The organism is Bradyrhizobium sp. UFLA05-109, assembly GCF_054185165.1.
Map to the genome: position 1 here is coordinate 57672 of NZ_JBBIAR010000019.1, position 57671 is coordinate 115342.

A 57671-nucleotide genomic window follows, 5' to 3' on the forward strand; every position below is an offset into this window, starting at 1 on the left:
CCGCGTTGAAGAGCTCGGGACGTTGGGTGATTGCGGCGCCCACGAGTAGGCCACCTTGGCTGCCGCCAATTACTCCTAGCCGGCGCGGACTTGTAATCTTGCGGCGGATCAGGTCTTCGGCAACGGCAATGAAATCATCCCATGTCGTCTGTTTCATTGCCCCCTGGGCTGCTTGATGCCATTGTGGACCAAACTCGCCGCCCCCGCGCAGATTCGCAACGACATAGGCATTGCCCTGTTCGAGCCAGAGCCGTCCCACGGGTCCAAGATACGAGGGCAGAAGCGAAGCCTGGAACCCGCCATAGCCATAAAGAAGTGTTGGGATGTCGCCGTCAAACGTCGCGTACTTCACCCGCACCAGAAAATAGGGAATTGACGTGCCATCACGCGAAGTCGCTTCGAACTGGTCCACGACGTGATTGGACGCATCAAAGGCGGTAGGAGTGGTCTTCAATTCCTCAACGTTTTGGGTTTCGGCATCAAAATACCAGATTGATGTTGGCCTGAGGTAGTCCGAGACCGTGAACATTGCCTGGTCCGCTTGCTCGGACGCGGCCGACACGTTTACATTTGTATGTTGCGGCAGTGGGATCGGTTCCGACGACCAAGCTTTCTGATCGTACTTATAAAGGAACGCTTTGCTCTGAATGTTCTCAAGGATCGTCAGGATTAAGAAATTCTTTGTGCTACTGAACCCGCTCAGGGCCTGGCGGGGCCCAGGTTGGAAGACAAGCGAGGCTTTAGCGCGCAGCGGATCCTGTTTCCATTCGGCTAAGTCATACGAAATCAGCGAGCCGGCCCCAAATCTGACGTCATCTGGCTCCCATTCTTCGTCAAGGTTCACTAGCAGGCGGCCGCTCGCGAGTCCGACTATCGCCGCCTTCTTCGGCAGATTGAGCTTGATGGGCCCATCGGGGCGGAAGACCACGTACTCACACTCGACAGAGCTGATGGCACGGACGGCGCCGGTCGCATGTATACGTCCTTCACTGTCTCGAAGCACTAATGGCAGCGTCTGAACGTCGGTAGGCTCGCCGCGAAAGATCTCGCGAGCCTCATCGAGCGGCTGAGCGCGTTTGAGCTCCTTCACCACAAAGGGGTAGCCGGCCTGCGTCAAAGACCCCCTTCCCCAGTCTCGTGCAACAAGGAGTGTGTCACTATCCACCCAGCTGACGTTCTGCTTGCCCTCCGGAAGATAAAAGCCGTCAGCAACAAAGGACTTGGTCTCACTGTCGAACTCGCGTATGGACGCGGCATCCTTGCCGCCATCGGAAAGACTAATTAGGCAGAGGCGCTCTTCAGGCGGAAGGCAACTGCCACCTTGAAACACCCAATTCTTGTTCTCGGCAATGGCCAATGCGTCCACATCGAGGATGGTTTCCCATTGTGGATCTTGGCTACGATAGCGTTCTAGCGTGGTGCGCCGCCAGACGCCGCGCACATGGTCCTCGTCTTTCCAAAAATTTTCTAAGCCGCGGCGTCCCAACGAAACATATGCAATGCGATCCTTGGACTGCAGGATGGTGAGCGCCTGTTCGTAGAAGCGCTGATAGCGGGGATCTGCCTGGAGGACCCCGAGTGTCTTCTCGTTTTCGGCGCGAGCCCAAGCCAATGCGGTTTGTCCTTCGACGTCCTCGAGCCAGACGAATGGATCATCAGCCTCCACCAACGTCGTTCGCTCTTGCGCGGGCGTTGTGGACGCGGTCCGGGCAATCGATGGCGGGGCGGCGGAGAGAGATGATGCGTTCATGGACTTTCTCCAGATGAGATCGACGGGCCACGAACACGCCTGGCGCGTCAAGCAGAAGCGGCGGAAAGCACGCAACGCATGGCATAGCGCAGCTTGCGGACCATTCACTGCAAACTGCGTGCCGGCTAAAGAGTCGGACGTTTCAGCTACTCAGGGCTGCACCGACGATGTCCGATTCCCGACATTGATTGCCAAGCAAACACGGGCAACGCGTCGGCGGGATCGCCTGTCAGACATTGCCGGTATTTTCGATCTTCTGTGGTCAGGAAGGGACACACCCATGCACCGCGCGCCAGCGCAGTCCTACCATATGTGTAGGTTCCTCCCAGCTTCGGCGCTATCGGGCAGATTTGTCCGCGGCGGTCACCCCGACAAGGAACAGCGGCGTTGATCAGCGGCCAGATCGCGATCAGGTTAAGGACGGCGTACATGGCGATCTTCCAAGCCATCCGAAGAGGTGCTCCAAATAGTTATCGGACAGCTCGGCTCTTCCTGGCCAGGAGAAAGATCTTGTATTTCCTCCGCCTGTCGGTGCGGCAAGCTCTTCGCGCGCCCACAAGCCCTAATCCACCAGTCACCGAATGCGCCGCAGTGCCGTCGTCAACTAGCATGTCTAGTAGTTGATTGAGATGGAGGGCTCCTAACAAGCTAGATGCCATAGCAGAGCTCAAATGGGGCTAATAGTTCCAATGCACCGACCTTCCTGCGATCGTTTCGACACCTCTATCTCAAACAGCCGATCCGCTGGCACATCGTCTCCGATCAGAATCAAATCCGATGCTTGGCACGTTTCGCTCGCACATTGCGGCTCGCTGCCATGCACGATCGCGCTGGACGGCACACTTAGCTGATCTAGTCCCGCGCCCGCTCCTCTCCCGGCGCCGTCTCAAAGCTCGAGTGGTAGTCTGAGATAAGGGGGCCGACCAAAAGACGAACAATGACGCGGTTCAGACGTGGTACCGACGCTTCTTAATGTTGATCGCTAATAGGTGCCGATGAAAGGCCAAGATGCCGACAATTTCCGACGATTAGCTCTTGGCCGTTTGCGCCGCTTGTTCAAACTCCCGTGCAATTGCAGCTTCGATGGAATATATTCGTTGTGGGATCGATGAGAGCAATTGATCTTTAGTCAAACGGAATGACGCGATGAAAGAAGCGGTTGATGATCGCTTATTGGCAGCAATTGATCGGCTAGAAAATGCCACCAGCGAGGTCGCCAATGCTTTGTCGACAATGCTTAGCAAGCAGGACATTGCAAATGAACACCTGCGCAAACTTGTAACTGCTGCGGAAATGTACGGGCTACCCAGAACAAACCATAGCTTGTTTCGGACTTTGTCTACGATTGCGCAGGAACAAGCCATTGAGATCATCCGCACAGAAATGGCGGACGCTATTTTTTTTGCCGATCACGATGAGTTCAGGTTTGATGCCTTGTCAAAAGCGGGTACGGGTGTTGCCCTCGAGTTCGGCGTCTATAGCGGTTACACTATCAGCACCATGGCCGAAAGATTTCCAGAGCGGAGGTTTTATGGCTTCGATAGCTTTAATGGCCTCCCGGAGCGCTGGAACGGATACCTTCCAGTGGACTTCGATCGTGGAGGTAAGGCGCCTGACGTTCCGGAGAACGTCGAGCTTATTGTTGGTCTGTTTGAAGAAACGATTCCGGTGTTTGCTCGGCGCGAGCTGCCCGTTGCGTTCATCCACGTCGATTGCGACATATATTCAAGTACGAGAAGCATTTTTACGGGGCTCAAGTCTCAGATTCGTCCGGGATGCGTTATTGTGTTTGACGAATATTTCAATTACGTAGGGTTCGAGAAGCATGAAAGATTAGCTTTCGACGAATTCATCCGCGAGACCAACTATGGCGTCAATTGGATATCTTATTCGGGGCAACAAGCCGCTTGTCTACTGACGAGAGGCACCGAGGAGCACTTTCATCGACCTGGCTGAAAAGCTGGTTGTCATCGAATGCTTTTCGCCTACGAGCTCAACTAGCAAAAGTAGTGTTATGGGATTTTAGAAGCAGTCGGGCTGAATTTCGGCTAGCCCCGAATGAGCGATCACAACACTGGCTGGATTACGAGAGGACCATTTTTCGTCTGATGAAGCAGAACGGTCACTGCCTCGAAAAGGTAAGTCCGGAGAAGACGGTCTATGCCGTCAGCAAGCGGATCGAGGAGGCGTTCGGCTGGATCAAGACGGTCGCCGGGCAAGAGAAGACCAACTTCCAAGGCCATGATCGCGTGGGATGGACTTTTACCTTCGTTGCCACCGCCTACAATCTGGTACGCCTGCCCAAGCTGATCGCGGAGACCGGCTGATGGCCAAGGTGCCCGGCTTCGCCAAGGCCTTTGTCGGCCGCTGGCGCATCGTCGAGATGGACGTCTGGGACAGCGACTTCCTCGGTCTTGTCGAAGAGGCGCATCTCACCTTCACGGGCAAGTCCGACGGCGAAATCGCCTTTGGGGCTCTCAAGGGCTTCCTGGACGTGCGTTACGGCACCCGCGACGGATCGGCCTGCGCCGAGTTCTCATGGGAAGGGCACGACGAGAATGATCCGTCCTGTGGTCGCGGATGGGCTATGATCGGCACTGCAGGCAGGCTCGTCGGCCACTTCTACATCCATAATGGCGAGGATTCAGCCTTCGTTTGCGAACGCGTCTGAGTTCTTCAACAGCCTGCTAACTAAATGGGGTTGGCGGATGAATGATGGTGTAGAATTTTCCAGGCGCCGTCATAGCGGCGAAGTACAAAAGTAAAACGAGCGGGTGTCGCCGCATACTGATCATCCCGCATTTCGAAAAACGTATATTTCCCGACGACCATAACAACGTCGACCGCCAATCTGGAGCAATACCATACATCGAACGTTGCTACCGGAGTGCCATGGAAGTAAGTGCGTATTTGTTCGACACCGACATAGAGCGTTGAGCTAGACGTACCGTGAAGCAGCGCCTCATCTGCATATAACGCAACCAGATGCTCCAGCTTGTGAGAGTTGAAAGCTCGCGCCCAAAGCTGCAAAAACGCGCGCACATCCAGCACAACTTTGTCGTCGATCACGGTGAACACCTGTTCAGCGGAGCTGTGGGACGGAATGGCCATGTCGTTGCCCGCGAGCCTCGAATCATCCTTAAGGAGAGGTCGTCAGCACCTGGTCGCACCTTCAATGAATGAGGTCAGAGCTCCCCAAAAAAGACCGCTGCGAGATTTCTCTAGCAGCGGCCTAAGTCTAGGGAGGAAAGCAGACTAACCGGTCTGCCAGCGGATCCGAGAGAGTCGGTCGCTCCAAGGGATATCGGAGACAGCCACCGCCGTGTATCCGATCGCATTGTGTTTGCGTTCCCAATTTCGGACAGATTTCGGAGACCTTAGTATCTTCCCTGGAGGCGGCGGCAGCATGCGGAGTGCAAGCTCCGATCTAGCTTGTGAGGTATCGATCGAGGATTGATAAATGTAATGCTTGCTCGCCCGTGGGCGCGCGGATCGAGATATCCACCCGTCACGCAATCTCAGACAATGACCGTCCCAGACCGCCCCTTGGCCATCCGTGTGGCAACACACGATTTTCCCTCGGTTCGTTCTTAACAACGGGTGGTCTAGACGGGCCTGAAACGACGTATAAGATTGGTCATACATCCGAACGGGTAAGATTGGGTAGGAGCGGTGAAGGCCACGGTCATCTGCAAGCTTGCTACACATCTATCGGCTGGGCATAAACGCGCGACTTTGGAGATCTACGCGCCGTCATTGCGGCGTCTCCCCGAAGGCTCCATGCTCGTAATGGCGACCTTGCCTGTCATCGATTGGAACGACTGCCTTTTGCAGGACCTCCGCAACCTCCATAAGAAAATGTCGGTTCGTGCCTATGCGGCGATAGTTATGATCGATCCCTTCGCCTGCTGGGAGGATTTTGCCGAGTTATTGAAAGAAGCGAGAATTTCCGGCGTCGTCAATTTCCCGCCTGCAACCATTATCGAGCGGCCGACGGCTGGCATGCCGGTCAATACCGGACCAGAGCTCGAAATTCGACGTATGGAATGGTTCGCAAGTATGGGATTCAAAGTTTTGTTCGTTGCTAGCAGGGATTCTGAAATCATACAGGCAGAGAGCCGACTTGGTTCGCAACTCGAAGGTATAGTGTACTTGCCGGAAGAAGCTCTTGCGCTGAGGGTTTGTGACGAGATGGAGTTGGTCAGCCTTGGCCAACAGGGATCGTCCATACCAAAGTTCTCGCTTTTGAATACGACGGCTCCGAAGCGACCTGTGCGCAAGAAGTGAGGTAGGCTACTCCAGGATCCGTAGCTTCTTGATCTTGTTGTAAAGCGTCTTTCTTGAAAGCCCCAGAGAACGGGCGGTCTTTCCGCGATGGAGCCTGTTTCGTTTCAAGCCTTCGATGATCCACTCACGCTCGGAAAATGCCGCTTTGGGCTTGGTGGGTGAGGCCGCGCTCAAAAGTGGCTTGAGGACCTCACTGACGATATGTGTGTCTTTCAACGTTACAAGTTGTTTGACGATCTGGCGCAACTCTCGAAGATTGCCGGGCCAATGATGGCCCGCAAGCGCCAAGAACGCAGACTTCTCTATCGCCAGCGTTTGCGCGCTGGAATCTCCTTTGGCTTCGACTGTAAAATGCTGAATGAGCTGCGGTAGGTCCTCAAGCCGATTTGGCAAAGCGGGTAGTTCTATGTCGAGCCCAACAAAGAAGGCAAGAAGGCGGGGACATAGAACACTTTCCAAGCCCGCCCCGCGAGCCACTGTTGCCGTTGCGACGATCCGGGCGCTTGACCTTATAACGGATGCGCCGTTCAGCGGCGTGAAACTACCGGTCTCGAGATAGTCGGCAAGACGCTCTTGCCCATCCCGCGACAGCTGATCGACATGCATTAGCAAGAGCGCAGAATCGCTTGTAGCTTCCAGGAGCGATAGTTGGCGTCTCCTGTGCTCATCGCCCTCGGCTCCGAACAGCGCACCGACCGTGTCGATTGCCGGACCCGGCCGGCAGTGAAACAGCGCCGCCTTCGTGTGTTTCCGGTCGCTGAAGGCATGAATGAGATTTGCTATTCGGCGCTTGCCTGATCCCGCCTCGCCCCAGACGAGCACAGGATTGGGATTGCCAGCCAAGCGCCTGGTGGTCTCCAGGACGCGCTTCATGACTGACGACTGCGCGATGATGCCGTGCCTGAAGCCGCTTAACTGGAGCTGGCGCTCAAGGAGATCGACCTTCTCGCGCAGCAAGTGAATGGTCTTGAAGCCGGAGGTGACCTCAAGAACCGACATTTCTAACGGGACGCGATCGAGCGAAGAGCCGCCGATGAAGCCCTGGATACCTGTTTCGCGGCAGATATCCAAGAGCTCGTCAGGCTTCGTAATCGGTCCGCCGCCGAGCAGGCAGATCACGTTTCTGTCGATGGATTGAGCGACGCGTGCCACGGCGCTGGTGCGCGCGGCAAGCTCCGACAGGCTGATCGATGGGTCGGCCCCACTTTCGATCCCCCGGTTGAGATTGAAGTTGATGCAGATGGTCTCGGCTCCTGCCTCGACCATGCGTCGTGCTTCGGATTGGGTGCGGGTGTAGGCGATCGTCATCAGGCCACGTCTGGCAGCCTTCACCAGAAGCTCGATTTCTCGCGCGTAGCCCAGGCCGGACTTTTCAAGCAATGATCGCCTGTAGTCATCGATGTGGATGACGGACGGGAAGTTGCTGACCCCAGAGAAGCCCCACCTGATGATGCGGTCCAGAAAACCGTCGATATCGAGCTGCGGATCGAAAGTACAGGCCCCGAAGAATACCGGCAATTTCGTGCTAGGCAGGATCTCGGTCCGGCCAAAGCCGGCCACGAATTCGTTGGCGTTTCGGATTGGAAGGATTGAGGCCGGCGAAGACCCTCCCATGGCGCGAAAACGGCCGGCATTTAGCGCAAGCACGAAATCTGCGCCCGCGCGTTCGGCCGCTCTTGCGGTCATACCAGATCCGATTCCCGCCCCAAGCACGAACGAACGGGAGTTCCGGAAGAACTGCCTGATACTGCCGCGCTTTACCTGATCGGTCCGCGTGTGCATTACCGGCCCCGCCTCCTGCAGGGCTGGTTTAAAAGCTAGCTCCAATTTGCGGGCGCGTGCAACCGGCGTAGCGCCTTTCCGTTCGACATGAAGAGGTGGAAGTCCGCTGGCGAAGCGGCCAGACGAACCTTGCCGGACGTTTTGGGCGGCTGGGGATTGGGCGCTTTTGCGACCACCGATTCCTTGCCAGCGTTGCCGTAGATGTAGGTGACGCTGCCAAGATGCTCGACGAAATCGACGTCGAGCTCGATCCCGATATCGGTCTGCCCCGCCACGGATGGAGAGAAATCATCTGGCCGAATTCCGAGCGCGATCGGCTTGCCGACAAGCATTTGATCAGGCAGAACGGGGACGGAGACCGTCGCGCCGGCGTCGAGCTTGATGTTCATGCCCTCCGCGTGCGCCGCCTCGATGTGGCCGTTGAGGAAATTCATCTTGGGCGAGCCGATGAACCCGGCCACGAAACGAGAAGCCGGATTGTGATAGAGATCGTGCGGACTCCCCACTTGCTCGATGTTGCCGTCCTTGAGCACGACGATTTTGTCGGCCATCGTCATGGCCTCGACCTGGTCGTGGGTCACATAGATCATGGTGTTTCCAAGCTGCTTGTGCAGCTTGGCAATCTGCACCCGCATCTGCACCCGCAACTCGGTATCCAGGTTCGAGAGCGGCTCGTCGAACAGGAACACTTTGGGTTCGCGCACGATGGCGCGTCCAATGGCCACGCGCTGGCGTTGTCCTCCTGAGAGTTGCCGAGGTTTGCGCTCCAACAGGTGATCGATCTGCAACAACGACGCAGTCTCAGCGACCCTAATACCGATCTCGTCTTTCGGCACTTTGGCCATGCGCAGAGGAAAGGCAAGGTTCTCTTGCACGGTCATGTGCGGATAAAGAGCATAGCTCTGAAACACCATGCCGAGGTTTCGGTCGGCCGCGTCAACATCGTTGACGACCTCGTTGTCGATCAAGAGCCGTCCTCCGCTGATTCGCTCCAGCCCACCGATCATTCGCAGCAGCGTCGACTTGCCCGACCCGGATGGCCCAACGAAGACGACGAATTCGCCGTGATCGATAGTCAGATCGATATTCCGCAGGATCTGGATGCTCCCATAGGCCTTATTGACGCCTTCCAAACGCACATCGGACATCAGACACTCCTCTGTCGCGAGCTTCCAGCTAGCGGCGGCCTCACCTCAATCTCTTCCAGGCTGGACACGATGAAATCGGGCGGCGCCAGTAATGGATCCTCTCTGGGGGGTACCCCCGTAGTAACCAGCACGGTCCGCAGGCAGGCTCGTTTCCCGGCCTGAATATCGGTCTGAATCTGGTCGCCAATCAACAATGTGGAGCCGCGCGCCGTCCCCAGACGCGCAAGTGCGGTCTCGATCATGTGCGGCTCGGGCTTACCAATGATCAAGGGCTTGACTTGCGTGGCAGCCGCCACAGCGGTGATCGTTGCTCCTGCGCCCGGCTCGTATCCGCTAGCGGTCGGCAAGAGGAGATCTGGATTGGTGCCGATGAAGGCAGCTCCGTTCAAGATCGCTTCGACCGCAATTCGCAGTTTCTCATGCGTGATCTGACGGTCGAGCCCCATGACGACTGCTTGAGGCTTTCGATCGGTAACCTCGAGCCCCACGTCGGCCATGGCTTTCACAAGGGACGGTGCGCCGATGACAAATATGCGCATGAGGTTCGGGTATTTCGCACGGATCAGCTCCGCGGCGGTGATGGCGCTTGTGACAACGTCTTTCGGTGCGACGGAAAGACCAAAACCTTGCAATTTGCGGACGACATCTTGCGGTGTATGGGTGGAATTGTTTGTCACGAAGCAGAACGGCAATCCGGCCTTCTGCCAGGCTCCGAATGCCTGGATCGCATCGATAATCGCAGCGTTGCCGCGATAGACGACGCCATCGAGATCCGAAATAATCCCTTCGATTGGCGGCCAGTTGGGGGAAGAGCTACCGCTAGCCATTCATCAGCATCCCGCCGTTCACGTGAACGATCTGCCCGGTTATGTAGGAAGCTGCAGGACTTGCGAGGAAAACGGCCAACCCTGCGATATCATCCGGTACCCCCACCCGTCCCCAGGGGATCCGGCCACTGTGGCGCGCTTCGGTCTCCTCACGCGGACGCCCGTGCATCGGCGTATCGATGATCCCTGGCGCGATTGCGTTCACATTGATCTTGAGGGGCGCACATTCGTAGGCGAGCAGCTTGGTGACGTCGTGAACGATCGCCTTGGACAGGCAGTAGTCGGCGCCGCCCGCCTGGTAGTTGAAGACTGCCCCCTGCGAGGATAGGGATGAGCCGATGTTGACGATGCGGCCGCCCTTGGCTTTCATGAAGCGCTCGATTGCTAGTTTGGAGCAGCGCAACACAGCGACCGAGTTGATCTGGATGGTCCGTTCGATTTTCTCTGCATTACCGTTCAGGAGCGGCTGTGCAGATTTGATACCGGCATTGTTGACCAGCACGTCGAGCCGGCCAAAGCGTCTCGCAACCTCGTCGAGAACCATGGTGACGTCTTGCTCGCGCGCGACGTCCATGGCCATCGGCAATACACCGTTGCCATGGGGCAAGCTTGCCAAAGTGTCCTCGAGACTTTCGAGGTTTGCATCGGTGGCAAGAACTTTTGCCCCGCCTGCCCGAAATGCGTTCACGATGGCAGAGCCGATGCCGCCACCGGCTCCGGTCACGAGCACCGTCCTATCTGAGACTGAGAACTGTTCGGTCATTCCAACTCCAGGATCGTGTGAGACTTTAGAAACTCGTCGACTGCCTCGACGCTCGGCATGGAGCTTTGAGCGCCGCGCCGCGTCACGCATAGGGCAGCTACAGCCAGAGCCTTCCTCACTGCTTCCCTCAAAGACAGCCCTTGCGCGAGAGACGCGGCGAATGCTCCGTTGAAGGCGTCCCCTGCGGCGGTGGTGTCGACGACCTTTACGGGAAAAGCCCGCAAAGCAAAGGAGTGCATTTCATCTGCATAATAGGCGCCCTGCGCTCCGAGGGTGATCAGCGCGGCACGTGGCCCGAGATCGAGAAGCTTTCGCGCAGCGTGGGCAGCACTCTCGAAGTCGTCGACCTCAATTCCCGTCAGCTCAAAGGCTTCCGTCTGATTCGGTGTGACGAAATCAACGCATCTCCATGCCGTCGATGGAAGGCCGGGCCTCACCGGCGCGGGATTGAAGATCAGCTCGAAGCGCTTGTCCCGCTTCAGCTCGAAGAGCCGGTTAAGCGCTCCGATCGGCATGCCCATCTCGGCGACCACAATTGCGTCCTGCGCGATGAACTCGGCCGCAATCTCGATCATCTGCGACGTAACGTTCAGATTGGCGCCGGGGTCGATGACGATCATGTTGGAGCCGTCATCCCCGACCATGACCAGGGCCGAGCCTGAGACTTCTCCTGGCGCAATCTTGACCGCATCCGTGCAAACGCCGGCCTCCGTCAGGGACTGCAGCAGCCAACGACCGGCATCGTCGTCGCCGAGACACGTGTAGAAGTGAGGCTTCACCCCTAGCCGGGCAGCGGCAACCGCCTGATTGGCGCCTTTCCCTCCCGCGTGGCGGGTTAACGTTCCCATCAGGCTTTCACCGGGCGTAGGCAACCGCTCGACATTGAAGCAGAGGTCGAGATTGGTCGTTCCGAAGAACATCAACGGCCTGGCATTCATTTTACGGCACCAAAGGTGAGGCCACGTTCGAGGTGACGCTGGCCGATGACGATCAGAATGACTGGAATGATCATCGTCACGACCAATCCTGCGGCCATGACGGGATAGAATTGCACACCCGGATTAAGCAGCTTGAGCAGGGCGACGGTCACCGGCGCCTTGGTTGACGAGAGAATCAGCCCCAGTGCGAAATTGTGCCAAGCGAGCAGGAAGATCAGCAACGAGGCGCCGATCAGGCCAGGCTTCAAAAGCGGCAGCACGATGTGCAACACGACCCGGACTGGCCTCGCGCCATCCATGGCAGCCGCTTCCTCGATGTCCTTGGGGATGTCTTCGATATAGGAGCGGCTTAGCCAAACGATCATTGGCAATGTGACGACCTGGTAGACCCAGATCATGCCGATATAAGTGTCATAGAGTCCAATGGACTGGAAAACGCTGAAGAGCGGAATGACAACCAACAGCACGGGGGCAAAGCGAAATCCGAGAATGAAGAAAGCGATGTCTTCCTTTAAGGGTATGTCGCGCCTCGCCAGGACGTAGCCGGCAGGCACCCCCACGAGCACAGAGATGATGACAGAGCCGAGCGCTATGACGACGCTATTCGTGATCGGCGTCAGGAAATCGACCTTGATGGTGCCATAACTCGTCGCTCCCGCCTGAGCGACATCAAACAAAACACGAAAATTGTCCAATGTCGGCGAGAACACGAAGGTCGGTGGCCAAGCCATCACATCGGCCTGCTGCTTCAGCGACATCATTACGACCCAAATGAGCGGAAAGGCCAGGATCAACGCGCAAATTCCGACGAGCAGGTTGAGGATCACATTTGCGGAGGTTGTGCGTTTCAATCGCATAAATTGCCTCCTCAGCTAACGCGCTGGCGAACGAACCGCCACAACTTGACCATGACGAAGGTCCCAGCCAGCACGATCAACCAATTGACGACCATTAGAGCTGCCCCCCGTCCAAAGGCGAGATTTTGGAAGGCAGTGATGTAGGCGCGCACGGACAGGACGGAGGTGCTATTTCCGGGACCGCCTTGCGTTGTCCCGAAGATGATGTCGAACTGATTGAGGGATTCGATCAACCGAAACACCGCCGCGATCAGAATGTACGGAGCGATCAGCGGCAACTCGATATGCAGAAAGATTGCCCACCCCTTTGCTCCGTTGACACGCGCGGCCTCCCTCACCTCTTCATTGATGCCCTGAAGGCCGGCAAAGATGATCAGCGCAAAAAATGGCGTGTAGGTCCATACGTCGATCAGGACGAGCGATAACATTGCGGTGGTCGGATCTGAAATCCATGCAAATCGGCCAATCCCGACAAGGGACAGTAAGTAGTTCATGATCCCGTTCTGCGGGTCCATCATCGTCGTCCACATGAGGGCAACGCTCATCGGGGGCAGGACGAGCGGCAACAGAATGACCGGCCGCATCACGCGCGCAAGGAAGACTTCGGTTGCGAACAGCTTGGCAAGTGCGAGACCGAATGCAGCCTCCGCAACTACGGCGGATCCGGCGTAGACAAGCGTGGCGCGAACACTGTTCCAGAAATCCTGTGTCTTGATCAGCATAGCATAGTTGCTGAGACCGACGAAGTGGACGATCAGTCGACCGAACTTGAGGTCGGTGAGCGACTGAAAGACACCATAGAAGAAGAGGAACAGAAACCCGAGCAAGACGATGATAGCAGGTGCGATCGCCGCAATGCTCCACCAGTCGCGGCGCGGCTCCTCGGCGCGCCTTTCTACCCTAACTTTTGACGTGGAGAGTTGGCTGGCCGAGGACTGTAGCGTCACGATTCCGTCGGATCCTCGAAGGTCCATGTCATTAGATCTCTGTGATGCTTTGCCATTCACATCGACGAACGGATCTCTGACGCTAGATCGACCAGTGTCGCCTTCACGTCAGCTCCATTGACCATCTTCTGCATGGCGACGGCCCAAGCATTCATTGCTTCGGCAAAGCCTACACGCGGCGTAAAGGCAAGTGCAGCCCTGTCCTGCACGGTCTTGAACGTCTCGACGAAGTTGTTGAACTCCGGCTTTGCTGCATATTCGAGCCACGCCTTGTCGCTCCACGTGGAGGCCCGCGGAGAGTTGACGAGCTTGCCGGCAACAGCGCCATTCAACTCGACCTGCTTTGACGTTGCCCACTGGATGAACAGCCAGGCTGCCCCCTTCTTCCGCGACGCGGCGTTCATCGCAAGAGACCAGATCCAGATGTTGGATTCGAAGGTCTTGGTGTTCGGGCCGTGCAACGGGGGCGCGAATGCGATCTTACCCGAGGCGGGCTTGCCGGCCACGTCATTCCAAAAGCCGAACATATTGGAATCGATAGCCATCGCTGTTCGCCCTGAATTGATGCCATCGACGACCTGGTACCAATTATCGTTGGCAAAGGACGGAGCCGCGCACTTCTTGATCATGTCCACGTAATCCTTGTGGAACGCGATCGACTCGGGCGAGTCCAGCCCTGTCTCCAGCTTGCCATCCTTGATGACGAAATCGCGCACGCCATACGATTTAGCAATCGAGATCGCAGCGGTGTGGATGCTGCTCCAAAAGCGCACGCCGCGCACGCCTAGTGGCGTAATCGCGGGGTCCGCAGTCTTCAGCTTCTCGCAAGCCGCGGACATCTCCGGCGGAGTCGTCGGAACGTTGATGCCGTACTTGTTGAGGATGTCCTTACGGTAGAACAGCTGGATGTTTTCAAAGCCATGCGGGATGGCCCACACCTGGCCGCTTCCGGCCTCGATCTGCCCTTCCTTCACTGTCCAGGTCAGCGCATCCCGCAATGCAGGGAAGAAATCCTTGTAGTCATAGGTCGCCGCGGTGAGTTTTGGGTCGCTCAGATAACGATCGAGCGGTTCAAGCAACTGGCCAGGTGCGAGATCCCAGGCTGGCTGAATCCCGGTACCCACGACGTCCCAGCTTGGTGACTTTGTGCTAAGCTGGATCGTCAGCTTGTTCCAATAGGCATCGTCCGGATAAAGCTCCGGCGTCACCTTGATGCCCGTGAGCTTCTCGAACTCCGGCAACTGGGCTGCGACCGCGTCGGCATACGGATGAATGTCGTAAGCCCAGACGATCGACGTACCCTCGAACTGCCGCCAGTTAATATCGTCGGCAACGGCCTGAGTAACCGCTATGGCTGTTCCGGCCCAAAGCGTGGAGCAGATCAGAGCGCTTCTGGCAAAATCGGCCGAATGGCCGCGAAAAGCGGCGAGCTTCCTTGGCATGTTTCCCTCCGATGGGCTCTTTGGCCCGCAAACCACGCGCCCTCCCCTTCTCGAAAGGCTGCAGTCACGCGAAGGCTAGCCGTCATTCATTCGCCGTTAGCGGCCCTTCAAGACAAATGTTGGGTAAAATTGGGTAACTTGGAAATGAGGGTCGCGCGTTGGCATCTCGCTATCACGACCCCGACAGCGGATCGTTTCAAGCCTTGGGCACTCTCTCCACCACAGACAATACAATCCGAGGATGAAGGCGGAAGCGTCTCAGCAGAACGTCCGCAATTCGAATCCTCCTCCCAGAATTGCACTTCGTCTCCCTGGCAGATCTTCCCTCACTGCTCCGTGCTTGTCGGTTCAACCGCAGCGCGGCGCATGAGCGAGTGGACGTCTTTCTGCCCCAGCAATCCACGTTCGATGGCGAGATCGAGAAACGATCGATGTTCGTTGAGCGAGGTCCGCACGATCCCGGCGACAGTTGCGTACCCGAACTCGGGCACCAGCGCTGTCGCTAGCGCATTCGAAGCCAGCAGATTATGCCGACACCGCTCCTCGTTGACTGAAAGCGAGCGCACGCAACGTTCGAGGAAGATAGTCGTCGAACGTTGGAGGAGAGTGATCGAATCGATCAGGCGATCGCAGACCAGCATGCCGTAGCAATTAATCTCCAGCAGCCCTTGTTGGCAGGCCATTGCGATGGCAGCATCGTTCCCGGCGATGGCAAACGCTGCTTGGCAAACCGCTATAGGAACCACTGGATTTACCTTGCCAGGCATAATCGAAGATCCAGCCTGCACCGCTGGCAGCTGGACCTCTCCGATAGCGCCGCTAGGACCTGACGAGAGTACAGTGAGGTCGTTGGCTATTTTCCAAAGGGAATTTGCTGAGTTTCGAAGTTCAGCGGAGAACCGAGCACACCCATCTAAGTTCTGCATTGCGTCAAACGGATCGGCCGCAGGTGTGACCTCGTCGCCAAACAGATTTGACAGCTGTCGGAAGACCGCCTCTTTGTATCCCGGTCTGGAGTTCAGGCCTGTACCCACGGCAGTTCCGCCGAGCGGAACGACCAGAAGTTGGCGCCGGAGCTCTTGCACATGCCTCGCGTGGCGTTCTACGACCGCCTCATATCCCCCGAATGTTTGACCGAACAGCATCGGAACCGCATCTTGCAAACATGTCCGGCCAAGCCGCAGGGCTTCGCAGTACTCCTTTTTCTTCTCGGAGAATGCACCGGCCAATTGCATCAACGCGGGCGACGCCCCCTCCGACACGCGAAAGGCCGCAAGCTTTATGGCCGTCGGAAGCACGTCATTGGTGGATTGACCGAGATTGACGTGATCATTTGGATGAACGAAGTCGTAGCCACCAACCGGCCTTCCGGTGAGCCGCGCGGCTAGATTTGCGATTACCTCGTTGACGTTCATGTTGGACGATGTGCCACCCGAGCCTTCGAGCACGTCGACCGTGAGGTGAGCATTGTACTTACCGGCGCGGAGCCCCTGGCAGGCCGTGATGATGGCTTTCGCCTGATCGGTTGAAAGCGCACCAATCTCTTGATTGGCCCGTGCCGCCGCTTCTTTCACCATCGCCATTGTAGCGACGAACTCAGGCAGCGTCGCAATCGTACGGCCCGTTAGTGGGAAATTCTCCAGAGCCCGAAGTGTATGAATGCCATAAAGCGCGTCAGCAGGCAGCGCTCTTTCCCCAAGAAGGTCTTCTTCGATTCGAATCTGCCCTTCCGACATGGCCACGGTTCTTTCTATGCAGTGGCGCACTTAGCGGCAATGTCCGCCATCGCGCAGCGAGCGTAGCGGATAAAGAAACCATCAAACTTCTCGAGGCTTAGAAAAATATCGACGTGGACACCAATAAGTTCAACGCGTGTCCCGTACGGCGCGTATACGTGATGCTTGTCGGATTATTGATGTATGTCAGTCCCAGGCTCGAATATATCCCGGGTGCCAGATGCGCCGTGTATGTTCCCGAAATCGCCGTGCTGTCGCGATGCGCCAAATGTCCCTTTGCCAAGGCAGCATCCACTGCGAAGTTACTCCAAGCAGTGTTGGTGGCAACTATGGCAATCTGATCGTGCGGCCGGCTGTCAAACAGGCCCTTCGCATAAAGCCGCAGCTCGTAGTACTGACTGACCCGATTTAGGTCAGGCGGCGCGTACATGGCAGAAAATCCCGCATAGATGCCGCGAGTTGCCGAGCCTTGGGCATCAGACTGCCAGAGCTGCCGATCCGCGGCAATGTAATAGACGCTATTGCCGTTAGCTCTCGGTTGAGCCGGGTGCTGCAAGTCCGTGAAGCTGCTATTGTTGAAGCCGGCACCAGCCCGCAACCAAGTCTCGGGCGAGCCTGGAGCAGCCTTGTTCTTGTAACCTGTTTCGTCGAGAAAAAGAACGCCCGCGTTGGTCGTAGTCCAGTTCAAGCCGGTCGGATTTTCAGCGATCTGCGTAGATTGACCGTCTGGACTGAGTGAACGCTGTATTGAGGCTTTATTGTAGAAGCGGTCATCAAAATTGTACTTCAGATTGAGAGCTGGTGTCGGCGCCGCATTGTTGCTCATGCCTGCTTGGTACAAGATATTCGATGATGCTCCAAACACATTGACTGCTGCGTTTCCTCCGACCACCGTGCCGACGAACTCATTTATATTTCTGAGATAACCGATTTTGAGTTCGAGCTTCCCGTCAAAAGCCGTCTGATAGTAAGCTATCGTATTGATCCCGACTCTATCTGGCCCACCCGGCTTCCATGTCCAATATTGCTGCTGGGCTCCTACGATGATCTGACCATCGGGAATCCCAAAGCGGCTGAGATCGTAAGTCACGATCATGAAGTTCAGGGTGTGAAATGTCGGATTCTGACCGATATATAGCTGATCGCGGATGGTGCTTCTGGCTGCATTCGGCAGTTGATTGACCACGAAGGTATTGACTGTGCCGCCGACATAGCCGATCCCGACCTCTGCCAGCGCAGATCTAACGCCGCCGTAATCCTGATCTATCGTATCGGCCGGGCCGGGAATATTGAGCCACATACCTTTTTCGCGGAGGTTCGCGAACTTTGCGTACGGGTCAATCTTCTTCTGAGTTCTAGTCTTCGCAAGAAGAGCTGCACCGTCGGATTTTGCCGGAAGTGAATTCGCATTTTGAGCGAGCGCCGCGCTACTGGTGATACGCCCGGCTCGTTGGGCCCGGTCGCTTCGAGATTTGATAGCCGCAAGGTCTTTCTTTTGAATTCTCCTCGGAGCAATCTTACTCGAACGGTCGTTTTGGGTGCCAGGCTCGTTGGCAGCTTGTGCCGACACCGCTCCCCCAACGGGACTCAGCGCCAGGGACAGTGCAACAGCAATCCATCGCTGCGCGTTAGCTTCATGAAGCGTCGTCTTCAGCGCGTGAGCCGCGAGACAAAGCAACTGACGAACCCGAAGCCCCGACACCTTTGGCGCCTGCGCGCTCGACGAGCGCATAAGACAGTTTGCTATCCGCTTCCACGAAACGAGCGAGATCGCAGTCGGAGTAGACCCCATAGCTGCAGATGACGAGACAGCAGATTCATCAGGCCCGTTGCTGCGGCCAGGTCCATATTGCATCCCGACTTCCTAACGTGAGAGGCACCACTTTCGTAGACGCACGATTGCCATGTGCCCGACAGCTGCATCAATTGCCAGGGTTGGTAGGTGACCGGGTGCAAGGCGCTGCTTATCGATTCGCGCGCTCAATTTCCAACGAATGGCGATCAATTGGATAACTCGCCTCTCCGGGGCATTCCGCGACGAGAGGTGGAGTAAACGCCATTTCGGGATGTTGGCTCGTTTAGAGACCCTGAGACCCGCAAAGCGCGCTCTTGGCGTCGTCGCCACGAAGTCGTCGGATCGTCCGCTGCGCTGATGGCGTGCTTCGCAAAGACATTGGGTCGACTAGCTCGGACCCCTTTCAGAGAGACAAGCCGGTTCTGCTGACGCGCAACAGATTCGTCGATAGACGACACACCTTCAATCTACTGAATAGCGCTGGATTGGACGGCATTCGAACTCGCCCAAGATGAACGAAACGTGCTGACTCTGGTTAAGAAGGCACGGCCGGGCCTCGGCAAGTGTCGAGGCCAATGCGTTGAGAAAGCCGATCGAGAGACCAGAGAAACAGAAGTGGATGGGGAAACCAGAGTGAGGCCATTCTTTCGAAAGAAGCGCGCCCTTGTGCTGACACAACCAAACCCACGTTCCGCCTCTTGCGGTTCATTCGTTCGCAGTTCTACGCAGCTCCATCAACCCGAGGCGGCCTCTCCGGGAATCCCTGCCACTTTTAAGTTAGAGAGCAGGCACGATGGACTTCGACGACATCGATGAATGCGATGGCGGACCGAGCTGCCGAATGATAGGAATGGGTGACAAAGGCAGTGTCTGCGTCGGCCGGGACGCGGTCAAGTCCGTGAATGGCTAGGCGACCTTCGCGGCCGGCTCTTTTGCTGCCTTGATGCGCGTTACGCTGCTCTGACCATCGATGCTGACAGGTACCTCGCCCGCGACGGTGGCGCGACGAACGACCCGATGCTGATCGCCGTAATCGTTCACCGCGTAGTGTTGTGTGGCGCGATTGTCCCACATCGCTACATCGCCTTCCTTCCAGCTCCAGCGCACGGTGTTTTCGAGCGCAGTGATATGAGACTGAAACAGGTCAAACAGCTTCTGGCCATCGTATTTCGGGATGCCAACAAAACGTTGCACGAGGGCGCCGAGCAGCAGCGTGCGTTCGCCGGTCTCGGGGTGGACGCGCACGACTGGATGCTCCGTCTGATAAATCGTTTTGGTGAAGACTTCGTCCAAGTGTTTCTTGTCGAGCTCACTGGCGCGGGGCAGTATTGCGTAGTCGAAGGCATTGCTGTGAACGGCCCAGAGCTTGTCCGCAAGCCGTTGCAGCGGCGGCGCCAGGTCGAGGTAGGCGGTGACGGTGTTTGACCAGACTGTATCCCCACCGAATGGTGGCATCACAACGCCTCGCAGCACCGCGATTTTAGGGTAGCCATCGACGAAGGTGCCGTCGGTGTGCCACAGGTCGGCCCTGCTGCCGGCGCGGACCGAATCAAGCTCGATGATCGACGCCGTCCCCTTAATGGCACCGAGCGTCGGATGACATGCCGGACTTCCGAAACGAAGAGCAAAGCGCTCCTGCTCGGCGTCGTCGAGATGACCCTGGTCGCGAAAGAAGATCACCTTGTTCTCGAGCAGAAGCTCGTTAATTGCGGCGATCGTTTGGTCCGGCAAATCGCCCGACAGCTTGATGTTTCGGATTTCTGCTCCGATGCGCGCTCCGCGTTTGACGATGTCGGCGCGGGGAATGACATTGTCCGACAAGTCCGTTGCATTCATAGCGGCACTCTCCAAATTCGCAGTTTTTGTTCGCCAGACCAGCTGTTCAGCTGTGTTAGGAGCTCTTGAACGCCAAATCGCTGGATAGTGAGATCCGTCAAACTCCGCGTGACGGCATCGAGCCACCCTCTTGCTCTCTCTTTACGGGGTCTGCGACAGGTGAGGTGTGGCCGACGTGACGGTCATTCATCCATGATTGACTGATCTGCCAGGTCGATCAATTGCTAATATTGGTAGTTGACCGGAGCACAAAGCTTTACGCTCCGCAGGACGATCGCTGCAGAACGTTGCCGCCCAGTGCCGATCGAACAAGAAACTCATGGTGTTGCAGGGCATGAGAGGCCGTTATACCCGGCAGAAAAGGTGGTCCTCCTCCGAGGTTGACGTACCGCCTCGCTTGCAGATAAATCGGAGGCGTCGAGGTTCTCCAGGTCTCGCTCGATCTGGAGCTAAGAGGGAAGCCGGTGCGCTCACGATCCACTCAGGATTGAGGTAATGCCGGCGCTGCCCCCGCAACTGTAAGCGGCGAGTTTGCATCCATACGTGTCACTGAAGCAGATGCTTCGGGAAGGCCGGATGCAGGCGATGACCCGCGAGCCAGGAGACCTGCCCTGACAACATAATCGTCCACGGGCGGGGTGTCCGGTGGTACGCCAAGCAGCAGGCGCTTTCGCGGCCCTCCTGCCCGCGTCCGCCATGGCCTTTGCCCCCACCATGATGGGGTTAAAGCTATGTCTATTCTCTCACTTCCTCTCGCAACTCTCGGCATGCCACGTATCGGTCCACGCCGCGAACTCAAGTTGGCACTGGAAGGCTACTGGGCCGGCAAGATCAGCAGCCGGCAGCTTCTTGAAGCTGCGGCCGGTCTTCGTGTCGCCAACTGGGCGCGTCAGCACTCGCTTGGCGTCAGCGTTATCCCGTCGAATGACTTTTCACTCTATGATCACGTTCTCGATACGAGCGCCATGGTAGGAGCCATTCCCGAAGCATATGGCTGGGAGGGAGGTCCCGTCTCACTGACGACGTATTTCGCCATGGCGCGCGGCTCTCAAGGCGGGGAGCATGAAGCAAGTGGCAGTCACACCCATGACGCTGGCGGGGCCGCCGCGCAGGAGATGACCAAGTGGTTCGATACCAACTACCATTACATGGTGCCAGAATTCCATAAAGATCAGACCTTCAAGCTCTCCTCACGAAAACCGATCGAAGAGTATGAGGAGGCAAAAGCCCTTGGCTATCAAACGCGTCCAGTTCTGATAGGACCGGTCACTTTCCTGAAGCTCGGCAAGAGCGCTGATCTGGCGTTTGATCCGATTTCGCTGCTCGATGATCTCGTGCCAGTCTATGTCGAGGTCCTCAAGGAACTGGCAAAACGTGGAGCCGATTGGGTCCAGCTTGACGAGCCGTGCCTGGTGCTTGATCTCAACGAGACCACGCGGAATGCGCTTCAGCGGGCGTACGGGTGTCTCGCCAAGGAGGTACCTGGCATCAAGATCATGCTTGCCACCTATTTCGGGGCGATCGGCGATAATCTGACGACCGCTCTAGGGTTGCCTGTGGCTGGACTGCACGTCGATCTTATCCGAGCGCCCCAACAATTGAGCCAGATTGAATGCGGTGCCCGCGCGGACCTCGTGGTCTCGCTCGGCCTGATCGATGGCCGCAACGTGTGGCGTTCCGACCTGTCGGCACTCATCGAGCGGCTCAAGCCCGGCCTTGCAAAGTTCGGCAAGCATCGCGTGCAGCTAGCGCCCTCCTGCTCGCTATTGCATGTCCCAATCGATCTTGAGCTCGAGACCGCTCTCGATCCGGACGTAAAGAGCTGGCTTGCCTTCTCGGTACAGAAGATCAGCGAGCTTGCAGTCCTCGCGAAGGCGCTCGCAGGCGACACGAGCGTCGCAGCCGCGCTGACCGCATCCGATCTTGCGGCGACCTCGCGCGAGACCTCCCCGAAAATCCACGACGCGATCGTTGCACGGCGAATGGAGGCGATCGACGAGGCCATGCGCCGCCGCACCAGCGCCTTTGCCGGCCGCGCCGATGTCCAGCGCAAGCGCTTTGGTCTGCCGCCCTTTCCAACGACGACGATCGGCTCGTTCCCGCAAACCGCAGACGTTCGCAACGCGCGCGCTGCTCGTGCCAAGGGCACACTGACCGACGCGCAATACGAGCAATTCCTCGAGGAGGAGACGGCCCGCACGGTACGGTGGCAGGAAGACATCGGTCTCGACGTGCTCGTGCACGGCGAGTTCGAGCGCAACGACATGGTGCAGTATTTCGGCGAGCAGCTCTCCGGCTTCGTGTTCACTCAACACGGCTGGGTGCAGTCCTACGGCTCGCGCTACGTTCGTCCGCCAGTTCTGTTCGGCGATGTCTCGCGACCGAAGCCGATGACTGTCAAATGGTGGAGCTACGCGCAATCACTGACCAAGAAACCGATGAAGGCAATGCTCACCGGACCGGTGGCGATCCTGAATTGGTCTTTCGTCCGCGATGACCTACCGCGCAGCGAGACCTGCCGCCAGATTGCGCTTGCGATCCGTGACGAGGTCGGCGACCTCGAAAAGGCCGGCGCAAGCATGATCCAGATTGACGAGGCGGCACTACGCGAGGGCTTGCCGCTGCGCCGATCGGATTGGAAGACCTATCTCGACTGGGCAGTAAAATGCTTCCACATCTGCTCCTCTGGCGTCGCCGATGCGACACAGATTCACACCCACATGTGCTATTCGGAGTTCAACGCCATCATCGATGCAATTGCCGCGATGGACGCAGATGTCATCTCGATCGAGGCGTCGCGTTCAAAAATGGAGCTGCTCGATGCGTTCACGGCCTTCAAATACCCGAACGACATCGGCCCCGGCGTCTATGACATCCACTCGCCGCGCGTTCCCGAAGCCACTGAGATGGGAGATCTCATCGCCTTGGCCCGCCAACGCCTGTCGGACTCGCAGCTCTGGATCAATCCTGATTGCGGCCTGAAGACCCGCAAATGGGAGGAAGTCCGTCCGGCGCTCATCAACATGGTTGCGGCGGCCCGTGAACTCCGTAAGGCGTGCTGATGCCAGCGTGACCTTGCGATGGGGGCGCATTTGCCTGACGGAGCTTGCCACTCCGATGAGATCGAATAAAATGCCCGCAAACAGCACGCCCACAGCAGCTTTTCGGCGGGTTCGACGGCCGCCCATCGGCGAATAGAGCGCGACAAACTCGCGCTCCACCGCCGAGCCTCGTTCACCATCGTCCAAATCTCGCGCAGCGGATGGTCACTCGCCCTCGCCTCGCTCCAGCTGAATATCGACGGGTACGCCCCCTCGGTCATCGACAAAGACGGGCTTTTGGCTTGCTACGCGGCACTCGGCGGAGGTATGGCCACCCCGCTGGCGCGAACAATCATCGATCAGATCGTATATTCACTAAAACGTCGCCGGCCACAATTTCGGGGTCTCCAAGCTCAAGATCATGCAGGCTTGCTTGAACAAACTCCAATATCTTGCGATTGGCCGCAATGGCGCTTTCGCGATCCTCGAAGATCATCACAGCGACACAGATGCCTTCGCCTCCATCCAACACATAGTAAGATCTGAATCCATGCGCCTCTCTTAGGATCTGACCGATGCCACTTTTGGCGCGGCGGGCAGCATCCGCAACCGAACGAACTTGGAGGTACTTGCGAATGACCATGTACATCGAAGCGCCACGAATTTCAGTTTCATCTCACGCATCAAAGCACATCGAGCCGCACTTGGACTAGGTCTCACTTCTGCTGTGGCCACCCTCAACATGCCCAGAGTGCCTGCGCGGGGGATTGTCAGTGAAGCGGCCGAGATAAGACTGATCAGCGGACGCGCCGTTGCCGTACACGATGGCGCAGAGCTGCGGATAGCCCGAATAAGACCGGCCCGCCACGCATCAGCCGCTCGCGTCTGATTAACCGCACCACCCTACCTCATAGAACTAAAACATCAATCACATTTCAACCTGTTAGCGCTATCATGCAATAGTACTCGTTTAAATTGCTCGGCTAGAGTTTTATAACTAAGGCGCTCCGCTACCGGAGCGATATGGAGTCGGATATGTCTCAAGCGAAGTGGAAATTGATGAACTGGATGGGGGTGGCCTGCCTAGGTCTACTCCTGGCCGCGCCTGCAGCGGCGCAACCGATCTGGACCTGGACGAACCAATACGGCTCAACCCTGGCGGTCGATAATTATAACCCCAACACAGGCGCGATTTCCGGCACTTACACGAACAATGCGAGCAATAGCTGCGATGAAGGTACCCCTCAGACGGTGACGGGCTGGCTTGCGCGGACGAATAGTGGCACCGCAATCAGCTTTTCCGTGAATTTTGTAGGCTGCGGGTCGACAACAGTGTGGACGGGACAGCTGAACACTGCATCGGGATTTCAGGGGCTCTGGCTACTTTCACTCGCCGAACCGGTGGTATGGAATGGCATCAGCGCCGGCGCGGACACTTTCACCTTCGCAAGCGGGGACAAATCGAAATTGCTGTCCGCTGTCGGAGAGGCGCCCAAGAGCGGTTCAGGCGAGAAGCTCTCGAATACAAAGAATCGCAAATGACATGATCTGCCACGTGGCGAAGCAAGGAACGTCATCACACTGACCTTTCCCCCTCATTTGCGCCGAGGTTCGCTCTGGCCCAACGTGTATTTGGTTTTGATCTAGAGATCGAGGTCTTGCCGAGCCTGAATGCCTGAACTGTTCAGGCTCGGTTTTATTCATTCGAGGTACCCGCAGGCTCAGCGTATCGTCGACCCAATATGCGAACCGGTCTGCGCGAATCGCCAGGATCGAGTTACGCCTCAGAGGAGGCTCAGTTCCTCAAGCGGTCACGGCAAGGCGGCAATGGCGAAGGCGCTCCGCCAAATAGAATGATTTCGTTTGCCTAGCGCGCTGATATCGGCTCGTTGCCGCCACGCCGCTCCTTGCAACCCATATGTACTCGATCAGCTTGCCACTCCATTGACGTAGACGAGCCAGGTAAGTCCTCTACTTAGGCGGCCCGCTCAGAGAGGAACGTTATCATCACACGTAACCAGCAGTCTGAAGCTGCTGGCGATGCCCGTTGCAATAACCAGGATGAATGCCATTGCGATCATACCGACATCAAAGGATCCCGTCGCATCCTTAAGAAGGCCAACCATGTATGGGCCGACGAAGGCGCCAAAGGCACCAATGGAATTGATGAATGCGATGCCTCCGGCAGCAGCAGCGCCAGCAAGGAAACTCTGCGGCATCGTGTAGAGGATTGTCCGCGCGGAGATCGTGCAGGTCAGGGCAAGCGTCATGCATGTGAGCGCCGGCACGAGCGAGGTGACCATCACCGAACCGACAAGTCCGATGGCGCCAAGCATCAATGCGGCGATCAGGTTGCAGATCCTGTACCCCTTACGATCGACTAGGTGCGCCCAGAACAACATGCCTATCGTGACAAAGAGATAGGGCACGGCCGAGAGCCAGCCGACCTGCGTGTTGTTCAAGTTGCGGCTCTTTAGTATCAGGGGGAGCCAGACGACGATCCCATAAGATGCGATCGTGAATGCGAAAGTGATGCCCGCCAACATGAGCACGCGGACGTCCTTCATCGCGGCCCAGAGATCCTTCTTGACATTCTTGTTCCTCTCCTTTGCGAGCTCGTTCAGCAGCCCATCACGCTCCGTGGACGTCAGCCACGAGGCCTTGTCGGGCGTGTCGGCAAGCAGGACGAGGCATAGAACCCCGAGCAGGCAGGCCGGAAGGCCTTCGATCAAGAACATCCACTGCCAGCCGGCCAGTCTCCACACTCCGTCCATTTCTAATAGCAAAGCCGAGACTGGATTGCCGATCAACGCGGACAGCGGTGTTGCGGCCATGAACCAGGCAAGGACGCTCGTTCGGGCTCGAGCCGGAAACCAAATTGAGAGGTACCAAATGACGCCGGGGAAGAAGCCTGATTCAAACACCCCCAGAAGAAAGCGAATCACGTAGAAACTGTACGGTCCAACGGCGAACGCCGTCGCCGCGGCTGCAAGGCCCCAGGTCACCATAATGCGGGCGAGCCAGCGGCGCGCGCCGAAACGATACATCATCATATTGCTGGGGACTTCCAGCACGCAGTAACCAAAGAAGAGGATCCCCGCCCCCCAGCCGAATTGTGAGGCGCTCAAGCCAATGGCTTCGTTCATCTGCAGCGCAGCGATGCCGACGCTGGTCCGGTCAAGATTGTTGAAGAGGTAGGCGAGGACCAAAAGGGGCACCAGCCGTCGCCTATTTTTGGCAACAGCGCTCGCGATCAGGCTAGATCTCGCCTCATGGTTGTTATGACATTGGGCAGCAACGGAGTCTGCCACTCGTTCTGCTCCTACAAATGGACGCCGAAGTACATCTTTCTCGAGGGCCGAATTCTGTGCGGCGATACCACGCTGACAGTCGAGGATATTTGCGACCGCTGCCGGCCGCTCCTTTCTTAACAATCGACAACACTTTCCAGGATTGGCGCTCACACTCTGGACCTGGTCGAGAGCCGGTTATCGGATCAACGAGTCATCTTCCGATTAAGAGCTATGGATCGACTATCGGACTATATGCGTGGCGCAAGCCCGAGCATCGTACGAGCTTCCACTACAGTGGCGGGCTCGTACCCGAGTTCTCGGATAATTTTTACCGTTTTCTCGACGAGCCGCACGTTAGTGGCAAGTATGCCCGGCTCGAGGTACAGATTGTCCTCAAGCCCGACTCGAACGTGACCGCCGGCGAGCACCGCATGAGTTGTTGCCGGTAGCTGAGCTCGACCGACCCCGCTTACGCAGAACATCGCTCCTTTTGGAAGATTCCCGATGAGCATATCGAGAATCTGCGGAGTGTACGGTAATCCCCCCTGGATTCCACGATCGGCGCCAAGAACGAAATTGATCCAATAGGGCGGCTTGTCAAATCCTTTATTGATCAGGCGTATCGGATCTTGGAGAAGATGAGAAAGTGAGAAACATTCCCATTCAGGCTTGATGCCCGTCTTTTGGAATCGTTTTGCCATGATATCGCAGCGGGTGGGCGAGGTGTTAACGATAATCTCGCGGCCGCTAAAGCTGGCCAGAACGGTATGCGCGTCGAATGTCGCCATGTCAGCCCCGGCTTCGAGACCCTTTAGACGCTGTTCGAATATAACCTCATCGAGCCCGGGCCCTATGGATCGCACCATATCTCCATCGATGCCCCCGCCCGTGCTGTTATTGATGATGATGCCGCACTTTGTCAGAATCCGGTGGTTGATGTCCTGATAGATCTCCGAATTACAGGTCGCGCCATCATCGGGCCTGCGCGCATGCAACGCTACGATAGATGCGCCCGCATCGTAGCACCTATACACATCCTCGGCGATCTCGCTGGGCTGGGTCGGCAGGTGCGGGTTTTGAGATTTTTTCACCACGCCTCCCGTTGGCGCAATCGTGACGATAACCTTGCGCTCAAAGCTCATACTACGTCTCCTGACATCGACTGCTGAACTCACTTATGGGCGGATCTGACGACTTCGTTCAAGAACGCTTTGACGCGAGACGTCCAGGCCGGAAGTGACCTCCTGCGGCAAGTGAAGTCCCCAACGCCTCGCATTCATTCCAATCGTTTGAGCCGTTCGGGCTCGTTGTTCCGGACAAGAACGGTGCCGCCGCCACCTTACGCGAGTGAGGCCGCGGGCCCGGGTCGAGAGCGGCGTTTCGAGCTCCCGAGGCCCAACCGCTTGAGCGTCGCGCGCCACGAACTGCCTCAGCGCACCTTCTGCCATTAGCGCCATGTCGTTCGCGATGATCTGTGCTCTTCTGACGGCAGACAGCGTCGTGCAGCTCCCGGCAACAGGCTGGTGCCGACGACGGCGCGTCGTCGAAATCGGCTTGTTTCCGGTCATTTCAATTCTCTCGACGGTTAGATTTCGGCATACGCGATGCCGGTGAAATTTCCTTGGGACCAGAGGAGATTGCGCTTGTTCTTTCCATCGAGATCGGCGGAATAGATCGAGCCGGCGAGGTCCGTGATGAACATCTGGTTGCCGGGGACGTCCAGTGCGATGCCGATTCCCTCCATCAGGTGCGTGATCAGGATCTGTGGCTCCGTCTTTATGTCGACTCGCGCGCGATTGACTGTGTTGCCACGTGGAGGATCGCCGCGGTCGGTCCAATAGAGCACGCGGTTCGATGGATCGAATTCAAGGTGAATCGGTTCCGGCAAGTCATTGAACAGCACCTCAATGTCGGAGCGGTTTGCCGGGTGTTCACCCTTCGGGATGTCAATGTCGGCGCGGAAGATTCGGCCCAAGCCCGCATTGTCCGGACCTTTTTGCGACCAGTAAATTCTGCGGCGCTCGGTGTCGATCGTGACGCCGATGCACCACCTGGTCGGATCGCGCCGGTCCACGTCACCGCGACCCGCCTCGATCAGCGTCTCCATCTCCGAGCCGTCGAGATTGCATCGCATAACCCGCATCCCTTCGCGGTCACACCAGTAGAGCTTGCCGCCTTTCGGATCGAGCTGGATCTGCTTCGGTGTGAACGTGACGCCGGGCGGAACGATAACTTTGCGAGCGCTTCCATCGATGTTTGCGCGCTCGATCGAACCATCGTTGACGGCGACACCGGACCCCATATTGGTCCAATAGATGTGGCCATCACCGACATCGATGGCGATTCCGTCAGGAAGCCGACAATCGGTAACAATAGCCTTTCGATCGGAGCCATCCGGATTCATGGCTTGAATACGGTTGGTACTCACCTCGAGAAAGAATAGTCGGCGACGGACTGAGAACTCCCAGTCGGGCGAGAGTTCCGATTTTATCGCATTAGCGTCGGTCATGCCATTCTCCCTCCCATGTGCGTGAGGCGAGATAGCGTCCGAAACTGCATAGAGATGCGGATCCAGCCCTCACTGATGAGTGAGGTCGCGCTTTCGATATGAGTCGTTTGACACACTCAAGCATCTCGCATCGGCGTGCTCTACTGCGGATCATTCCGACGGCGGAGCTTCACGGTAACGATAGAACATGGAGCAAGAGCTGGGCCAATTGCCCGACCATTAGATCGTCGCACGTCCCATCTCCGGTGATCGCGCTGGAGTGCCTATTGGTCAGAAGATGTCGCCCCGCTTCAACTCCTGCGACCACAATTGCCGCGAAAGGCTCTTTGCGGAGCACGCGTCGGATGCATTGGTCCACCTCCTGTAGTGCGATAAGCGGCGCGGAAGGCTCGGAGCATAGAAATCAGGAGTGACCTTGTTGCGGGTTAGGCATCGCCCCTATTCCCCGCGGAGACTATCGACGTCCCGATGATGCCATCCGACGCCAATTGCGCGATCTCCGTGTCGGAAAGCCCGAGAAGTTTTGATAGGACCTCCCTGTTGTGCTCTCCGAGCGTCGGCGCCGCTGTGCGGATCGCAAAGGGCAACGAGCCATCACGGATCGGTATTGAAGGCTGTGGGTGCAAGCCAATGAAGGCACGTTCGACATCCTGTAGAAATGCGCGCGACCTAAGATGCGAGTCCTTGAGCAAGTCAGCTGGCTGTCGGGCCACGCCGGCCGCAATTCTTTCCGCCTGCAACTCTGACATGGCGTGATCCGCATCGCGGGTAATCGTCCAGGCTTCGATGGCTCTTTCAATCTCGTCTTCAATGCGGCGGCGAACTTCGGCAGACCTCAACGCGGCATCTGTCGCCCAGTTTGACCGTCCAATGAGAATGGCAAGCCTCTGCCACATGTTCTCGTCGCTAACGGCTACCATGACCCAGCTGTCCTCACCCGCGCACCGGAAGCAGCCATGCGGCACGAACTGGGGATGTCGAGTACCGTACCTTGGCGGAGGCACACCGCCGATGGAGTGCACAGTGATCCACGGCGCCGCAAACGGTATCATGCATTCGATCTGGGCAAGATCGATGAACTGTCCTAGCCCGGTATTGCGGGCATGAAGCAGCGCGACAAGAACCGCAGCACAACCGTTCAATCCACCAACGGCATCCCCAAAGGCGACGTGGCTCATCACGGGTGGCCCTTCCGAATTTCCGACGACATTCGGCAACCCGGAGCCCTGCTCGAGAGTCGAGCCGTATGCCCGACAATCGCGATACAGGCTTTTCGCGCCAAACGCTGACATTGACAACATGACAAGACGAGGGTTGAGCGTTCGGAGCACATCGTAGCCAAGTCCGAGTTTCGGCAGCACATCAACCGAATAATTGTCTACGACAACATCGGCTCCCGCCAAAAGACGCTTGCCAAGAGCAAGGCCCTGGGGCTGCGTGAGGTCGAGCGTGATGCCGCGTTTGTTGCGGTTCATGATGCAGAAGGCTTGCGCCTTTTCGTACATCTGAGCGTCAACGTAAGCGGGGCGCCGGTCAACGCCGCGCCACCAATCCGGGTACTGGGTGGATTCGATCTTGATGACGTCCGCACCGAGATCAGCGAGGGTGCGCGTGCACAACGGGCCCGCCCAGCCCATCGTGAAGTCAATGACGCGAATCCCACGCAGGGGGAGCCGTCCGACACCGTTGCAACTGGGCGTCCGCGACGCCTCTAGGGATCGCTGCTTTCGGATGTCCGCGAAAACTTGCTGCTCGCCGGGAGCCGGAACCTTGCCTCCGCGGCGCGGCGGCGTCAATGTCAGCCGCTGCATTGATCCAGCGGTCCTGCCCTCTTCTTGGCCAAGGGTGACAGGCACGATTGCGCCGCGTGCCTTTTTCTCGGTATCGAGAAGCAGATCGGACGTGTCGGGTACCGGTACGATCGGGATCTTCCGCTTCAGTCCCTCCGCAAACCACTCCTGCGCTGTCCGCGCCTTCAGCCTCGGCACGAACTGTCGTTCAATCCTCTCGACTTGCTTCAGACGCTCTTCGCCAAGGAGCAGCGCTGGATTATCGCGCAGATCGGACAGATCGAGCATGTCGCAGAATGCGCGCCACTGTGCGGGCGTGAATGTCGTCACGCCGAGCCAGCCTTTCTTGGTTTCGTAAATGCCGCCCGGAAAAACCGGCCAGAAGCGGTTAATGCCGATCCGACGCACGACCTCGCCGCGCGCAGACGCCTCGAACATGAGATATTCGCTGATGGTGAGACTCGATTCGAAGATACTGACCGACCAGGACGGCCCTGTTTCGCCTTCGATTTGCACGACCGCCGAAGAAGCCGCGGCAATGAACCCCCACAGGCCACCGAGGATACCAGTCTGGAAATCCGGTGCGTACAACGGTGGCCCCTCCGCCGGCCCAACCAGCTTGACGAGGCCGGCGAGCGCGCGGATAGTCGTATCGGTTGCGGCAAATCCTGCATAAGGACCCTCGCGGCCGAACCAGCTCGCTTGGAGGTGGATCAATCTGGATCGCCGTTGGCGGATCGCAGCGACGTCAATGGACGGGCAATCGGCCGGATCAATGTCCCTGCCGTCAATTAGAATATCGCAATTCTCGATCATTGCAGCCAGCTGCGCGTTCGCATTCGGGGCAGCGGGATTGATGATCGTGCTTGATTTATTGAAGTTCAGGAACGCGAACCAAGCGCTCTGACCCATTGGCGTGAGCGGCGCAAAATAGCGAAGTGGATCGCCCGCCGGCGGCTCGATCTTCTGAACATCCGCGCCGAAGTCGGCAAACAATCGCGCGCAATAGCTAGTTGCCGCCGCGCTGCCAATCTCGACAACCCGCAGATCGGACAAAACTCCCGCCACGGCTCCATCTTCCCAGTCAAAAAAGGCCATCAGCGGGAAACTCTCGAATCTCGCAATTGCTCGCGCCGGATTCGGCGTGAGTATAGAGCTAGCGCATGGCAAAGCCCTGATAGCCGCTTGCGGCGACTTCGTCGCATTTTTGTCGATAGCTGCCTACGCCGCCGGTATACGCGAGAACCCGGCGCGGCTTGCCTTCGACGTTCGATCCCACGTACCAGGAATTGGTCTTAGCAATTAGCATCCTATTGGCAATCTCATCATGATGCGCCACCCATTGATCTTCCGCCTCTTTGATAGGCTCGATCACGTTCAAGTTCTTGCCGCGAAGATAGCTGATGCATCCTGTTATCCACTCGACCTGCTGCTGCAAGCAGGTGGTCATGTTGCAAAGCGCAGCCGATGGAGCAAGCGGCACCGCGGTCGTAAAGAGATTGGGATAGCCGTGCACCTGCAAGCCCATCGTGGTCCGAATGTCTCTGCCCCATTCCTCCTTTAGTGATCGTCCATCGCGACCGCGTATGTCGATGCGGGTCAAAGCGCCCGTTCCTGCGTCGAAACCGGTCGCAAGGATGATGACGTCGAGCGGGTGTACCGTGCCGTCGGCCGTCTGGATGCCTTCGGCCGCGATGCGCTCAATTCCATTGGTATTGACGCTAACAATTTCCACGTTGGGTCGATGGAATACCTCGAGGAAATTCTGCTCCAAAGGTACCCGATGGGTACCGAATCCGTATTCGCTGGGGATCAGCAGGTCGCACAGCTTAGGATCCCCTAGCCGCTCGCGCATTTTTGCGCGCACGAATTCGGAGATCTCTGCGTTCACTGCGTCATCGAAGAAAAGCTCAATGAAGGACGACATCCACAACTTCAAAGAACCGTCGTTCCAGCAGTCTTCGATGACCTTGCGGCGCTGCTGCGGGGACAGATCGGCCCAGGCGTGCTCAACGTCGTGCTCGAAGCCCGTGAACGTATGCGGCAGCCGCTCGGCAAGTGCTTTGAATTTTGACTTGTAGGCTTCGACGTCTGCGGCGGCGTATGTGGGATTGTTCATAGGGATGACGTATTGCGGCGTGCGGACGAACACCTTGAGATGGCCAACCTCCTCCGCGATCGTCTGGATGACCTGGATTCCCGTCGGTCCGATACCGACCACGCCCACACGCTTGCCAGCAAGATCGACCTGATGCTGCGGCCATCGCGCCGTATGAAACGCCTGGCCTTTGAACGTCTCCTGCCCCGGGAAGGACACATGGGGCGCCGAGAGCATGCCGCAACAGGTGACGAGAAACTGGGCATCTATCACATCACCCTTATCGGTCGCGACGACCCATCGCTCGGCCGCTTCATCGAAATGAGCGCTCTGGACGGTCGTGCCGAACTGAATGTCTTTGCGCAGATCAAGTTCGTCCGCTACGTAATTGAGCCAGCGCTCGATTTCCGGCTGGCTCGGAAACTTTTCGCTCCAGCTCCATCCTTTGTAGAGATTTTCGGAGAACAGGTACTGATAGATGTAGCCCTCTGAATCGAGGCGCGCACCTGGATATCGGTTCCAATACCACGTGCCGCCGACACCGGAGGCCGCATCGATGACCCTGACATTCAGCCCGAGCTCTCGGAGGCGGTAGAGTTGATAAAGACCGGCGACGCCGGCCCCTATGACCACTGCGTCGAGTTTCGCTGTCGCATGCACGGCATTATCACCATTGGCCCCGATCCTGGTCTGGTCCATTTCTTCTCCTGGGCGCATTGAGATCTGGCGAGGAGAGAGCAGCAAGTCTCGTACCAGTACCCGCAGGTCGCGATCCTCAGGCGTAGAGACAACGACGAGAACGTGGGCGATCGACTGCGGTGCCTCAGGCTTTTTGAAGCAGTTGCGACGTACGTACGAAATGCGACACCGCCACCAACTCGAGTTGCAGAATTTTCATGGGGCTGGATGCAAGAGTTCGGAAAGATCAACTATCAATACTAGCAATTGATCTAAATGACGCACGTGTGTCACTCCTTGCTGGCTGAAAGTCGGACTAAAGCTTGCCGAGATTCCGTAATAGCTCATCCCCAGATACAAATCCTTCTAAGGACTTGCGGCAATGCAATCCTCTGCACTGACGTCACGCACCTATAGCTCTGAAGCCGCACCTGTCTACCCTCCCGATATCTCGCAAATTATCAAATGGCGCGACAGCTCGTATGCCGCGGATCTCTATATCGCCGCAGTCTCCTGGCTCGACCTCTTTACTTACCTGGATGGTCACCCGGTAACCGAGGAGGAACTACGACTCCATTTCTCTCTTCGGGAGCGGCCAACGCGGACCATGGTTCGACTCCTCGAATCGTGGGGCCTCATCTCCAGGCAATCCGGCCGGCTGCACGCAACGGCCAGCGCCATTCAGTATCTGAGTGGCAATTCCGCGGACAACATCGCCTCGTATATTGCAACGATGAAGTATAAGCCTTCTGTTCGGGAACTTTATGAGATTCTGCGACAGGATGGATCGGATACCTGGCACGTTGAGCGCGGCGTAACCAAGTCCTGGGATGCATTGATGCAGACCGATGAGTTTGCCGATCTGAACACACGCGGCATGGAGGAACGGGGTCGGATCTTTGCTCCGCACCTCGCGAAGCTGCTTGATTGCACGAATGATACTTCTTTGCTCGATGTAGGTGGTGGATCGGGCGTCTATTCTGCGCATTTGTTGATGCGCTATTCTTCACTCTCGGCAACGATCTTTGAGCATCCGCCCGTTGATCAACTTGCAAGGAGCTGTCTCACTGACCGCAATTTGTACCCGGGTCGTGCCCATGTCATAGCTGGCGACATGTTCGTCGATCCCCTGCCCCGGGATGCCAGCCTGCACCTGTATTCGCACGTCCTTCACAATTGGGGACCAGACAAGGTCCAACTACTCCTTACCAAGTCTTTTGACAGCGTTACTTCCGGTGGCCGTATAGCAATTTACAGCTGCCACCCTGACGACCGCGGAGGACACCCCTCTCCGGCTGCCGAAGCAGAATACTCCGTGCTGCTTACGACGGGGTACGAGGGCTGCTGTTACTCCTTCGAGGACATGCGGACCATGCTCGAGAGCGCCGGCTTCCAGGAGGTCGAATACCACAAATCCATCTGCAATCGCAGCCTTATCGTCGCGAAAAAGATCGCCTGACGCTTATGACTCTACCGCTTTGGGGAAGCGACCTAATCCGCCGCTCTTCTGCATGAATCGCGTGAGCACGAGATGTCTATTCCAACCCGCGTTCTGTTGTCGAAGATCCGCGCGGCTGGGTACAGCATTTTTACTGGGGTACCATGTTCCATCTTTGGCGATCTATTTGACCAAGTGGCTGACTTTCCTGGCTTCCTGACCGTTCCTGCAGCCAATGAAGGCAGCGCAATTGCGTTAGCTGCTGGCGCGGTTCTCTCAGGGCACCGAGGAGTTGTTGCGCTTCAAAATTCTGGGCTCGGCAATATCATCAATCCGCTGACATCTCTGTTGATGGTCAACAAAATTCCGCTCCTGCTCCTCTTATCCGTTCGCGGCCACCCCGCCGAATCTGCCGACGAGCCACAACACGCGATCATGGGCGCCAAGACAAAAACTCTCTTGAACGAGCTCTCCATTGAGTGGTGTGACTTCGATGGGACCGAGTCCGGTTTGGATCACGCGCTCGCGCGCGGCAACGATGAATTTCATCGCGCTGCCCCGTTTGCACTGCTCTTTCGGCAAGGCCAGCTATCCGACAGTAGCGCGGCTAAGCCACGGGCTGATGGGATCCACTACGGGCTCAGTGTCGGACAAGCCATAGAGTTGATTTGCCAGCACTTGCAAAACGACACGCTCATTGTCTCTACGACCGGGTTCATCTCGCGTGAGCTGTTCCGTGTCCAAGATCGTCCTCTGAATTTCTACATGCAGGGCTCCCTTGGGCATTGCAGCGCGGTCGCGGCAGGGCTCGCGTTGACCTCGCCTACCCGACCCGTCCTCGCATTGGATGGAGACGGCGGCGTGCTAATGCATATGGGGATCCTATCGACTATTGGCTATGCCCGCCCTCAAAATCTTATCCATGTGGTGCTGGACAACGAAGGGTACGTTTCGACGGGCGGTCAACTCTCGACATCACGAACGACGTCGCTCGAAGTTGTCGCGTCCGCCTGCGGGTATCGAACAGCTACCCGCTGTGAGCGGGCCGAACATATCACCACTATCATGCGGCAATGCTCCCAGCGTAGCGGCCCTCACTTCGTGGTTTGCAAGGTCAACCGCCTCCATCCTCCTCAGCTTCCCCGCGTTACGAGCCGGTATTCTCCTCTACAGAACAAAACTATCTTTCAGCGCTGTGCCGGCACTCGCTGTAACGAGCCCGCGGCAGCCGGCGAAAAAGGACTGGTGTCATAGTTCCATGGTCGTCCGTATGCCTGATTTTCATCGCTCGATTTAGAAAATGAACCTGGTTGTTATCAAAGAAGGGAGACTTTGGGCTATCAAAGCTACTTCGAAGCAACGCGAGACCTGTCTCGAATCTTACATAGGCGCAACCAATCGAGTTATGGCATGCACAATAACGATCAAGACTATCATCCTATGCTCGTCGCGGGGGCGCCTGTCCACTCGGACGCGACTATCGAAGTGCGCAATCCATTCACAGGAATGCTTCTTGGCAGCGTCCCGCAGGCCAGACCGGAGCATGCACGCCAAGCATTTGAGATCGCTGCGCGGACTCATCCTCGGCTCACGCGCCGCGAACGAACCGATATCCTCCTCGGGACAGCAAGCGCCGTGAGGAGAGATCGAGACCGGTTTGCCCGGCTTATCACGGCAGAAACCGGTCTCTGCCTGAAGGACTCCTTGCATGAAGCCGGGCGTGCATGCGATGTCTGGTCATTTGCTGCCCATACCTTGATCCAGAGCGAGGGTGAGATTTATCCATCTGACATTGGCGTAACACCCCATGATCGGCGCATATTTTCCATGCGCACACCGCTCGCCGGTGCGATCTCCGCTATCACGCCGTTCAACCATCCTCTCAATCTCGTCAGCCACAAACTCGCTCCCGCCATTGCGACGAACAACCGCGTAGTCCTGAAGCCGTCTGAGCGGGCGCCGTTAACGGCTCTGGCGCTTGGCAGGATCCTGTACGAGCAAGGCCTGCCGGAGGGGATGCTCTCGATCGTGACGGGGGCCCCCCACGCCTTGGGAGATGCGATGTTCACCGATCCCGACGCGGAACTGGTGACATTTACCGGCTCCGTTCGCGTTGGGCATCATATTGCGGAGCGGGCTGGTTACCGGAAGCTCATCTTGGAGCTGGGTGGGAACGATCCGATCATTGTGCTTGAGGACGCCGATGTCGATCGAGCGGCGCATCTGGCTGTTCAAGGAGCGATCAAGAATTCGGGTCAACGATGTACAGCGGTCAAGCGGGCGCTTGTGGTTGACTCTATTGCCGACGAATTTGCCGAGCGGGCGCTCTATCACATGCGGAAGCTCTCGACCGGCGATCCGAGCGATCCATCGGTTGACCTCGGCACCGTCATTAATCAAGAGGCGGCCAAACTGATTGCTCGACGCGTTACCGATGCCGTTGATGCTGGTGCTACTCTATTGCTCGGGAACCTACCTGACGGCGCATCTTATCCGCCTACCCTCTTGGACCATGTCTCACCAAGCTCCGAACTGGTGATTGAGGAAACATTCGGACCTGTGCTGCCAATCATCCGTTGTCCGAACGATGTTGACCAAATCATATCGATCGCCAACGCGACCAAATTCGGACTTTCTGCCGGAGTGTGCTCTAACCGGCTTGATCATGTGACGAAGCTCATCAACGGACTTGCGGTCGGCTGCGTCAACGTGTGGGAAGTTCCCGGATATCGCACCGAATTGACCCCCTTCGGGGGAATTAAGCAGTCCGGACTCGGGCACAAGGAGGGCGTGCTGGAGGCGATGCGTAGCTTCACGCAGTTGAAGACCTACTCGCTTCCATGGCCAGTCTAGGCCAAATGCTTTTTGGCTGGCCGCCGAAGGTGGCGGAATCGTCCCGTTCTTGTGGATGGGACGAGCTGAACGTCGGAGTCCATCGCACGGGAGCGCGCGCCGGACGGGGTGCCAGCTGTCCAACCAGAAAGCAGGCTGCGTACCCCCGAATGGCTGCTATACGGCCCTCGTCCCCGCTATTCCGGTACGATCATCGCCAGCCCGATCCTGAGTTGCGTGACATGCTGCCTTGAACACACAGAATCTGAAAAGCACGCACCGTGATGACATCGTCCCCTCCCAATGCGCGAACGAAAATCATCCTGGCCGCCCTTACCATCGCTGCGTTCGCGATCGGCCTCGATACATTTGTCATCATCGGGGCACTCGATGTGATTTCTCAAGATTTCGCGATTTCAACTGGCGCGGCGGGCTGGATCATCTCAATCTACGCACTCTGCTACGCGGTTTTCGCACCTCTGAATGCCTGGATATTCAGGACCGTAAGCTGCCGCAATGTTCAGCTCCTATCTGTTTCAATTTTCATCATCGGCAACCTGGTCTGCGCAATTGCTCCGAATTTCCTGGTCCTTGCGGCGACCCGTGTCATTTCGGCCTACGGCGCGGCGATGTTCACCCCGGCCGCTACCGCACTGGCCGCCGAGCTCCTGCCCCCCGCCCGCAAGGGGTTCGCGTTATCCCTCATCTTCGGCGGCATGACTGTTTCACAGGTTGCGGGCGTTCCGGGGACCACCTGGATCGCGGAGGCCATCGGCTGGCGCTTTGCATTCGGTCTGGTCGTCATAGCCTGACTTCTCGCCTTGCTGATCTTTGCCCCGATAATGTCTGCAATCCCTGATAATGCGCCGGAGCGCGGAAATGGCCTCGTCTCGAAAGACTTCCCTAGGATCATCTACGGTGTCCTCTCCGTGACGCTATTCATAGTCGTTTCCGAGTTCATCGTTTACTCCTATGTGAGCGTCTTCATTACCGGTTCTCTGCTTGCCGGCGTCCCGCTGCTTTCGGCCGCGCTGTTCACTTATGGTGTCGGAGCTGCAATCGGAAACGCAGCCTGCGGTGTTCTGACCGACCGCTTCGGCCCGTTCAAAGTCCTTACCGCAGCTGTAGGTGCACAACTGATCCTGCTTGTTGGTTTGATTGCATGCAGGCACCATTGCGCCGTCACCCTGCTCATCGCCTTTTTTTGGGGCAACGTGAGCTACATGTACCTCGTTCCCATCCAGCACCGGCTCCTCAGTCTAGCCGGGGATAGATCCAAGCTGGTGCTTGCAATGAACAGCTCGACTACCTTCGCAGGCATTGCCATCGGCGCTTTTATCGGTGGCCTCCTCGTCGAACTTAGCGGGGTCACGTCCCTGGCTGTGGGGTCCATCCTGATTGGCCTAATCGGCGTCGGGCTTGCCATTGCCTTCATGCGTGACGCAGCACCTGCGGAAGCTGCGACTGCAGCGTGAGCGAGGCTATCATTCGATCTGTTCGACGACTTTTTGGCAGTGAAGACGAAGCCTGGCGAATCTCTCCGCTTCGGACTTCGCTATCGATGCGCCCAGCGTGCTTGCTGAACTCGATTACACCTTCCTGTCGAAGCTTGACGAGCGCAAGAAGATAAACAACGCGGTCTCATTGCGGTTTTCGACAATGTCAATCTCGCCTTCCTCAATCATGAGATCAGTGTGCACGACATAGATAAGCTCGATCTGTTTCTTTGGTTTACAGATGGGGCCAACGCCCGCAACCTGCGGGCATTTCCTTAGGGATTCCGACACTCGCTTGACAGCGGCGTCTCTTGACCGATCTCTGGACAATACGCGAGGCTATTTGTCAGAGAGACGAAACAGCCCCTTTTTCCGGGCTAGCGCGAGCATTCATTCAAGGCGAGCAGATTATCTTTCCATTTCCCGTCCGCATGGGTCTGAAGAAACTTGTTGCCGGAAGCGCTGACACGAACAGCGACCCATGCGGTCGCATTTCCTTCCTGCGTGTAAAAGCTGTGCTGCTTTCTTTCGATTAAGCGCACCACGTTTTCTGTGGTGTCCCTCCACCTGCCGGATCCCTCGGGATTCGGACCTCCAACGTGAGTGATGTGTTCGTGCGCGCTGTTGCGGTGCGGCTTGTTCACGCAATCAATACGGTAGTACATTGGCTCACTTTCTCTTGATAATCTTGAGCGAATTTCTGCAATCCGATCGCGTCCAAGTCCACGTCGCCGTGGACATACCGTTCGAAGTGATTTGCACTCGAGGTATCTCGACGCGGCAGTACCGATAGCCTCTTGCCAGCCGCTCAACCGCACCGATACGAATCGCGTGATGCGCATGCTGCCGGCTGTTCTAGGTCGGCTGCGGGCCTTATTTGATCACCAAACGCAGCTTTTCATCGTTACTTTTCCAAGAACGCATCTTCTTCCCTACAGCCCGTTGCGGTATCTTCAATGCACGACTGGAGGCCCGATCTGGTTGCGGTACCGCCGCTATGGTTCCTGCATTGCCAAGACGACAAATGGCTATATTGCCACCGAGTATATTTCTCTCAACATTGGCGCTGATCCGCTCTTAAGACAGGGCATTGTTATCGTTCGAGTGCCAACGAGCTGAGCTACACAAAGCACTCAGTCACCTCGCTCGCGGAGATAACCGATCGCCTTCGCTACCTGAGCCAATCGGTCCCGCAGCAGACGGACGACGCCGAGCTCTTCAAAATATCTCGCTCTGTGGGCTCGTACTTCGTGTATTTGAGCGCCTTGCAGCGTGACGGCCCCTAGGATGAGGCCTGCCTGGAATTTGCCGTGCTGATCGTCGCGACCGCAGCTCACCTTCGATTTCGACCATCGCGCGCGAACGCACAAGCTTCTGCAGAAGTCCAACCTATGCTCGCCGATATGGAGCTCGACACGACTCCTGACGAGAAACGGTACAACGCCAAGCTCTTCACCATCGCCGGCGATGAACCGATGCCTGTCCGCGCCCTGGACGCCCTAGCCTACAACGCTGGGTTGGACGCTACCGCCAGCGATAATCCGAGCAACAGCCCACCTTGGTAACCTGTTGCGAGGCATACGAGCATCGGCATGAGCAAGAAGTCCGGAAAAAAAGGCGACACAAGGCACCATTGTCAGCGTGCGTCCGCCGCCGAAACGCTACAAGTCCGCTAAGAAGACCCGAGAGGTTAGCAAGAGGAAATAGGGCTCGGCACGAGCCCGGACGGCACCCCACATCAACGAGCGCCGTGTCTTTCGAGCTCGGATAACGCGGCTGCGATGTAAAGAGTGGAACGCTGGCGCGTCGGGTCGAACTCTTATTTAGCTCCGCGGGGTTAGCTCAGCTGTCAATCGGACCGGGCCGCTTCGCGGCCCGGCTTCGTTCGTGGACGTTATATGCGCATTGCTGGCCTCTATCCGGGAATATAGACGCAACCGGGATCATCCGGCGGACAATCACATCCTCCGATCGCCTTAGCCAACCCTTCCAATTGTGGCTTCGAATCCACGAAGTCCTTGATAGCTGTCAGGCTTTTCCGTCGTACCTTGACGAATTGCCCGGAAGACTCGAGGTGGTCGCTGAGGTCCTCTCCCAGTCCCGCCTTGTGAATGGCACTCAAGATCTTCCCCAAGCCATGCAAGCCAAAGTCGACGTGAGTGCCACCCGGGCGCGCAGGCTTTGCAGCGGCGGCTTTCTTGCTGACTTTGCGTGCCTTCGGTGACCGCTTGGCTTTCGTAACTGTCGCCATGTAATTCTCCCTCTATGGTGTCGGTCTAAAGATTTTCAGTGCCAAGAATTGCTGAACCGCCCGCGCCGCACCTTGTTCGGCTCGTCCGCCCGAAGCGGTGATGAGCGACCCCTCGTAAATCGGGCCACGGACGGCTTCGAGCGTCTTTGCCTCGCCCTTGTCCAGATACAGTCCCACGGTCAGCTGATGGGTATCCTTGCGCGATATGGTAACCGGAAAGCTCACGTCGGTGGCTTGGAACGGTGGCCCTTTTGGCGCGAAAACGATCTTGGGCGATGCGCCACCACCGATGGTCGTGGTGAATTGAAGTTGCTGAACCATGCTCGGCGGCCCCTTTTTAACCGTCGCCACGTCTTTGTTGAGCTGATCGAGATTCTCGAACAGGCTCATCAAAGTGAATTCTTTTATCAGCTTGGCGAGCCCAACTTTTCCCGCGATTGGGTAAACGAAATCCTCGGTTCGAACCAAATGGTGCGTGCAGTAGCTTTCACTGGTCTTTTGAACAAGGTTTCCGAAATTGTCCGTTATCGTAAATGACCACTCATTCTGCCTTTGCCGATCAAAATTCCCGGTAAGGCCGAGGGTCACAAGTGACGTAATAGGCGTCGGCCTGATCAAGTCCACGGCCGGATCTATGTTATTCGTCTCGAGCCCCGTCAAATCGTAATAGTAAGCAATCCCAGTGCTGTAGAGGAGCTTGGTCACAGTGCGCGCGAATCCCGTTACCTGCGACGGATCAAATGCTCTGATTGACTCATGATCCAGCTCATAAGCTCGCTTCAGCTCGTTGCCTACTGCGAATGAGTAGTCGTCGAGCTTGTTCTTGTTTATGTTGTTGTCCGGGCTGGCGAGATAGCCAAGCAAGGCGTCAATGACCGCCTGCCGGGCCTCACAGCGAACTTGTCTCGCAATATTGGATGCCGAAATATGCGCGACGTCGTCCGTCACCGGGTGAATAGAGCATCCGCTCAAGAAGAGTAGTACGGCAACCAGGCAAAAGCGATTGCCTCTTATATGAAGGCCCATCCAAATCCCCCCACCAGAATAAACAATTTGTATCAAGCAACCTGGCCGCCCCCTCGACGGCCCGCTTCGAATTGAGATCTAATAGTCCCCGACGGCAGATCCTTCCCATTCGGGCCGCGCGAAATCATCAGTTGTGCAAAACGGCGCGACTGATGCAGCGACCGAATGCGTGCGAAGGGATTAAACCCGTCGCTGAAAAAAATGATGGGTGGTCGGGTCCGAGCGGTCATCGAACGGCGTGATGCGGTAGACCGGCACCGCGTGCTTTGCCCGCCGGGCCGAGGTCCGTTGTAGAGCTCGCCCTTCGGATCGAACACAACGACACTTCCGCGGTAATGCAACAGGTTCGGGGGGATCGTCGTCACCCGTTTCTTCGCCTTGGTGGGAGCGACGGTCAGGAGGTATCCTTCGTCATGCCAATGCACGAACGTTGCCGGTTCACGCGCGCCGCCTTCTTGAAAGGTCCCGAACAGAATGGACAAGGGGCTGTCGAAGTGGTCACGTCCTTTGAGGAAGTATCCTACGTCGGCAACTCCCGGCCAGGTAGCCGACCCATGCAGCGGCTGTGGCTGGATCAGGAGCCTCTCGCGCTCCGCAGTCTCGGCCCGATCAAGGATGGCCTGATAGCTGCGACCGGAGATGATCGCAGCGGCGACCGCATCGGCAGCCTCGACGTGGAACTGCTGCGCAATGCGCTGGCGAATCTGCTCCGGCTCGACATGGCGAGCGAGCTTCCAGCCCGAACCGCCAGCCGAGCGGAAGCTCAGCTCCCTCGAGAAGATGAACGAACTACCCAACACTGCGCCCCACAGCCCTGAATCGAGCCTACCCCTATCGATTTGGTCAAACAACCACCAGTATGCCAGCATTTTGCAGGTTTCCTGCAAGAGCAACGCACTTACGCATCGCCGCAGCGCGGAACGCGGTCGGGCGGCTGAACGGCTTCCGCGTCTCCGACAACGAGGAAAGTCCCACAGGGCGTTCAGCAATCCGCCGCCGATTTTGCTGCAAAACCACGTCGCAGCGTCCAGGCGGCCAACGCGATCACAGCATCGCCGCCGATTTGCGGCCATGTAGGCCACCGAGCGAAGCGCAACGGAGTTGAATGACCCAAGATTGCCGGTGATCGGCTTCCAGGTCGCGCCACTTGTAGGTAATAGCTACCAGGGGCTCGACGCCTGGCACTGTCATCGGCCCGCGACAGACTGCATCATCAGGCGCAGACCAGCACAGCCTTGTTTAGCCTTTCGTGCTCTGCCTTCAAAGCCGATCGCGCCGAGAGCATTTGCCCCCCCCGCAAAGGGCACCTCAAGTACAGCACCGCGCTTGCTTGCGCCAAACGCCCGACATCGTGGAGCCCCCCGCCTCGAACGATGTTCCTTAAGTCCGCCCAAGGCGGCTGCGATGCGATTTCTAATCCGTCTCGGCGTGGCGAATACTTGGTTGGTTCTCAATAGAGATTTGAACGGTCTCAAAGAACGATTCCACGCATCGCAGGCGTCTTTTATCCGATGTCGTGACGATGTACGTTTTGAAATCGCTGCAGAATTCATCGACAGACTTGTACACGAGTTCTTCTGCTGGAAAAACGCTGTCTTGAAGAAGAATGCCTACCCCGATTCCGTGCAGAACGGCTTCCTTTAGGACAGGATAAGTCGCCATCTTAATAACGTTCGGCATGTTTATACTATTCTCAAGACACGCCTTTTCCACTTCTCGTAGCGTCAGAGAACCATCCTCGGTTAGAATAATCCTTTCTTGCGCAAGTTCAGCCAGACTGAGCGTCGGTCTACAGGCGAGCCGATGCTCGCGCCGAACGAGCGCCATAAGCCGCGTTTTGCTGAGCTCCACGTGGAATAGGCTGGCAAGGTCATCAGGCTCAGTGATGATAGCTATATCGACATCACGCGCTTCAAGTCGCTGCTTAGCAAGCTCCCAGGGCACTAGCGAAAACGTGATTCTCACTGCCGGAAAACGCTTGTTGAATTCGGAGATAATCGGCATTGCCGGACACGGGGCGTTCGCGATCACCGTGAGATGGCCGGCTGAGAGATCACTGTAGGCATTGATCTTCTCCGCGACCAGTTGCTCCAGAACCCGAACGCGATCAGTTAGCGCAAACAATTCCTGAGCCGGTCTTGTAGGCACGAGCCCGGTGCGATGGCGAATAAAAAGTGTCGTCCCCATATGTTGCTCGAGCTTGGCAAGGTGCTGGGTGACGGCCGATTGGGTGACACCGAGGACGGTTGCAGCTTCCGAAACGCTTCTCCGCCTGAAGACCTCTGTAAAGGCCGCAATCTGGTGAGAACTGATTTTCATGCTGTCGAAGCCTGCTCATCCTATTGCGGCGGAGTCGCATTCCCAAGCGGGTCAGGGCCTTTTCGTGCACCGTCCGTTGGCAAACAAAAAGCCGTTGGGCTGCTCAAGCTCGACGTTGGCATCGCCATTGCGCCCCAATTGATCAGGCCCCCTAAAGGTGGACTCAGTGCCACACGAACAGCGACGACCAACTTCCCGAGATGTTGCCTCAGATCGCCGCACAGTCTTCCTATGGTACTTGGGAATGAACATCACATGGTATACGAAATGTCAAACTTCTGCTGCTTCTCCAAGCTGAGCTTGGAGCCTCGCTCGTTATAGGCAAAGAGAAATTCTGCTTAGCAACAACGTCTCTGCGCGAAAGATCGGCGTTTAAATAATAGTGCCGGCCGCAAAACCACCTTGGAACGGATCATCTCGAAAATTGAAGTTGTTGGTCGGATTTTCTCAGCGCGAACGGTGCATGGTCCGAGATACTTAACTGCACGCAGAAGGCGCGCAGGATAAAAGCGGCGGCGGCAAATAATGAGCCGGCTTGGAAGCCCGCTTATTTAATAGAAGCAATACTTCTTCTATTAGCAAGGCTAATATCAAGACATTTACGCGTCAACAACGCTTGCTACGCCTCTTCTTCGAAAGCAGGCGACAAGCCGCTATGCGCTTTCGGCTCGTAAACAGAGAGCGCATCGCTAACGCCCAATGAAATCACGAGTGAAGGAGGTGATCCTCGCTCCGCAAAAGCGGGGGCGGGGGACGTCAGCCGAGTTCGCCACAATTAACAGGAGAGACGAATGAAAATCAGCACCGATCGCATCCTCACCACACATGTCGGCAGTTTGCCACGGCCGCAGCTGTTGGAGGAGATGCTGCTGGCGAAAGAAAAAGGCGGACTTGACGCCGACCGCGATCCGCTGCTGGCGGCCAGCATCAGTTCAGCGGTCGTCGACATCGTCAAGAAGCAGGCGAGTATCGACCTATCGGTTGTCGATGATGGCGAGATGAGCAAATACGCCTACTCGACCTATGCGCGCGAGCGAATGACAGGTTTGACGGGCGTTGATCAGCCGCTTGCTTTGTCCGAACTGGCGGAATTCACGAATTTCGCAAAGCGGGTCACTCTGGATATCAAGACTCCCGCCTGCATGGGGCCTCTCAAGTACCAGGGAGAGGTGGCGGTGGCGACGGATATCGCCAATCTCAAGGCGGCACTCAACACGGTTTCTGTCGAGGAAGCGTTTATGAACGCTTCGTCTCCGGGGATCATGGCACACTACATGCCGAACAAATATTATCCATCGCAGGAAGCCTACCTCTATGCGTTGGGCGATGCGATGAAGCATGAATACGATGCCGTCGCTGCATCAGGCTTGCTCCTGCAGATTGATTGTCCGGATCTGGCTCTCGGCCGCCATTTTCGAGCCAAACCAATGGATGTGGCGGAGTTCCGCAAGGAAATCGCTCTTCACGTCGAAGTGCTCAATCATGCTCTGCGCGACATTCCCGCCGATCGGATGCGCCTGCATCTATGCTGGGGCAATTATGAGTCTCCGCATCACCACGACATCGATCTCCACGAGATCTTCGATATCATCATCAAAGCGCGGCCAATGGCGCTTCTGCTGGAGGCGGCGAATCCACGCCACTCGCATGAATGGAGCCTGTTCAAGGAAACGCGGCTTCCCGATGACAAGATTATTGTGCCCGGCGTTATCGATACCTGCACGAACTACATTGAGCATCCCGAAGTCGTCGCGCAGCGCATCGAGCAATACGCCAATCTGGTCGGCCGCGAGCGCGTGATTGCTGGAACGGACTGCGGTTTCGCGAGCTTTGCGACCTTTCACACCGTCGACCCGGACATTGCCTGGCGCAAACTCGAGTCGCTTGTGCAGGGCGCCGAGATTGCATCCCACCGGCTCTGGAACGCGAACTCAACGCGCTCCGAACAAGCCATTGCCTCGTGAAAGCGCAAAGCCGCTGGCAAGCACCGCACATGAAAATCATCCAGATAACCGACCTTCACCTGGTTCCAGCAGGTGATCGTCTCTTCGACAGCGATCCAGGCGAGCGCTTGGCAGCCTGCTTGGCCGATGTGGCTGAGCATCATGCAGATGCCGAGCTTTGCGTCATCACGGGCGATCTTGCTCATCATGGCGAGCGGAGAGCCTACGCTCGCCTACAGGAGGCGCTCGGGGTCTTGCCGATGCCGGTGCGGCTTCTCATGGGCAACCATGACGATCGCGCCAATTTCCGTAGCGTATTTCCCGAAACTCCGGTCGACGATTTCGGCTTCGTTCAGTCCGTGCTCGACACGGCGGCGGGACGCTTCCTTTTCCTCGATACCAAACGATCAGATAGCCATGCCGGCCTCTACTGTGAACAGCGCCAGGCGTGGTTGCGCGCACGCTTGGAAGAGGCGCACGGCAGGCCAATTTATCTTTTCATGCATCACCCGCCCCTGTCGGTTCACTTCAGGCCTGCGGACGACATCATGCTAGACGATGGCGCAGCGTTCGGACGAATTCTCGACGGGCATTCCATCCGCCATCTATTCTTCGGGCATGTGCATCGCCCGATCACCGGAAGCTGGCAAAACATTCCCTTTTCCACCTTGCGGGGGCTCAATCACCAATTGTGGCTCGATTTTAGTTACGAGCGAGGAATTCCCTGCAGTATGGAGCCTCCGGCCTATGCGATCGCCTTCCTAAACGCCGATGCCGTGGTCATCCACACCCATGATTTTCTCGATACAAGCGCAAAGTATCTGTACGAACCGGACCTACCCGTCGAGCGCCAAGTCGTTCCAATAGCGCGACGATCTCAGCTCTGATTTCGCGGCGGGGTCTTAAGCCCCTCCATCCGTGACCCATGCCCATCCGTCGCTTAACCCCGGCGGAGCGGTTGTTCGTAACCGTTGGAGGTGCAACCTCTTTGCCCGACCGTACCAGACGGAGTTCTTGATGCCGCAGATGTAGATCATCGAACGCGCGGCGCCTCATTTCCAAGTGGCGACGCAGCCTTATTTGCTTGCCTGTTAGACGCACCACTCGGAAGAAAGCGTGGCTCTTCTTTCGAGCAACCGAAGGAGAATTCTCGTGAAATTGTCCCGTCGCACGTTTCTCGGCGCTTCCACCGCGCTCTCCGCTGCATCCATCGCCGGCTCATTTGCCAGCCGTGCTTGGGCCGCAGCTGATACCGTCGCTATCGCCTCGCTGCACGATTTATCGGGGCCTTTTGATATTTACGGCGTGCCGTCGAATCTGTGCATGAAAGTGGCCGTCGAGGAGATCAATGCCGCCGGCGGGCTGCTCGGCAAAAAAGTCGAGCTCAAGGTCTACGACTGCCAGTCCGACATCAACAAATATCCGCAATATGCGCAGAAGGCGGCGCTCAACGACAAGGTCGTGATGGTGCAGGGTGCGCTCAGCGGCGCTGCGCGCGAAGCCACGCGGCCCGTCTTGCGCAAGTACAAGATCCCCTTCATCTACGGCTCCTTCTATGAAGGCGGGCTTTGCGAGAAGAACACATTCTGCGTCAATACGGGCGGCAACCAACAGGTGGTTCCGCTGCTCGAATGGTCGCTCAAGAATCTCGGCAAGAAGCTTTACTATATCGCTTCGGACTACAACGCGCCCCGCAATTTCGGCATCTGGAACCACGTGATGGCCAAGCGCCAAGGTGGCGAGGTCTTGGCCGATGATTACTATCCTCTGGACGTCACGGATTTCACCTCGGCCATCGCAAAAATCCAGGCCGCCAAGCCGGATATCGTCCATTCCTGCCTCGTTGGCGGTCCGGCCATGTCGTTCTATCGGCAATGGGCGGCGGCCGGAATGTTGAACAAGATTCCGATCATCTCGATCGTGTTTGCCGCAGGTAATGAGCACGAGGTTCTTGCTCCAGAGGAAACCGACGGCGTGATCGTCGCCTACAATTACTTCCAGGAACTCGACACGCCGAAGAACAAGGAATTTCTGGCAAGGGTTGAATCCTTCGGCGGTAAGAACCACCCCTATATCAATGGCGAAGTGTTTGGCGGCTACAGCGGCGTCATGCTGTGGGCGGAAGCCGTCAAGCGTGCCGGCAGCTTCGAGCGGGAATCAGTTCTCGCGGCCCTCGAAAGCGGCATCCGGTGGGAAGGACCGGCCGGAGTCATGACCACTGATGGCCCCACCCACAACACGACGCAAGACGTTCACATCATCAAGGTCAAGAACCGCGTCTGGAGCCTGATCGAGAAGAGCGAGCAGATTCCGCCCGATACGTATGGCGGCAAGTGCAACGTCTTCACCAATCCGAAGCAGACCGATTTTCTGATGCCGCAGATCTAAGTGGCCGGTGCTCGCGGCGCCGTCTCGACGGCGCCGCCTCCTTATTCGCCTGTCTCAGTCTTCGCAGACCAGGATAGACTATGGACCAGCTCGCCATATTGTGCTTCGCGGTGGTCAATTCCATTGCGCTTCTCGTCCTCATCACCTTGGGGCTCGCCATCATTTTCGGCATGATGCGGGTGATCAACTTTGCTCATGGCGAGTTCATCATGCTTGGCGGATACGCCACCGTGATCGCCAATCATGCCGGCGTCAATCTTTGGCTCTCCATGCTGGTCGTCGCTCCAATGGTCGTCGGCATTATCGGAGCTGTGGTGGAGCGGCTCATCATTCGTCGGCTCTACGGTCATCTGGTCACGACGATGTTGGCAACCTGGGGGCTCAGCCTGTTCTTGATTGGCGCGGTGACCGCCATCTTCGGCAACACGACGATGGGTGTAAGCGCGCCGCTCGGCAATATTCCGATCGGAGCCTATTCCATCGGTGCTTACCAACTGCTCTTGATCGCAATCACAGCCCTGCTCGTCGTGTGTTCTCTTTTGGTGTTGCACTGGACGAAATACGGATTGATCGCGAGGGCGGCGATGCAAAATTCGGAGATGGCGACCACCCTCGGGATCAATTGTGATCGCGTGTATGCGGCCACTTTCATCATCGGCACAGCAATCAGTGGCCTGGCCGGCGCGTTGCTTGCGCCGATATCCGGCGTCCTTCCTCACATGGGCTCCGCCTATGTTGCACGCGCCTTCGTCACCGTGATCAGCGGCGGCGGCGCCCTGATCACCGGCTTTCTGTCAGCCGCAACGATCCTCGGGCCGGTTGAGGCATTGCTATCCTATTTCGCAACGCCGGTCGTTGGCCAGGCCTCGCTGTTGCTTTTGGCCGTGATCGTCCTGCGCCTGTTTCCGACCGGCGTCTCCAGCTTGTGGACCGGAGGTCGATAACGTCATGCTGCGCCGACTCAAACATGCCTTGTTTCCAGTCGCTCTCGTGCTCTTCGCGGCTTTTGGGCCGTTCATTCTGGAGCCACTCGACCTCGTCAATCTGTCCGCCTTTTCAGCCACGGCGACCGCAGCGCTCGGCCTCGCCTTTGTCTGGGGGACGCTAGGGATACTCAACCTCGGACATTCGGTCTTCTTCGGTCTCGGTGCCTACGCCTACGCAATCGCAGTCTCCAATCTCGGCGACAGCACGCTTGCCGTTTTGATCGGAACGCTGTTGCCGGTCGCATTCTCGCTCATCCTTGGCTACTTTCTATTCTTCAGCCGTCTGGGCGACGTCTATCTCGGCGTCATTACGCTCTGCGTGACACTGATTTTTTATTCCTTCATGACGTCGACTGCAGACCCCTCGTTTCACATCGGTCCGGTGCCTCTCGGCGGCTTCAATGGGATCACGGCAGTACCCTCGCTCAATATGCCAGGTGATCCGCAGGCATTTCTATCCACGGAAGTGACGTTCTCAATCTGTTTGCTGGCGCTTGCAGGGGCTTACATTCTGCTCTCGTTCCTGCGTTCGAGCGATGCCGGACTTATCATGACGGCAATCCGCGAAAGTGAGTTGCGGAGCGAACTCCTTGGCTACGACATTCGCTTCTACAAGCTCGTTGGCTTTGCCGTGAGTGCTGCCATCGCGGGGCTCGGTGGAGCGCTTTACACGGCGGTCATGGGTTTCGTCAGTCCGAATGTTTTCGATCTTCCGCAAGCTTCGCAATTCGTTCTGTGGGTGATCGCCGGCGGACTCGGGACCTTTGTCGGCCCCGTCGCGGCAAGCTTCGGCTTCCAGCTTCTCAGCAGCCAGCTCGGCGCCAATCAGATTTTCAATACGGAGCTCATTTTCGGCGCGACGATCATCTTGTTCGTACTGCTCGCCCCTCAAGGCCTGCTGCCGATGATTCTTAAGTTGTCGAGACCTAGGCTCCAGAACCGTTCTGGCATCATGAGGCGGAAGGAGGAACCGGCATGAACGGCTCGGCCATTCTCACAACGAGAGGCCTTGTTAAGCGGTTCGGCGGTGTTGCCGCAGTTGATGGCGTCGACCTCGTCGTGACCGCCGGCGAAATCCGCTGCCTCATAGGCCCGAACGGCGCTGGCAAGAGCACACTCTTCAAATGCCTCACCCATCAACACCAGCCGACCAGCGGGCACGTCCTGTTCGAGGGCCAGAATCTGCAAGGCCTCGCCACCTATCGCATTGCGCGCCTGGGCATCGCCATCAAAAACCAGATTCCCAGCATCTACCCTAACCTTGACGTCCGGGAAAATATCCGCCTCGCCGCCCTACGGAGAGGACTGCCCAAGCGCGAGCTGGACAGAGTTGTTGGGCTGGCACTGGAGGAGATCGGCTTTGATGACGGGCGCGCAAAGCAGCCGGCTGTGACGCTTTCGCATGCACATCGCCAATGGTGCGAACTCGGCATACTGCTCGCAAGCGATCCCCGTCTCGCGCTCCTCGACGAGCCCACCGCCGGCATGACGCGGGATGAGATGTTGAAGACCGTCGACATCATCAAACGTCTCAACGCCCGTGCCACGGTGATCGTGGTCGAGCACGACCTGGAGTTCATCGCCCGTCTCGCACAAAGGGTCACTGTCTTGCACAGGGGGAAAGTGTTGGTGGAGGACACCATGGACAAGATCGAGGCAAACCAGACTGTGCGAGATATCTATCTCGGCCGCAAGAAAGAGGCCATTCATGCTGAAAGGTGAACGCTTGGTCTCCGGCTACGGCCAAACACAGGTTCTGCGTAGCTTAAGCTTCGATGTCGGCGCTCATGAGATTCTCGGGATCATCGGCATCAATGGCATGGGCAAGACCACCTTGCTCAAGACTGTCATGGGGCTGTTGCCGGTCCAAGGTGGCCGTATCGTACTGGACGGTGTTGCCATCGAAGCTCTGCCTGCCTATCAACGTAGTCGTCTCGGCTTTAGTTACACGCCGCAAGGCGGAGCGGGTTTTCCCGGCCTCACCGTCAAGGAGAACCTCGTGCTCGCGGGCATGATGCCGGGCGCCGGCAAGGCAAAGCCGATCGCCGAAATATTGTCTCTCTTTCCGAGGCTCGAAAAGCTTCTCGCTCGCCCTAGCGGTGCATTGAGTGGAGGCGAACGGCAGTTGCTGGCGCTTGCACGCGCCATGGTTCGCTCGCCGCGGCTTCTTCTGCTCGATGAACCGACGGAGGGCATTCAGCCCTCGGTGACTGACGAAATCGCCGAATGCCTTTCGTCAATTAACCGGCTGGAAAAGACGGCCATGATCATTGCCGATCAGGATCTCAGTTTCGTGGCCTCACTGGTTGCCCGAGCGCTGGTCGTCCAGAAGGGACAGATCGTAGCGGAACGCAATCCGACTGAACTCCACGCCGATAATGTCTTCGCAACGGACTGAGGTCGTGGCGACGTCGGGCACTGCGTCCGGCGATGCTGGAGGTCGCCAGTGTCAATCCGTTCAAGACGAGTGCCCACTTTTCAATTTGCCGAGCTACCACGGCCAAAGCCCTTTCAGTCGAACCGACCGTCCATCCGGCTGCGCAGCATACAAAATTCGGCGGCTCAGTGACGTCGCGAAAGAAATGCTACCATCATGAAGAAAGAGGCTAACGTGTCGTCCGCTGCACGAACCGAGTTTTCGCACCTCGAGGTCCAAGCGACCAAAGAAGTCGAACCCGAGAAGAACTTTCGATTTTACGACAATCGACAAAAATACCTGATGTTCGTGAATACGTGTAGCGAAAAGCGCGTCGTATCGGAACGAATAGCTTTCGAACTCGATCAGATTCGTCCGCGCCCGCCGGCTGTGCGGGTCTTTGATGCGGGCGTTGGCGATGGGACGGTGCTGGCCCGCGTGCTGCGGTCAATGCATCGGCGCTACGAGCATCTGCCATTCTATGTCGTTGGGAAGGAGATCAGCCTTGAAGACATTCGCTTGACGCTCGAGAAACTGCCCGATCGGTTTCACGAGCACCCTTCAACGGTCATCGTCCTGACCAACCTTTACTATCACGAAGCCCCATATCTTTCGGCGAGTTCGGCATCAGCGGCATCCAGGCTCGTCTGGCATGAAGTCGCACTGGGTGGGCGGACTGCCGCCGAATACGAGCGTCAGATCAACGATCTTGAGCCATTCCTAGCTCAACATTGGAAGGCCAGCGTAAGTAAGAAATCCGGAAATCCAATCTATGAGCGCCCGGTCGTTCTGGTGCTGTATCTGCAGAGCTACCGATTCCTGTTGGATCAGGTCATCCCCAAGCAAGGCGCGATCATGGCAGACTACGATCTTGTCATCGCCTCGCAGCCCTATCGGGCACGAGCGTCGGCGGCGTTTAAAGCGCAAAAAGTCGTTGCACCATTGGCGCTTGCGCTCGCTCGGGGAGGTCGGTTGGTCGGCATTCATTCGTGCGGCGACGATCCAGGTCTGGAAATCATTCAGAGCGTGTGGCCTGGGGAACAGCCTTTCGCAAACGATCGACGAGATATATTGCGCGAAACAAAGATCGCAATGGGGAATGAGGCGCGTCAGTACAAGTTCAATGCGCTGACCGATGAACAGTCAAAATTCAAGTACGTGATGTATACGCTGCCCAACGAAATTGACGCGGACGCTACATCCATCGGGACGTCAACACTGTTTGCAGCCTGGAATAACGCGAACTACGTGGCACAGATTGAGGACGAGCGACTGGCCCGGGCGATGACGGACGATCGGTACCTGGCGTGTACCAAGGAGATCTTGCGCAAGCATAATGGACTTTGGTTCTGGGACGAGTCTTACGTGATCTCCCGAAACGACAAGCCATGAAATAATTCCGCCTGGCGACCTGCGGGACCTCTCCGCCCGTTTTTAAACCTCAAGCGAGACCTGGCTGATGACGTCGAGCCTCTGGCCGAAGATTGCCGTACGCTCGTGTTCGGCGAAAAGGAATGATTCATGACCCCGTCAAAGGCCCAGACATGCAGCGAGGGGAAGGCTTGTCAGCAATTCCTAGGTCAGTACTCCATCGAGATCACACCGCGCGATACCCGCGCGGTTGAGATGGCGAGGCGCGTCCTTTCGCCCGGGACAGAGATATACCTTGCGAGTATGTCGGGAGAGTCACGAGAGACGATGATCACAAGTGCCCTAGAGCTCAGGGCGTTGGGCTTCCTTCCGGTGCCTCACGTGGTTGCCCGCAGATACGAAAGCCATAATCAGCTCGAGACGACGCTCGCCCAACTGCAAGAGGCCGGCGTGGATCGAGCATTGTTGCTGGGGGGTGACGTTGCGCGCGTCGTCGGGCCGTTTCCTTCTAGTCGAGCGGTGCTTGAGACGGGCTTATTCGCTCGCTATGGGTTTGAACGTCTTGGTTTCGCCACCTATCCGCAGCCCCATCCACACATCCCAGCCGACGTGCTAGATGATGAGCTCGACCAAAAGGTTTCGTTGACAGTTCGGCAAGGGATGACGCCGTGGGTGGTGAGCCAGTTTTGTTTCGAGCCAAATGCCATAGCGGCCCATATCACACGTTTGCGGGCGCGAGGAATAGCAGACGACGTTCGCGTCGGATTGGCGGGACCTGCCACGCTGAAGAGCGTCATGCGTTTGGCTCTCATATGTGGCGTAACGAACTCAGCTCAAGCACTGCGCTCTCAAGGTCAGCAATTCAGCCGTCTGGTCGTCGGTTATGAGCCACAGGAGCTAATTGATCGCCTCTTGCACCAAATGGAAGCCAAGTCTGAGTTGCGATCGTTACGAGGGCACTTCTTCGGGTTCGGTGGACTTGAGCAGACGGCAACTTGGATCCGAGAATACAGAGGTAAGGCGGCGACGCCGTAGGCGCGACGCTCTTCCATCATCGGCAGCCTTTGATCGACGCCCGGAGCAAGATCACGCCCGACGTTGGTCTTCGCCAGCAGGTCCATCACCAAACTGACGACGGCACGCGTGTCACTGAACTGTCGCGTTCATTGTGATGACGGACTTTCCCGAGCCCGAGGGGCCCTTTCCCGTAAAGCTGACGGCAGACGCATCGCTGCCCCTGTAACCTGCCTTGGCGGTGTAAGTGTAGGTTGACACATTCAGCTTCGTTAGCGCCCCATGTGCGGGCTTTTGCGAGATAGTCGAAGCGACAATCACTCCGTCCATTTTGAGCGGCAATAGACATGTGCCACCGGCCGAAACACTGAAGTAGCCAGTTGAATTCACACCCCAACTCGACTGGACGCCGGTGACCGGACACTCCGAAGCGGCCCGCGCAGAGATCGGCATCAAGCCGAGAACGGCCATGGCGAAAAATGATGGTGCACGAAAATGCATTTCAGCCTCCATGATTTGAAGACTATCTCGCTAGCATCGCCGACCAGATCTTTTGTTGACGTAACTCAACGACGCTTAGCGGGTACTCAAAGGACCGGAAATCCGGTTAAGTCGAGATACGGCGACTTATCGCGGAACGGCGATGCATTTCATCCCTAAGCAGCTTCAGAACGCCGGAAATCGTTGATGCAGCGTCGCCAGATCTCACGGCGATCCGTAAGCTTGGACGCAATGCTAGGCCGCAAGCTATAAGCCATCGCTCAATTATCGTCAGATTGTGTCGGAGCTCGCTCAAAACGAGAGGTTGACGACGTTGCTATTCTTGTGGAAACTAAAGTCGTCATTAGAATCGCTGAACGCTGCTAGACGTGCCGGCGACACTGCACTTTGTCGCGCAACAGTTTTTATTCGAGTTGAGTTTTGAATCAGGAGCGAGCCGATGTTTGTTCGCATCACGACAGATCAAACGCCTCGCCCAAATTCGCTCAAACACTTCCGCTTGGCGAGCTGCTCAAACCCGATCGTCAATCTAAGCGAATTCACCTACAAAAAAGGGAAAGAAATCTACGGTGAAAAGGAGCCTGCCGAGTACGTCTATCTCGTAACACGAGGTGCGGTGCGCAGTTACAAGCTCCTCTCCGACGGTCGGCGCCAGATCGGTGCATTTCATTTGGTTGGTGATATTTTTGGGCTCGAGAACGGTGGAACGCACCGATTTACAACTGAAGCCGTTGTTGAGACCACTGTTCGCCTGATGAAACGGCAAAGCCTCGAGCTGGTGGCCGAGAAAGATAGCATCGTGTCGCGCGACCTACTTGGTCTGACGACTAGCAACCTACAGCACGCGGAAAACCACATGCTGCTACTAGGACGCAAGACGTCACTTGAGAAGGTTGCTGCCTTTTTACTAGAAATGGACGAGCGTCTGACCGCCGCCGGCATAATCTCGCTGCCGATGTCCCGCCGCGATATCGCTGACTACCTTGGTTTGACGCTCGAAACGGTGTCGCGCGCGGTGTCTCAACTGCACAGGGCGGGCCTTCTCGAGTTCATCGGCAATACTCAACGCGAAATCGCGATCCTGGACCGAGGATTGCTTGCGCGCATCGACTTACACAACTAGCTGCAATTGGAGATTGGCATCGTGGCAGGAGAATCTGCATTTGCGCGTCCAGCGCGGACTCCAATTGCGACAGTTGATCGCCGAGCGTGAGCCCAAGCGACACTGAGGATTATCAGCTGCTTGCGCGATTTCGTCGTCAACTGATTCCACGCGCGGTGTTTTTCACTGCGAGCAAGGATCAATGCGCCTGCTGAGAAAATACAAAGGTCTGGTTATCTTCGTCCTGTCAAAAAGAGTTTGTCTTGGACTCGCGCATTCGAAGATTGTCTGAGAGGATTTAGTCATTGGAGAACGATTTCGGCTAGTAACTGTCGCGCTGCTCTCCGGGGAATACATTTACTGATCGCCATGAGTTTTTGCTGATTTACAACTCCGGTGTCCTGAACTTCGCTTAAGGCGCGAGACTGCTGTTTGCGGCGCTGACCTTCGTCAGCCTGGTGGCGCGTGGAGCACGTTTGCGTTCGCGCCTGCTGGCCAAACTGGTCGCGGCCACCGCTTGACCAGATGCCATGTTGCTTGAGCTCGGAGGAGGATCACATATGGTAACGACGCGCGAAGTGTTTGTCGATGACGCCCCAACGGTGACCCACATGGTTGCTGCCCTAGCCGCCGAACTTGGGGCCGGCCAGGCACAAGCCGGACCAGATACCCAGCTTGTAGCCGAGCTCCTTGCCATGGAAGAGCGCATCTATGGGTTTCTAGCTTTCGCCGAGAACCGCCCGGTCGGCGTCATCATGTTGTCGGAAAGCGCGGCGCTTTTCGCGCGCGGAAGGTACGGCACTATCACCGAACTCTACGTGGTGCCGGACCAGCGATCGTCAGGGGTCGCGATGCGTCTCATTGAGGCTGCCGTAGTCCTAGGGACGGTAAAGGGCTGGGGCCAGCTTGAATTGGCGGCGCCCAGGCAGCCGATGTGGAGCCGCAACTCCAGCTTGGCATTGTACTTCAAGGCTGGCTTTGCAGAGATCGGCCCACGCCTGAAGTTGCCGCTGCAATGCCTTGCTAGCCCGCGTCCGCAAGGTATTGCTAAGGGACGATCGCGATTAGATC

The 57671-nt window shown here is 57.1% G+C and carries 47 protein-coding genes, 1 pseudogene and 1 riboswitch (2 of these 49 cut by a window edge); of the genes and pseudogenes, 23 read left to right on the top strand and 25 right to left on the bottom strand.

Going from position 1 to position 57671, the window contains the following annotated elements:
- Positions 1 to 1750: the 5' portion of a prolyl oligopeptidase family serine peptidase gene (locus Q3C01_RS16020; protein ID WP_458146282.1), read on the bottom strand. The gene continues 371 nt to the left of window position 1, outside the view; only the first 1750 of its 2121 coding nucleotides appear in the window; it begins with the start codon at positions 1748 to 1750; its stop codon lies off the left edge, out of view.
- Between the two features lie 1146 nt (positions 1751 to 2896).
- Between Q3C01_RS16020 and Q3C01_RS16025 the strand changes: the two genes are divergently transcribed.
- The 3 genes and pseudogenes from Q3C01_RS16025 to Q3C01_RS16035 all read left to right on the top strand — a co-directional run bounded on the left by Q3C01_RS16025 (position 2897) and on the right by Q3C01_RS16035 (position 4421).
- Entirely contained in the window at positions 2897 to 3706 is an 810-nt protein-coding gene (locus Q3C01_RS16025; RefSeq protein WP_458146283.1) for a class I SAM-dependent methyltransferase, read from the top strand.
- A 203-nt stretch (positions 3707 to 3909) separates the two neighbouring features.
- A pseudogene (locus Q3C01_RS16030) lies at positions 3910 to 4077 on the top strand (IS5/IS1182 family transposase); the annotation flags it as partial.
- A complete protein-coding gene (locus Q3C01_RS16035; protein ID WP_458146284.1) occupies positions 4077 to 4421 on the top strand; it encodes a hypothetical protein in 345 nt (114 codons plus the stop codon). The pseudogene Q3C01_RS16030 and the gene Q3C01_RS16035, both read left to right, overlap by 1 nt.
- 20 nt (positions 4422 to 4441) lie before the next feature.
- Here the strand turns inward: Q3C01_RS16035 and Q3C01_RS16040 are convergent, their stop codons facing one another.
- Complete coding sequence (locus Q3C01_RS16040; protein WP_458146285.1) at positions 4442 to 4861, bottom strand: nuclear transport factor 2 family protein; 420 nt, start codon at positions 4859 to 4861, stop codon at positions 4442 to 4444.
- 561 nt (positions 4862 to 5422) lie between these two features.
- Here Q3C01_RS16040 and Q3C01_RS16045 point away from each other — a divergent pair.
- Positions 5423 to 6037 carry a hypothetical protein gene (locus tag Q3C01_RS16045; RefSeq protein ID WP_458146286.1) on the top strand — a complete coding sequence of 205 codons (615 nt, stop codon included), beginning with the start codon at positions 5423 to 5425 and terminating at the stop codon, positions 6035 to 6037.
- A 6-nt stretch (positions 6038 to 6043) separates the two neighbouring features.
- Here the strand turns inward: Q3C01_RS16045 and Q3C01_RS16050 are convergent, their stop codons facing one another.
- The 11 genes from Q3C01_RS16050 to Q3C01_RS16100 all read right to left on the bottom strand — a co-directional run bounded on the left by Q3C01_RS16050 (position 6044) and on the right by Q3C01_RS16100 (position 20108).
- Positions 6044 to 7819: a phosphoenolpyruvate hydrolase family protein gene (locus Q3C01_RS16050; RefSeq protein WP_458146287.1), complete on the bottom strand. Its 1776-nt coding sequence runs from the start codon at positions 7817 to 7819 to the stop codon at positions 6044 to 6046.
- A 35-nt stretch (positions 7820 to 7854) separates the two neighbouring features.
- Positions 7855 to 8967 (bottom strand): ABC transporter ATP-binding protein, encoded by a 1113-nt coding sequence (locus Q3C01_RS16055; protein WP_458146288.1) that lies wholly within the window; start codon positions 8965 to 8967, stop codon positions 7855 to 7857.
- Positions 8967 to 9794 carry an HAD-IIA family hydrolase gene (locus Q3C01_RS16060; protein ID WP_458146289.1) on the bottom strand — a complete coding sequence of 276 codons (828 nt, stop codon included), beginning with the start codon at positions 9792 to 9794 and terminating at the stop codon, positions 8967 to 8969. The genes Q3C01_RS16055 and Q3C01_RS16060 overlap by 1 nt, the downstream gene beginning before the upstream one ends.
- Complete coding sequence (locus Q3C01_RS16065) at positions 9787 to 10557, bottom strand: SDR family NAD(P)-dependent oxidoreductase (protein WP_458146290.1); 771 nt, start codon at positions 10555 to 10557, stop codon at positions 9787 to 9789. The genes Q3C01_RS16060 and Q3C01_RS16065 overlap by 8 nt, the downstream gene beginning before the upstream one ends.
- Complete coding sequence (locus Q3C01_RS16070) at positions 10554 to 11495, bottom strand: ribokinase (RefSeq protein WP_458146291.1); 942 nt, start codon at positions 11493 to 11495, stop codon at positions 10554 to 10556. Before Q3C01_RS16070 ends, Q3C01_RS16065 begins: the two co-directional genes overlap by 4 nt.
- Positions 11492 to 12352, bottom strand: coding sequence for a carbohydrate ABC transporter permease (locus Q3C01_RS16075; protein WP_458146292.1), 861 nt, complete (start codon positions 12350 to 12352; stop codon positions 11492 to 11494). The genes Q3C01_RS16070 and Q3C01_RS16075 overlap by 4 nt, the downstream gene beginning before the upstream one ends.
- Before the next feature lie 11 nt (positions 12353 to 12363).
- Complete coding sequence (locus Q3C01_RS16080; RefSeq protein WP_458146293.1) at positions 12364 to 13359, bottom strand: carbohydrate ABC transporter permease; 996 nt, start codon at positions 13357 to 13359, stop codon at positions 12364 to 12366.
- Positions 13356 to 14741, bottom strand: a complete 1386-nt coding sequence (locus Q3C01_RS16085; protein WP_458146294.1) for an extracellular solute-binding protein — start codon at positions 14739 to 14741, stop codon at positions 13356 to 13358. The genes Q3C01_RS16080 and Q3C01_RS16085 overlap by 4 nt, the downstream gene beginning before the upstream one ends.
- Before the next feature lie 326 nt (positions 14742 to 15067).
- On the bottom strand, positions 15068 to 16477 hold the full coding sequence (locus tag Q3C01_RS16090) for an aspartate ammonia-lyase (RefSeq protein WP_458146345.1): 1410 nt from the start codon (positions 16475 to 16477) through the stop codon (positions 15068 to 15070).
- Positions 16478 to 16574: 97 nt separating this feature from the next.
- The gene (locus Q3C01_RS16095; protein ID WP_458146295.1) at positions 16575 to 18209 is read right to left on the bottom strand and encodes a carbohydrate porin; all 1635 of its coding nucleotides are present in this window, start codon (positions 18207 to 18209) and stop codon (positions 16575 to 16577) included.
- 969 nt (positions 18210 to 19178) lie between these two features.
- A complete protein-coding gene (locus Q3C01_RS16100) occupies positions 19179 to 20108 on the bottom strand; it encodes a TauD/TfdA dioxygenase family protein (protein ID WP_458146296.1) in 930 nt (309 codons plus the stop codon).
- A gap of 403 nt (positions 20109 to 20511) precedes the next feature.
- Positions 20512 to 20736: riboswitch (cobalamin riboswitch) on the top strand.
- A 103-nt stretch (positions 20737 to 20839) separates the two neighbouring features.
- On the opposite strand from Q3C01_RS16100, the gene metE reads away from it, so the two are divergent.
- Entirely contained in the window at positions 20840 to 23170 is a 2331-nt protein-coding gene (gene metE / locus Q3C01_RS16105) for a 5-methyltetrahydropteroyltriglutamate--homocysteine S-methyltransferase (protein ID WP_458146297.1), read from the top strand.
- Positions 23171 to 23501: 331 nt separating this feature from the next.
- Here metE and Q3C01_RS16110 read toward each other — a convergent pair whose 3' ends face one another.
- Entirely contained in the window at positions 23502 to 23798 is a 297-nt protein-coding gene (locus Q3C01_RS16110; RefSeq protein WP_458146298.1) for a hypothetical protein, read from the bottom strand.
- A gap of 386 nt (positions 23799 to 24184) precedes the next feature.
- Here Q3C01_RS16110 and Q3C01_RS16115 point away from each other — a divergent pair, with 386 nt between their 5' ends.
- The gene (locus Q3C01_RS16115) at positions 24185 to 24691 is read left to right on the top strand and encodes an avidin/streptavidin family protein (RefSeq protein WP_458146299.1); all 507 of its coding nucleotides are present in this window, start codon (positions 24185 to 24187) and stop codon (positions 24689 to 24691) included.
- Between the two features lie 446 nt (positions 24692 to 25137).
- Here the strand turns inward: Q3C01_RS16115 and Q3C01_RS16120 are convergent, their stop codons facing one another.
- From Q3C01_RS16120 to Q3C01_RS16140, 5 genes are all read right to left on the bottom strand, one after another.
- Complete coding sequence (locus Q3C01_RS16120; protein ID WP_458146300.1) at positions 25138 to 26460, bottom strand: MFS transporter; 1323 nt, start codon at positions 26458 to 26460, stop codon at positions 25138 to 25140.
- 230 nt (positions 26461 to 26690) lie between these two features.
- On the bottom strand, positions 26691 to 27584 hold the full coding sequence (locus tag Q3C01_RS16125) for a beta-keto acid cleavage family enzyme (RefSeq protein ID WP_458146301.1): 894 nt from the start codon (positions 27582 to 27584) through the stop codon (positions 26691 to 26693).
- Between the two features lie 443 nt (positions 27585 to 28027).
- Positions 28028 to 28951 (bottom strand): 3-hydroxyacyl-CoA dehydrogenase, encoded by a 924-nt coding sequence (locus Q3C01_RS16130; RefSeq protein ID WP_458146302.1) that lies wholly within the window; start codon positions 28949 to 28951, stop codon positions 28028 to 28030.
- Positions 28952 to 29376: 425 nt separating this feature from the next.
- Positions 29377 to 31839 (bottom strand): CaiB/BaiF CoA-transferase family protein, encoded by a 2463-nt coding sequence (locus Q3C01_RS16135; protein ID WP_458146303.1) that lies wholly within the window; start codon positions 31837 to 31839, stop codon positions 29377 to 29379.
- Positions 31840 to 31897: 58 nt separating this feature from the next.
- The gene (locus Q3C01_RS16140) at positions 31898 to 33538 is read right to left on the bottom strand and encodes a flavin-containing monooxygenase (protein WP_458146304.1); all 1641 of its coding nucleotides are present in this window, start codon (positions 33536 to 33538) and stop codon (positions 31898 to 31900) included.
- A 361-nt stretch (positions 33539 to 33899) separates the two neighbouring features.
- On the opposite strand from Q3C01_RS16140, the gene Q3C01_RS16145 reads away from it, so the two are divergent.
- The 5 genes from Q3C01_RS16145 to Q3C01_RS16165 all read left to right on the top strand — a co-directional run bounded on the left by Q3C01_RS16145 (position 33900) and on the right by Q3C01_RS16165 (position 39262).
- Positions 33900 to 34976, top strand: a complete 1077-nt coding sequence (locus Q3C01_RS16145) for a methyltransferase (protein ID WP_458146305.1) — start codon at positions 33900 to 33902, stop codon at positions 34974 to 34976.
- 72 nt (positions 34977 to 35048) lie between these two features.
- Positions 35049 to 36209 (top strand): phosphonopyruvate decarboxylase, encoded by a 1161-nt coding sequence (gene aepY, locus Q3C01_RS16150; protein ID WP_458146306.1) that lies wholly within the window; start codon positions 35049 to 35051, stop codon positions 36207 to 36209.
- A gap of 156 nt (positions 36210 to 36365) precedes the next feature.
- Positions 36366 to 37808, top strand: coding sequence for a phosphonoacetaldehyde dehydrogenase (gene phnY, locus Q3C01_RS16155; protein ID WP_458146307.1), 1443 nt, complete (start codon positions 36366 to 36368; stop codon positions 37806 to 37808).
- Positions 37809 to 38071: 263 nt separating this feature from the next.
- The gene (locus Q3C01_RS16160; RefSeq protein ID WP_458146346.1) at positions 38072 to 38599 is read left to right on the top strand and encodes an MFS transporter; all 528 of its coding nucleotides are present in this window, start codon (positions 38072 to 38074) and stop codon (positions 38597 to 38599) included.
- A 9-nt stretch (positions 38600 to 38608) separates the two neighbouring features.
- Positions 38609 to 39262: an MFS transporter gene (locus tag Q3C01_RS16165; RefSeq protein WP_458146308.1), complete on the top strand. Its 654-nt coding sequence runs from the start codon at positions 38609 to 38611 to the stop codon at positions 39260 to 39262.
- A 398-nt stretch (positions 39263 to 39660) separates the two neighbouring features.
- Here the strand turns inward: Q3C01_RS16165 and Q3C01_RS16170 are convergent, their stop codons facing one another.
- Entirely contained in the window at positions 39661 to 39948 is a 288-nt protein-coding gene (locus Q3C01_RS16170; RefSeq protein WP_458146309.1) for a DUF3892 domain-containing protein, read from the bottom strand.
- Positions 39949 to 40593: 645 nt separating this feature from the next.
- Here Q3C01_RS16170 and Q3C01_RS16175 point away from each other — a divergent pair.
- Positions 40594 to 40848 carry a hypothetical protein gene (locus Q3C01_RS16175; RefSeq protein ID WP_458146310.1) on the top strand — a complete coding sequence of 85 codons (255 nt, stop codon included), beginning with the start codon at positions 40594 to 40596 and terminating at the stop codon, positions 40846 to 40848.
- 350 nt (positions 40849 to 41198) lie between these two features.
- Here Q3C01_RS16175 and Q3C01_RS16180 read toward each other — a convergent pair whose 3' ends face one another.
- From Q3C01_RS16180 to Q3C01_RS16195, 4 genes are all read right to left on the bottom strand, one after another.
- Positions 41199 to 41534 carry a hypothetical protein gene (locus tag Q3C01_RS16180; RefSeq protein ID WP_458146311.1) on the bottom strand — a complete coding sequence of 112 codons (336 nt, stop codon included), beginning with the start codon at positions 41532 to 41534 and terminating at the stop codon, positions 41199 to 41201.
- Positions 41535 to 41546: 12 nt separating this feature from the next.
- A complete protein-coding gene (locus tag Q3C01_RS16185) occupies positions 41547 to 42482 on the bottom strand; it encodes a hypothetical protein (protein ID WP_458146312.1) in 936 nt (311 codons plus the stop codon).
- Positions 42483 to 42592: 110 nt separating this feature from the next.
- Positions 42593 to 43429 (bottom strand): type IV secretory system conjugative DNA transfer family protein, encoded by an 837-nt coding sequence (locus Q3C01_RS16190; RefSeq protein WP_458146313.1) that lies wholly within the window; start codon positions 43427 to 43429, stop codon positions 42593 to 42595.
- Positions 43430 to 43973: 544 nt separating this feature from the next.
- Complete coding sequence (locus tag Q3C01_RS16195) at positions 43974 to 44879, bottom strand: LysR family transcriptional regulator (protein ID WP_458146314.1); 906 nt, start codon at positions 44877 to 44879, stop codon at positions 43974 to 43976.
- A gap of 791 nt (positions 44880 to 45670) precedes the next feature.
- Between Q3C01_RS16195 and Q3C01_RS16200 the strand changes: the two genes are divergently transcribed.
- The 9 genes from Q3C01_RS16200 to Q3C01_RS16240 all read left to right on the top strand — a co-directional run bounded on the left by Q3C01_RS16200 (position 45671) and on the right by Q3C01_RS16240 (position 55018).
- Entirely contained in the window at positions 45671 to 46843 is a 1173-nt protein-coding gene (locus tag Q3C01_RS16200; protein ID WP_458146315.1) for a cobalamin-independent methionine synthase II family protein, read from the top strand.
- A gap of 29 nt (positions 46844 to 46872) precedes the next feature.
- Positions 46873 to 47709: a phosphodiesterase gene (locus tag Q3C01_RS16205; protein WP_458146316.1), complete on the top strand. Its 837-nt coding sequence runs from the start codon at positions 46873 to 46875 to the stop codon at positions 47707 to 47709.
- Positions 47710 to 47974: 265 nt separating this feature from the next.
- Positions 47975 to 49210: an urea ABC transporter substrate-binding protein gene (locus Q3C01_RS16210; protein WP_458146317.1), complete on the top strand. Its 1236-nt coding sequence runs from the start codon at positions 47975 to 47977 to the stop codon at positions 49208 to 49210.
- A gap of 80 nt (positions 49211 to 49290) precedes the next feature.
- Positions 49291 to 50154, top strand: a complete 864-nt coding sequence (locus Q3C01_RS16215; protein WP_458146318.1) for a branched-chain amino acid ABC transporter permease — start codon at positions 49291 to 49293, stop codon at positions 50152 to 50154.
- Between the two features lie 4 nt (positions 50155 to 50158).
- Positions 50159 to 51175, top strand: a complete 1017-nt coding sequence (locus tag Q3C01_RS16220; RefSeq protein ID WP_458146319.1) for a branched-chain amino acid ABC transporter permease — start codon at positions 50159 to 50161, stop codon at positions 51173 to 51175.
- Positions 51172 to 51918 carry an ATP-binding cassette domain-containing protein gene (locus Q3C01_RS16225; protein WP_458146320.1) on the top strand — a complete coding sequence of 249 codons (747 nt, stop codon included), beginning with the start codon at positions 51172 to 51174 and terminating at the stop codon, positions 51916 to 51918. Before Q3C01_RS16220 ends, Q3C01_RS16225 begins: the two co-directional genes overlap by 4 nt.
- Entirely contained in the window at positions 51905 to 52594 is a 690-nt protein-coding gene (locus tag Q3C01_RS16230; protein WP_458146321.1) for an ABC transporter ATP-binding protein, read from the top strand. The genes Q3C01_RS16225 and Q3C01_RS16230 overlap by 14 nt, the downstream gene beginning before the upstream one ends.
- Positions 52595 to 52789: 195 nt before the next feature.
- Positions 52790 to 54004, top strand: a complete 1215-nt coding sequence (locus Q3C01_RS16235; protein WP_458146322.1) for a hypothetical protein — start codon at positions 52790 to 52792, stop codon at positions 54002 to 54004.
- A 306-nt stretch (positions 54005 to 54310) separates the two neighbouring features.
- Complete coding sequence (locus Q3C01_RS16240) at positions 54311 to 55018, top strand: methylenetetrahydrofolate reductase (RefSeq protein ID WP_458146323.1); 708 nt, start codon at positions 54311 to 54313, stop codon at positions 55016 to 55018.
- 111 nt (positions 55019 to 55129) lie between these two features.
- Here the strand turns inward: Q3C01_RS16240 and Q3C01_RS16245 are convergent, their stop codons facing one another.
- A complete protein-coding gene (locus Q3C01_RS16245) occupies positions 55130 to 55498 on the bottom strand; it encodes a hypothetical protein (protein WP_458146324.1) in 369 nt (122 codons plus the stop codon).
- Positions 55499 to 55937: 439 nt separating this feature from the next.
- Here Q3C01_RS16245 and Q3C01_RS16250 point away from each other — a divergent pair, with 439 nt between their 5' ends.
- Both Q3C01_RS16250 and Q3C01_RS16255 read left to right on the top strand, forming a co-directional pair.
- The gene (locus tag Q3C01_RS16250) at positions 55938 to 56621 is read left to right on the top strand and encodes a helix-turn-helix domain-containing protein (protein ID WP_458146325.1); all 684 of its coding nucleotides are present in this window, start codon (positions 55938 to 55940) and stop codon (positions 56619 to 56621) included.
- Positions 56622 to 57160: 539 nt separating this feature from the next.
- Positions 57161 to 57671 carry the 5' portion of a GNAT family N-acetyltransferase gene (locus Q3C01_RS16255; RefSeq protein WP_458146326.1) on the top strand. Its footprint extends 122 nt past the window's final position, so only the first 511 of its 633 coding nucleotides appear in the window; it begins with the start codon at positions 57161 to 57163; the stop codon falls past the right edge of the window.

What these genes read in the sequence shown, in the direction of transcription:
- Q3C01_RS16190 (WP_458146313.1), bottom strand. Translation starts at nt 43,429, where the DNA reads ATGCTGGCATACTGGTGGTTGTTTGACCAAATCGATAGGGGTAGGCTC.
- Q3C01_RS16160 (WP_458146346.1), top strand. Translation starts at nt 38,072, where the DNA reads ATGACATCGTCCCCTCCCAATGCGCGAACGAAAATCATCCTGGCCGCC.
- Q3C01_RS16050 (WP_458146287.1), bottom strand. Translation starts at nt 7,819, where the DNA reads ATGCACACGCGGACCGATCAGGTAAAGCGCGGCAGTATCAGGCAGTTC.
- phnY (WP_458146307.1), top strand. Translation starts at nt 36,366, where the DNA reads ATGCACAATAACGATCAAGACTATCATCCTATGCTCGTCGCGGGGGCG.
- Q3C01_RS16180 (WP_458146311.1), bottom strand. Translation starts at nt 41,534, where the DNA reads ATGGCGACAGTTACGAAAGCCAAGCGGTCACCGAAGGCACGCAAAGTC.
- Q3C01_RS16245 (WP_458146324.1), bottom strand. Translation starts at nt 55,498, where the DNA reads ATGCATTTTCGTGCACCATCATTTTTCGCCATGGCCGTTCTCGGCTTG.
- Q3C01_RS16205 (WP_458146316.1), top strand. Translation starts at nt 46,873, where the DNA reads ATGAAAATCATCCAGATAACCGACCTTCACCTGGTTCCAGCAGGTGAT.
- Q3C01_RS16035 (WP_458146284.1), top strand. Translation starts at nt 4,077, where the DNA reads ATGGCCAAGGTGCCCGGCTTCGCCAAGGCCTTTGTCGGCCGCTGGCGC.
- Q3C01_RS16195 (WP_458146314.1), bottom strand. Translation starts at nt 44,879, where the DNA reads ATGAAAATCAGTTCTCACCAGATTGCGGCCTTTACAGAGGTCTTCAGG.
- Q3C01_RS16110 (WP_458146298.1), bottom strand. Translation starts at nt 23,798, where the DNA reads ATGTACATGGTCATTCGCAAGTACCTCCAAGTTCGTTCGGTTGCGGAT.
- metE (WP_458146297.1), top strand. Translation starts at nt 20,840, where the DNA reads ATGTCTATTCTCTCACTTCCTCTCGCAACTCTCGGCATGCCACGTATC.
- Q3C01_RS16090 (WP_458146345.1), bottom strand. Translation starts at nt 16,477, where the DNA reads ATGTCGGAAGGGCAGATTCGAATCGAAGAAGACCTTCTTGGGGAAAGA.
- Q3C01_RS16230 (WP_458146321.1), top strand. Translation starts at nt 51,905, where the DNA reads ATGCTGAAAGGTGAACGCTTGGTCTCCGGCTACGGCCAAACACAGGTT.
- Q3C01_RS16085 (WP_458146294.1), bottom strand. Translation starts at nt 14,741, where the DNA reads ATGCCAAGGAAGCTCGCCGCTTTTCGCGGCCATTCGGCCGATTTTGCC.
- Q3C01_RS16060 (WP_458146289.1), bottom strand. Translation starts at nt 9,794, where the DNA reads ATGGCTAGCGGTAGCTCTTCCCCCAACTGGCCGCCAATCGAAGGGATT.
- Q3C01_RS16220 (WP_458146319.1), top strand. Translation starts at nt 50,159, where the DNA reads ATGCTGCGCCGACTCAAACATGCCTTGTTTCCAGTCGCTCTCGTGCTC.
- Q3C01_RS16075 (WP_458146292.1), bottom strand. Translation starts at nt 12,352, where the DNA reads ATGCGATTGAAACGCACAACCTCCGCAAATGTGATCCTCAACCTGCTC.
- Q3C01_RS16250 (WP_458146325.1), top strand. Translation starts at nt 55,938, where the DNA reads ATGTTTGTTCGCATCACGACAGATCAAACGCCTCGCCCAAATTCGCTC.
- Q3C01_RS16135 (WP_458146303.1), bottom strand. Translation starts at nt 31,839, where the DNA reads ATGGCCTTTTTTGACTGGGAAGATGGAGCCGTGGCGGGAGTTTTGTCC.
- Q3C01_RS16170 (WP_458146309.1), bottom strand. Translation starts at nt 39,948, where the DNA reads ATGTACTACCGTATTGATTGCGTGAACAAGCCGCACCGCAACAGCGCG.
- Q3C01_RS16200 (WP_458146315.1), top strand. Translation starts at nt 45,671, where the DNA reads ATGAAAATCAGCACCGATCGCATCCTCACCACACATGTCGGCAGTTTG.
- Q3C01_RS16215 (WP_458146318.1), top strand. Translation starts at nt 49,291, where the DNA reads ATGGACCAGCTCGCCATATTGTGCTTCGCGGTGGTCAATTCCATTGCG.
- Q3C01_RS16235 (WP_458146322.1), top strand. Translation starts at nt 52,790, where the DNA reads ATGAAGAAAGAGGCTAACGTGTCGTCCGCTGCACGAACCGAGTTTTCG.
- Q3C01_RS16095 (WP_458146295.1), bottom strand. Translation starts at nt 18,209, where the DNA reads ATGCGCTCGTCGAGCGCGCAGGCGCCAAAGGTGTCGGGGCTTCGGGTT.
- Q3C01_RS16225 (WP_458146320.1), top strand. Translation starts at nt 51,172, where the DNA reads ATGAACGGCTCGGCCATTCTCACAACGAGAGGCCTTGTTAAGCGGTTC.
- Q3C01_RS16240 (WP_458146323.1), top strand. Translation starts at nt 54,311, where the DNA reads ATGATCACAAGTGCCCTAGAGCTCAGGGCGTTGGGCTTCCTTCCGGTG.
- Q3C01_RS16055 (WP_458146288.1), bottom strand. Translation starts at nt 8,967, where the DNA reads ATGTCCGATGTGCGTTTGGAAGGCGTCAATAAGGCCTATGGGAGCATC.
- Q3C01_RS16140 (WP_458146304.1), bottom strand. Translation starts at nt 33,538, where the DNA reads ATGGACCAGACCAGGATCGGGGCCAATGGTGATAATGCCGTGCATGCG.
- Q3C01_RS16070 (WP_458146291.1), bottom strand. Translation starts at nt 11,495, where the DNA reads ATGAATGCCAGGCCGTTGATGTTCTTCGGAACGACCAATCTCGACCTC.
- Q3C01_RS16125 (WP_458146301.1), bottom strand. Translation starts at nt 27,584, where the DNA reads ATGAGCTTTGAGCGCAAGGTTATCGTCACGATTGCGCCAACGGGAGGC.
- Q3C01_RS16065 (WP_458146290.1), bottom strand. Translation starts at nt 10,557, where the DNA reads ATGACCGAACAGTTCTCAGTCTCAGATAGGACGGTGCTCGTGACCGGA.
- aepY (WP_458146306.1), top strand. Translation starts at nt 35,049, where the DNA reads ATGTCTATTCCAACCCGCGTTCTGTTGTCGAAGATCCGCGCGGCTGGG.
- Q3C01_RS16040 (WP_458146285.1), bottom strand. Translation starts at nt 4,861, where the DNA reads ATGGCCATTCCGTCCCACAGCTCCGCTGAACAGGTGTTCACCGTGATC.
- Q3C01_RS16115 (WP_458146299.1), top strand. Translation starts at nt 24,185, where the DNA reads ATGTCTCAAGCGAAGTGGAAATTGATGAACTGGATGGGGGTGGCCTGC.
- Q3C01_RS16025 (WP_458146283.1), top strand. Translation starts at nt 2,897, where the DNA reads ATGAAAGAAGCGGTTGATGATCGCTTATTGGCAGCAATTGATCGGCTA.
- Q3C01_RS16100 (WP_458146296.1), bottom strand. Translation starts at nt 20,108, where the DNA reads ATGAATGCAACGGACTTGTCGGACAATGTCATTCCCCGCGCCGACATC.
- Q3C01_RS16145 (WP_458146305.1), top strand. Translation starts at nt 33,900, where the DNA reads ATGCAATCCTCTGCACTGACGTCACGCACCTATAGCTCTGAAGCCGCA.
- Q3C01_RS16130 (WP_458146302.1), bottom strand. Translation starts at nt 28,951, where the DNA reads ATGACCGACGCTAATGCGATAAAATCGGAACTCTCGCCCGACTGGGAG.